This window comes from Streptomyces sp. NPDC060232 (assembly GCF_042726555.1).
Classification (GTDB): domain Bacteria; phylum Actinomycetota; class Actinomycetes; order Streptomycetales; family Streptomycetaceae; genus Streptomyces.
In genome coordinates this window covers 1-57078 of record NZ_JBHXAG010000027.1, presented here as the reverse complement: position 1 = coordinate 57078, position 57078 = coordinate 1, and the positions used below count along the sequence as shown (strand labels likewise).

At 72.0% G+C, this 57078-nt stretch carries 49 protein-coding genes, 1 tRNA gene and 1 riboswitch (1 of these 51 only partly in view); of the genes, 34 read left to right on the top strand and 16 right to left on the bottom strand.

Annotated features, from left to right (window positions below):
- Positions 1-37 carry the 3' portion of a nucleoside triphosphate pyrophosphohydrolase gene (locus ACFWFZ_RS29855; protein WP_387126260.1) on the top strand. 1019 nt of this gene lie to the left of the window's left edge, so 37 of the gene's 1056 nt are visible here — the last part of the coding sequence; its start codon lies beyond the left edge, outside the window; the stop codon is at positions 35-37.
- A 28-nt stretch (positions 38-65) separates the two neighbouring features.
- Here the strand turns inward: ACFWFZ_RS29855 and ACFWFZ_RS29850 are convergent, their stop codons facing one another.
- Complete coding sequence (locus tag ACFWFZ_RS29850) at positions 66-1280, bottom strand: globin domain-containing protein (RefSeq protein WP_387126258.1); 1215 nt, start codon at positions 1278-1280, stop codon at positions 66-68.
- Between the two features lie 145 nt (positions 1281-1425).
- Here ACFWFZ_RS29850 and ACFWFZ_RS29845 point away from each other — a divergent pair, with 145 nt between their 5' ends.
- From ACFWFZ_RS29845 to ACFWFZ_RS29815, 7 genes are all read left to right on the top strand, one after another.
- Positions 1426-2721 carry a cytochrome P450 gene (locus ACFWFZ_RS29845; RefSeq protein ID WP_387126256.1) on the top strand — a complete coding sequence of 432 codons (1296 nt, stop codon included), beginning with the start codon at positions 1426-1428 and terminating at the stop codon, positions 2719-2721.
- Between the two features lie 157 nt (positions 2722-2878).
- Positions 2879-3844, top strand: a complete 966-nt coding sequence (locus tag ACFWFZ_RS29840; RefSeq protein ID WP_387126254.1) for a transglycosylase family protein — start codon at positions 2879-2881, stop codon at positions 3842-3844.
- Positions 3845-4121: 277 nt separating this feature from the next.
- A riboswitch (cyclic di-AMP (ydaO/yuaA leader) is annotated at positions 4122-4293 on the top strand.
- A 3-nt stretch (positions 4294-4296) separates the two neighbouring features.
- Positions 4297-5010 carry a transglycosylase family protein gene (locus ACFWFZ_RS29835; protein WP_387126252.1) on the top strand — a complete coding sequence of 238 codons (714 nt, stop codon included), beginning with the start codon at positions 4297-4299 and terminating at the stop codon, positions 5008-5010.
- A 271-nt stretch (positions 5011-5281) separates the two neighbouring features.
- The gene (gene eno / locus ACFWFZ_RS29830) at positions 5282-6568 is read left to right on the top strand and encodes a phosphopyruvate hydratase (protein WP_030028493.1); all 1287 of its coding nucleotides are present in this window, start codon (positions 5282-5284) and stop codon (positions 6566-6568) included.
- Between the two features lie 89 nt (positions 6569-6657).
- Positions 6658-7146 carry a septum formation initiator family protein gene (locus ACFWFZ_RS29825; RefSeq protein ID WP_387126249.1) on the top strand — a complete coding sequence of 163 codons (489 nt, stop codon included), beginning with the start codon at positions 6658-6660 and terminating at the stop codon, positions 7144-7146.
- Between the two features lie 44 nt (positions 7147-7190).
- The gene (locus ACFWFZ_RS29820; RefSeq protein ID WP_387126246.1) at positions 7191-7736 is read left to right on the top strand and encodes a DUF501 domain-containing protein; all 546 of its coding nucleotides are present in this window, start codon (positions 7191-7193) and stop codon (positions 7734-7736) included.
- Positions 7733-8704 (top strand): exopolyphosphatase, encoded by a 972-nt coding sequence (locus ACFWFZ_RS29815; protein WP_387126243.1) that lies wholly within the window; start codon positions 7733-7735, stop codon positions 8702-8704. The genes ACFWFZ_RS29820 and ACFWFZ_RS29815 overlap by 4 nt, the downstream gene beginning before the upstream one ends.
- Before the next feature lie 58 nt (positions 8705-8762).
- Here the strand turns inward: ACFWFZ_RS29815 and ACFWFZ_RS29810 are convergent, their stop codons facing one another.
- Positions 8763-9008 (bottom strand): type II toxin-antitoxin system RelE/ParE family toxin, encoded by a 246-nt coding sequence (locus tag ACFWFZ_RS29810; protein WP_387126301.1) that lies wholly within the window; start codon positions 9006-9008, stop codon positions 8763-8765.
- A gap of 455 nt (positions 9009-9463) precedes the next feature.
- Between ACFWFZ_RS29810 and ACFWFZ_RS29805 the strand changes: the two genes are divergently transcribed.
- Both ACFWFZ_RS29805 and ACFWFZ_RS29800 read left to right on the top strand, forming a co-directional pair.
- The gene (locus ACFWFZ_RS29805) at positions 9464-10849 is read left to right on the top strand and encodes an NAD(P)/FAD-dependent oxidoreductase (protein ID WP_387126241.1); all 1386 of its coding nucleotides are present in this window, start codon (positions 9464-9466) and stop codon (positions 10847-10849) included.
- 146 nt (positions 10850-10995) lie between these two features.
- Complete coding sequence (locus tag ACFWFZ_RS29800) at positions 10996-12408, top strand: class I SAM-dependent methyltransferase (RefSeq protein ID WP_387126239.1); 1413 nt, start codon at positions 10996-10998, stop codon at positions 12406-12408.
- Positions 12409-12510: 102 nt separating this feature from the next.
- Here ACFWFZ_RS29800 and ACFWFZ_RS29795 read toward each other — a convergent pair whose 3' ends face one another.
- Together ACFWFZ_RS29795 and ACFWFZ_RS29790 are read right to left on the bottom strand one after the other, a co-directional pair.
- Complete coding sequence (locus ACFWFZ_RS29795) at positions 12511-15063, bottom strand: ABC transporter permease (RefSeq protein ID WP_387126237.1); 2553 nt, start codon at positions 15061-15063, stop codon at positions 12511-12513.
- A gap of 58 nt (positions 15064-15121) precedes the next feature.
- Positions 15122-15886, bottom strand: a complete 765-nt coding sequence (locus ACFWFZ_RS29790) for an ABC transporter ATP-binding protein (RefSeq protein WP_387126299.1) — start codon at positions 15884-15886, stop codon at positions 15122-15124.
- A 470-nt stretch (positions 15887-16356) separates the two neighbouring features.
- Between ACFWFZ_RS29790 and ACFWFZ_RS29785 the strand changes: the two genes are divergently transcribed.
- Positions 16357-16438 (top strand) — tRNA-Leu (locus tag ACFWFZ_RS29785).
- A gap of 170 nt (positions 16439-16608) precedes the next feature.
- Positions 16609-17457 (top strand): Bax inhibitor-1/YccA family protein, encoded by an 849-nt coding sequence (locus ACFWFZ_RS29780; protein ID WP_387126235.1) that lies wholly within the window; start codon positions 16609-16611, stop codon positions 17455-17457.
- A gap of 126 nt (positions 17458-17583) precedes the next feature.
- Here ACFWFZ_RS29780 and ACFWFZ_RS29775 read toward each other — a convergent pair whose 3' ends face one another.
- On the bottom strand, positions 17584-17814 hold the full coding sequence (locus ACFWFZ_RS29775) for a DUF4287 domain-containing protein (protein ID WP_387126233.1): 231 nt from the start codon (positions 17812-17814) through the stop codon (positions 17584-17586).
- Between the two features lie 101 nt (positions 17815-17915).
- Between ACFWFZ_RS29775 and ACFWFZ_RS29770 the strand changes: the two genes are divergently transcribed.
- Positions 17916-18260 (top strand): hypothetical protein, encoded by a 345-nt coding sequence (locus tag ACFWFZ_RS29770; RefSeq protein ID WP_387126231.1) that lies wholly within the window; start codon positions 17916-17918, stop codon positions 18258-18260.
- Here the strand turns inward: ACFWFZ_RS29770 and ACFWFZ_RS29765 are convergent.
- From ACFWFZ_RS29765 to ACFWFZ_RS29755, 3 genes are all read right to left on the bottom strand, one after another.
- The gene (locus ACFWFZ_RS29765) at positions 18244-19059 is read right to left on the bottom strand and encodes a hypothetical protein (protein WP_387126297.1); all 816 of its coding nucleotides are present in this window, start codon (positions 19057-19059) and stop codon (positions 18244-18246) included. The genes ACFWFZ_RS29770 and ACFWFZ_RS29765 overlap by 17 nt on opposite strands.
- 411 nt (positions 19060-19470) lie before the next feature.
- Positions 19471-20691, bottom strand: a complete 1221-nt coding sequence (locus ACFWFZ_RS29760) for an acetyl-CoA C-acetyltransferase (protein ID WP_356813457.1) — start codon at positions 20689-20691, stop codon at positions 19471-19473.
- Between the two features lie 325 nt (positions 20692-21016).
- The gene (locus ACFWFZ_RS29755; RefSeq protein WP_387126229.1) at positions 21017-22033 is read right to left on the bottom strand and encodes an SGNH/GDSL hydrolase family protein; all 1017 of its coding nucleotides are present in this window, start codon (positions 22031-22033) and stop codon (positions 21017-21019) included.
- A gap of 128 nt (positions 22034-22161) precedes the next feature.
- On the opposite strand from ACFWFZ_RS29755, the gene ACFWFZ_RS29750 reads away from it, so the two are divergent.
- Positions 22162-23547, top strand: a complete 1386-nt coding sequence (locus tag ACFWFZ_RS29750) for a cystathionine beta-synthase (protein WP_387126295.1) — start codon at positions 22162-22164, stop codon at positions 23545-23547.
- A gap of 494 nt (positions 23548-24041) precedes the next feature.
- Here the strand turns inward: ACFWFZ_RS29750 and ACFWFZ_RS29745 are convergent, their stop codons facing one another.
- On the bottom strand, positions 24042-24419 hold the full coding sequence (locus ACFWFZ_RS29745) for a hypothetical protein (protein ID WP_387126227.1): 378 nt from the start codon (positions 24417-24419) through the stop codon (positions 24042-24044).
- Positions 24420-24562: 143 nt separating this feature from the next.
- Here ACFWFZ_RS29745 and ACFWFZ_RS29740 point away from each other — a divergent pair, with 143 nt between their 5' ends.
- Positions 24563-25405 (top strand): MurR/RpiR family transcriptional regulator, encoded by an 843-nt coding sequence (locus tag ACFWFZ_RS29740; protein ID WP_387126225.1) that lies wholly within the window; start codon positions 24563-24565, stop codon positions 25403-25405.
- A gap of 3 nt (positions 25406-25408) precedes the next feature.
- On the opposite strand, the gene ACFWFZ_RS29735 is transcribed toward ACFWFZ_RS29740, so the two are convergent.
- Positions 25409-26563, bottom strand: a complete 1155-nt coding sequence (locus tag ACFWFZ_RS29735; RefSeq protein WP_387126221.1) for an FAD-dependent oxidoreductase — start codon at positions 26561-26563, stop codon at positions 25409-25411.
- A 95-nt stretch (positions 26564-26658) separates the two neighbouring features.
- Between ACFWFZ_RS29735 and ACFWFZ_RS29730 the strand changes: the two genes are divergently transcribed.
- Complete coding sequence (locus ACFWFZ_RS29730) at positions 26659-27240, top strand: TetR family transcriptional regulator (protein WP_387126219.1); 582 nt, start codon at positions 26659-26661, stop codon at positions 27238-27240.
- A gap of 13 nt (positions 27241-27253) precedes the next feature.
- Here ACFWFZ_RS29730 and ACFWFZ_RS29725 read toward each other — a convergent pair whose 3' ends face one another.
- On the bottom strand, positions 27254-28606 hold the full coding sequence (locus ACFWFZ_RS29725; RefSeq protein WP_387126217.1) for a diaminopimelate decarboxylase: 1353 nt from the start codon (positions 28604-28606) through the stop codon (positions 27254-27256).
- 106 nt (positions 28607-28712) lie between these two features.
- On the opposite strand from ACFWFZ_RS29725, the gene hutU reads away from it, so the two are divergent.
- From hutU to ACFWFZ_RS29685, 8 genes are all read left to right on the top strand, one after another.
- The gene (gene hutU / locus ACFWFZ_RS29720; protein ID WP_387126215.1) at positions 28713-30398 is read left to right on the top strand and encodes a urocanate hydratase; all 1686 of its coding nucleotides are present in this window, start codon (positions 28713-28715) and stop codon (positions 30396-30398) included.
- Positions 30399-30466: 68 nt separating this feature from the next.
- Positions 30467-31657, top strand: a complete 1191-nt coding sequence (locus ACFWFZ_RS29715; RefSeq protein ID WP_387126293.1) for an allantoate amidohydrolase — start codon at positions 30467-30469, stop codon at positions 31655-31657.
- Positions 31648-32988, top strand: coding sequence for a formimidoylglutamate deiminase (locus ACFWFZ_RS29710; protein ID WP_387126213.1), 1341 nt, complete (start codon positions 31648-31650; stop codon positions 32986-32988). Before ACFWFZ_RS29715 ends, ACFWFZ_RS29710 begins: the two co-directional genes overlap by 10 nt.
- Positions 32989-33170: 182 nt before the next feature.
- Positions 33171-34349 carry an imidazolonepropionase gene (gene hutI / locus ACFWFZ_RS29705; RefSeq protein ID WP_387126211.1) on the top strand — a complete coding sequence of 393 codons (1179 nt, stop codon included), beginning with the start codon at positions 33171-33173 and terminating at the stop codon, positions 34347-34349.
- Positions 34350-34462: 113 nt separating this feature from the next.
- Positions 34463-35161, top strand: a complete 699-nt coding sequence (locus ACFWFZ_RS29700; protein WP_387126209.1) for an LPXTG cell wall anchor domain-containing protein — start codon at positions 34463-34465, stop codon at positions 35159-35161.
- 17 nt (positions 35162-35178) lie between these two features.
- Positions 35179-36210: a hypothetical protein gene (locus ACFWFZ_RS29695; RefSeq protein ID WP_387126207.1), complete on the top strand. Its 1032-nt coding sequence runs from the start codon at positions 35179-35181 to the stop codon at positions 36208-36210.
- Between the two features lie 5 nt (positions 36211-36215).
- Entirely contained in the window at positions 36216-37403 is a 1188-nt protein-coding gene (locus ACFWFZ_RS29690) for a hypothetical protein (protein ID WP_387126291.1), read from the top strand.
- A complete protein-coding gene (locus tag ACFWFZ_RS29685) occupies positions 37400-38728 on the top strand; it encodes a hypothetical protein (RefSeq protein ID WP_387126205.1) in 1329 nt (442 codons plus the stop codon). Before ACFWFZ_RS29690 ends, ACFWFZ_RS29685 begins: the two co-directional genes overlap by 4 nt.
- 64 nt (positions 38729-38792) lie before the next feature.
- Here the strand turns inward: ACFWFZ_RS29685 and ACFWFZ_RS29680 are convergent, their stop codons facing one another.
- Positions 38793-40313 (bottom strand): peptide MFS transporter, encoded by a 1521-nt coding sequence (locus tag ACFWFZ_RS29680; RefSeq protein WP_387126203.1) that lies wholly within the window; start codon positions 40311-40313, stop codon positions 38793-38795.
- 498 nt (positions 40314-40811) lie between these two features.
- On the opposite strand from ACFWFZ_RS29680, the gene ACFWFZ_RS29675 reads away from it, so the two are divergent.
- Together ACFWFZ_RS29675 and ACFWFZ_RS29670 are read left to right on the top strand one after the other, a co-directional pair.
- The gene (locus ACFWFZ_RS29675; RefSeq protein ID WP_030659823.1) at positions 40812-41489 is read left to right on the top strand and encodes a response regulator transcription factor; all 678 of its coding nucleotides are present in this window, start codon (positions 40812-40814) and stop codon (positions 41487-41489) included.
- Between the two features lie 89 nt (positions 41490-41578).
- Positions 41579-42844, top strand: a complete 1266-nt coding sequence (locus ACFWFZ_RS29670; protein ID WP_387126201.1) for an ATP-binding protein — start codon at positions 41579-41581, stop codon at positions 42842-42844.
- 11 nt (positions 42845-42855) lie between these two features.
- Here ACFWFZ_RS29670 and ACFWFZ_RS29665 read toward each other — a convergent pair whose 3' ends face one another.
- Positions 42856-43389, bottom strand: a complete 534-nt coding sequence (locus ACFWFZ_RS29665) for a GtrA family protein (protein ID WP_387126199.1) — start codon at positions 43387-43389, stop codon at positions 42856-42858.
- A gap of 187 nt (positions 43390-43576) precedes the next feature.
- Here ACFWFZ_RS29665 and ACFWFZ_RS29660 point away from each other — a divergent pair, with 187 nt between their 5' ends.
- From ACFWFZ_RS29660 to ACFWFZ_RS29645, 4 genes are all read left to right on the top strand, one after another.
- On the top strand, positions 43577-44716 hold the full coding sequence (locus ACFWFZ_RS29660; protein WP_387126197.1) for a 5-(carboxyamino)imidazole ribonucleotide synthase: 1140 nt from the start codon (positions 43577-43579) through the stop codon (positions 44714-44716).
- Positions 44713-45249 carry a 5-(carboxyamino)imidazole ribonucleotide mutase gene (gene purE / locus ACFWFZ_RS29655; protein WP_387126195.1) on the top strand — a complete coding sequence of 179 codons (537 nt, stop codon included), beginning with the start codon at positions 44713-44715 and terminating at the stop codon, positions 45247-45249. The genes ACFWFZ_RS29660 and purE overlap by 4 nt, the downstream gene beginning before the upstream one ends.
- On the top strand, positions 45246-46424 hold the full coding sequence (locus ACFWFZ_RS29650; protein ID WP_387126193.1) for a dipeptidase: 1179 nt from the start codon (positions 45246-45248) through the stop codon (positions 46422-46424). The genes purE and ACFWFZ_RS29650 overlap by 4 nt, the downstream gene beginning before the upstream one ends.
- A 346-nt stretch (positions 46425-46770) precedes the next feature.
- A complete protein-coding gene (locus ACFWFZ_RS29645) occupies positions 46771-47853 on the top strand; it encodes a membrane dipeptidase (protein ID WP_387126190.1) in 1083 nt (360 codons plus the stop codon).
- A gap of 205 nt (positions 47854-48058) precedes the next feature.
- Here the strand turns inward: ACFWFZ_RS29645 and ACFWFZ_RS29640 are convergent, their stop codons facing one another.
- Positions 48059-49402 carry a UDP-glucose dehydrogenase family protein gene (locus tag ACFWFZ_RS29640; RefSeq protein ID WP_387126188.1) on the bottom strand — a complete coding sequence of 448 codons (1344 nt, stop codon included), beginning with the start codon at positions 49400-49402 and terminating at the stop codon, positions 48059-48061.
- Between the two features lie 213 nt (positions 49403-49615).
- On the opposite strand from ACFWFZ_RS29640, the gene ACFWFZ_RS29635 reads away from it, so the two are divergent.
- Positions 49616-50773, top strand: a complete 1158-nt coding sequence (locus ACFWFZ_RS29635) for an acyl-CoA dehydrogenase family protein (protein ID WP_387126186.1) — start codon at positions 49616-49618, stop codon at positions 50771-50773.
- 351 nt (positions 50774-51124) lie between these two features.
- Positions 51125-52207, top strand: a complete 1083-nt coding sequence (locus tag ACFWFZ_RS29630) for a sugar phosphate nucleotidyltransferase (protein ID WP_387126184.1) — start codon at positions 51125-51127, stop codon at positions 52205-52207.
- A 99-nt stretch (positions 52208-52306) separates the two neighbouring features.
- Here ACFWFZ_RS29630 and ACFWFZ_RS29625 read toward each other — a convergent pair whose 3' ends face one another.
- On the bottom strand, positions 52307-53629 hold the full coding sequence (locus tag ACFWFZ_RS29625; RefSeq protein WP_387126182.1) for an LCP family protein: 1323 nt from the start codon (positions 53627-53629) through the stop codon (positions 52307-52309).
- Positions 53630-53735: 106 nt separating this feature from the next.
- Here ACFWFZ_RS29625 and ACFWFZ_RS29620 point away from each other — a divergent pair, with 106 nt between their 5' ends.
- Complete coding sequence (locus ACFWFZ_RS29620; protein WP_031150913.1) at positions 53736-54272, top strand: acyl-CoA thioesterase; 537 nt, start codon at positions 53736-53738, stop codon at positions 54270-54272.
- Between the two features lie 53 nt (positions 54273-54325).
- On the opposite strand, the gene ACFWFZ_RS29615 is transcribed toward ACFWFZ_RS29620, so the two are convergent.
- Positions 54326-55705, bottom strand: a complete 1380-nt coding sequence (locus tag ACFWFZ_RS29615; RefSeq protein ID WP_387126289.1) for an LCP family protein — start codon at positions 55703-55705, stop codon at positions 54326-54328.
- A gap of 301 nt (positions 55706-56006) precedes the next feature.
- On the opposite strand from ACFWFZ_RS29615, the gene ACFWFZ_RS29610 reads away from it, so the two are divergent.
- Positions 56007-57032, top strand: a complete 1026-nt coding sequence (locus ACFWFZ_RS29610; RefSeq protein WP_387126180.1) for a glycosyltransferase family 2 protein — start codon at positions 56007-56009, stop codon at positions 57030-57032.
- The last annotated feature ends 46 nt before the right edge of the window (positions 57033-57078 follow it).

Genomic DNA, 57078 nt, shown 5'->3' with positions numbered 1-57078 from the left:
CCGGGTGGCCGAGGGTGTCGGAGCCGCCACGGAGTAGGCCCCCGCCTCCCTGCGGCGGTACTCCCTCAGTACTCCCTCGGGGCGCGGGCCGAGGGGTCGTGCCAGTGCGGGGCAGGGCGGTTCAGGAGCCACTCGGCGAAGCCCAGCGGGCGGCCGCCCTGCCCGTGGTCGCCGCCCGCAGCGGGTACGCAGTCGTGGAAGAGGCGGCCGGGACGGGCGCCGAGCACCTCCAGGAGGTGCGTGGTCTCGTCGATGAACTGCCCCGGCCCGCTGAGGTAGACGTCCTGGTCGGGCCACAGGCCCCGGTTGCTCAGGGCGGTCGCGAGCCGTTCGGTGGCCTCGTTGCGGTGCCGGCCGGGGGCGGGTGTGATGTAGGTGACGTCGAGCCAGCCGCAGGAGGCCCCGTACGCGTCGATGAGCGGCCGGTCGTAGAGGTGCGCGCAGTCCCGGGCCACGACGAAGAGCCGTACGTCCTGATCGGGTGGCCGGTCCGCGAGCTCCTCCAGCATGGCCCGGATCGGGGCCCAGCCGGTGCCGGCGGCGATCAGGCTGACCGGGCGGCCGGAGCGGCGGAAGGTCAGCTGCCCGCCGGCGGCGCCGAGGCGCAGTACATCGCCCGGCTGGGTCTCGCGGACCAGGGCGGTGCTGAGCCGCCCGCGATCGATCCGGCTGACGTGCAGGTCGACGGTGCCGTCGGGGCGGGGGGCGTTGCCGATGGAGTAGGTGCGCCAGGCCCTGGGGACCCGGTCGCTGCTCACGCTCGTGTACTGGCCGGGGAGATAGGGGAAGGGGGCGTGCGGCCGCAGGGTGAGCACGCCGATGTCCTGTCCGTACTGGAGGTGGCGCACGACCTCCGCGTCCCACCACGGCGGGTCCTCGCTCGCGTCGGCCCCGGCGAGCATGGCGTCGGCGATCACCTGGTAGGCCTCGGTCCAGGCCTTCTCCACCCGCGGGGTCCAGGCTTCGCCGGAGGTCTCGGCGAGCGCGGCGAGCAGGCTGGAGCCGACGACCGCGTAGTGCTCGGGGCGGACCAGGAACTTGCGGTGGTCGCGGCCCAGGTCGCGCAGGTAGGGGCCGAGGGTCTCGTCGTCGCCGAGACGGGAGATGACGTGGGTGAGCGCGGCGAAGAGCCGGTCCCGCTGGCGTTCCATGTCCTCGGAGGAGACCGGGAAGAGGTCACGGACTCCGGGGTTGTGCCAGAACAGGTGCGAGTAGAAGAACTTGACGGCGTGTTCGGCCCGTCTCTCCACCACCGCGAAACTGCTTTTCAAGATCCTCACGTCCACACAACCGAAGGTAGGAGTGCCGGACGGGGCGAGGTCAAGCGTTGTCCGATCTACGGACAGCCTCGGCGAAGCAGTCATATGGGACGGCTGGCCGCGGCCCGGGCCGGTCCGCCGGGGCGCGGCGGCTACTGTCGGGGACATGCACGATCAGTCGTCCACTCCCTCCGTCGGCGCGGCGCCCGAACTCTTCACGTGGGAGTTCGCGACCGACCCCTACCCGGCCTACGCATGGCTGCGCGAGCACTCCCCGGTGCACCGCACGAAGCTCCCCAGCGGGGTCGAGGCCTGGCTCGTCACCCGTTACGCGGACGCCCGCCAGGCCCTCGCCGACCAGCGGCTCAGCAAGAATCCGGCGCACCACGCAGAGCCCGCGCACGCCAAGGGCAAGACCGGGATCCCGGGGGAGCGCAAGGCGGAGCTGATGACGCATCTGCTGAACATCGACCCTCCGGACCACACCCGGCTGCGGCGTCTGGTGTCGAAGGCGTTCACCCCGCGCAGGGTCGCCGAGTTCGCCCCGCGGGTGCAGGCGCTCACCGATCACCTGATCGACGGGTTCGCGGGGAGGGGGGAGGCGGACCTCATCCACGAGTTCGCCTTCCCGCTGCCCATCTACGCCATCTGCGAGATGCTCGGAGTACCGCGCGAGGACCAGGACGACTTCCGCGACTGGGCCGGGATGATGATCCGCCACGGCGGCGGTCCGCGGGGCGGGGTCGCCCGGTCGGTGAAGCAGATGCGGACCTATCTCGGTGAACTCATCCACCGTAAAAGGGATGATCTGGGCGACGATCTGATGTCCGACCTGATCCGGGCGAGCGACCACGGCGACCATCTGACGGAGGGCGAGGCCACCGCGATGGCCTTCATCCTGCTCTTCGCCGGCTTCGAGACGACCGTGAACCTCATCGGCAACGGCGTCCACTCCCTCTTCATGAACCCCGTCCAACGCGAGCGCCTGCAGAGCTCCCTGGCCGCCGGGGAGAGCGGACTGCTGGCCACCGGCGTGGAGGAACTCCTGCGCTACGACGGCCCCGTGGAGCTGGCGACGTGGCGGTTCGCCACCGAGCCGCTGACCCTCGGCGGTGAGCGCGTCGAGACCGGCGATCCGGTCCTGGTCGTCCTCGCCGCCGCCGACCGGGACCCCGAGCGGTTCACCGACCCGGACACCCTCGACCTCTCCAGGGGCGACAACCAGCACCTCGGGTACGGGCACGGCATCCACTACTGCCTGGGCGCGCCGCTGGCCCGGCTCGAAGGAACGACCGCGCTCGCCACCCTGCTCACCCGCCTGCCGGACCTGGAACTCGCCGTTCCGCCCCAAGACCTGCGCTGGCGTGGGGGGTTGATCATGCGTGGGCTGCGTACTCTTCCCGTTCGCTTCACGGTTCAAAACACTTGCGCAGGATCTGATCAAAAGTCAGATCCTGCTTGAACTTGTGACAATCGTTCCGAGGCCGCTAGGTTCTGCCGTTACCCCGCTGTTATGCGAAAGGTGATCCCTCATGCTCTCCGGGAACGGCCGTCACAGACGACCCCGCCAGGTCCCCGCGCTGGTAGTCACAGCCGGAGTCACTGGCTCTGCGCTGGCCATGCCACTGCTTGCCGCCACCAGCGCCACCGCTGCCGACACCGCCACCTGGGACAAGGTGGCCGAGTGCGAGAGCGGCGGCTCGTGGAGCGCCAACTTCGGCAGTGGCGCGTACGGCGGCCTCCAGTTCACCCAGGAGCAGTGGGAGAACGCCGGCGGTCTGGACTTCGCCGAGCGGGCCGACCTCGCGAGCCGCTCGCAGCAGATAGCGGTGGCCGAGCGCGTGCTGGCCTCCCAGGGTCCGCAGGCCTGGCCGCTGTGCGCCGCCTCCGCCGGACTGGACCAGCAGGGTCCGGCCGCGGTCGTCGACCCCGGTCTGCCCGGCAGCCCCACCGTGGTGGGCCCCGCGCCGTCCCGCCCGGACGACACCGTGCCCTCCGCCAAGGGCGGCAAGCCGGCGACGGACTTCGGGCTCTCGACCGCGGAGACGCCGAGCCCCTCGGGCAGCCCGTTCCTGATCCCGGACGCGCCGTCCCTCGGACTGCCCGTCATGCCCGCGCCCGACGTCCCGACGACGCCGCCGGTCGACCCGGGTGCCCCGACCGACCCGGCGACCGGGCCGGTGAGCCCCGCCGACCCGACGGCCCCGGTCCTCCCGACCGACCCGACGGACCCGGCGGACCCGACGGCGCCCACGACCCCGCCGGTCACCCCGCGTCCGTCCCCGACCGACCCGACCGGCCCGACGGCCCCCGCGACCCCGGAGACCCCGGCGACCCCGGGCGCCACTCCGGCCGAGGGCAACGGCAAGCACCGCGGTGCGCCCTCCCCCGAGGAGGGCGCCGGGTCTGATGGCGCGTCGGACCCCGTCTACACGGTGCGGGAGGGCGACAGCCTGGCGACCATCGCGGTCGCCAAGGGTGTGAAGGGCGGCTGGAGCGGCCTCTACGCGGCCAACGAGCAGGTCATCGGCGAGGACGCCAACCTGATCAAGCCCGGGCAGAACCTGGATCTAACCATGCAATAAGGACAGTTGGTTCGCCCGGAAAGACCTTGATTGTCTGTTTTCTGCAAGTGAGACATGTGTCTCTTCCGGTCAACTGGCGTGTCTCGCCCGGGGGCTTCCGCAAACCCCGGCCTCACCTGCGCAAACACCGCTTCGGAGAGCGCAAGTAGGGGCCCTTTCTCCCCGATGTTCCTCGTTGAACATCGGGGAGAGCTGTGTCTACCTTCTGAATCGCTCGCCACCGCGAGCTCCTCCGACCGCATCGCCGAGTCCTGCCGGCGGACGGGGGGAACAGTCGTCGCGTCAAGCGCCGAAGGCAGGAGCGGGGGAACCAAGGTAGGTGCCGCGAGCGGCCGTTGAGAGACGGTCACGCAAGCGGCTTGGGGTTAAGCGGTGCGCCAGGTCGCATCGCCGGGCACTCACAGGCCCGAACCCGACAGCTCACCTCGTAGGCGTCGGTGAGGAGAAACCTCATGCTGCTTTCCGGCAAGGGCAAGCACCGTCGCGGCTCCAAGGCCGTTCGCATCGTCACGCTCGCCGGTGTCGCCGGCGTGGCCGTCGCCGCCCCCCTGATGACCGCGGGCGCCGCCAGTGCCGCCACCGCGTCCGAGTGGGACAAGGTCGCGCAGTGCGAGTCCGGCGGCAACTGGGCCATCAACACGGGCAACGGCTACTACGGCGGTCTGCAGTTCTCGTCCTCCACGTGGGCGGCCTTCGGCGGCAAGTCGTACGCCGCCCAGGCCAACCAGGCCTCGAAGGCGCAGCAGATAGCCGTGGCCGAGAAGGTCCTGAAGAAGCAGGGCAAGGGCGCCTGGCCGCACTGCGGCAAGGGCCTGTCGAACTCCTCGTACACCGGCGGCTCCTCCGAGGCTCCGGCTTCCACCAAGCCGAAGGCCGAGACGAAGAAGACCGAGACCAAGAAGACCAAGAAGACCGAGACCAAGGCCGCGCCGAAGAAGGACACCAAGCGCGCCGAGGCCCCGGTCACCCGCTCCGAGCGCACCGAGGCTCCGGCCGCGCCGAAGACCGGCAACGGCTCGTACGAGGTCAAGGCCGGCGACACCCTGGGCACCATCGCCGAGGCCAACGGCGTCAAGGGCGGCTGGCAGCAGCTGTTCGAGCTGAACAAGGACATCGTCTCGGACGCCGACCTGATCTTCCCGGGTCAGAAGCTCAAGCTCAGCTGACCGCTGCGGCAATAGCCGCGAAAGCGTACGCAACGCGCAGAACTCCACCGCCCGGCGCCCCTCCCCCCACGCGCCGGGCGGCGGTGTGTGCGAGAGCGGAACCCCCGTCATCCAGGGCTCTATGTCCGGGAAGAGGGGTATTCGGGCCCTTTTTCGTCCCAGGACCCGGGCGGTCGGCAGGGCGAGTGCCCGGATCCGGTTAGGCTCTAGTCGGCCAGGCCATCCCACGGCCTGACGCCACCGCACACCCAGCGTCACATCCCAGAAGGAGATGCTCGTGCCGTCCATCGACGTCGTCGTAGCCCGGGAAATCCTGGACTCCCGAGGCAATCCCACGGTCGAGGTCGAGGTGGGCCTCGACGACGGCAGCACCGGCCGTGCTGCCGTTCCGTCCGGCGCCTCCACCGGTGCCTTCGAGGCCATCGAGCTCCGTGACGGTGACCCCAACCGTTACATGGGCAAGGGTGTCGAGAAGGCCGTCCTCGCCGTCATCGAGCAGATCGGCCCGGAGCTCGTCGGCTACGACGCCACCGAGCAGCGCCTGATCGACCAGGCCATGTTCGACCTGGACGCCACCGACAACAAGGGCTCGCTCGGCGCCAACGCCATCCTCGGCGTCTCGCTCGCCGTCGCGCACGCCGCGTCCGAGGCCTCGGACCTCCCCCTCTTCCGCTACCTCGGCGGTCCGAACGCGCACCTGCTGCCCGTTCCGATGATGAACATCCTCAACGGTGGGTCGCACGCCGACTCCAACGTCGACATCCAGGAGTTCATGATCGCCCCGATCGGGGCGGAGTCCTTCTCCGAGGCGCTGCGCTGGGGCGCCGAGGTCTACCACACCCTCAAGAAGGTCCTGCACACCAAGGGCCTGTCCACCGGCCTCGGTGACGAGGGCGGCTTCGCCCCGAACCTGGAGTCCAACCGCGCTGCGCTCGACCTCATCATCGAGGCCATCAAGCAGGCCGGCTACACCCCGGGCAAGGACATCGCGCTCGCGCTCGACGTCGCCGCGTCCGAGTTCTACAAGGACGGCAAGTACGAGTTCGAGGGCCAGTCCCGCTCGGCCGCCGAGATGACCGACTACTACGCCGAGCTCGTCGAGGCGTACCCGCTCGTCTCCATCGAGGACCCGCTGTTCGAGGACGACTGGGCCGGCTGGAAGACGATCACCGACCGCCTGGGCGCCAAGGTCCAGATCGTCGGCGACGACCTCTTCGTCACCAACCCCGAGCGCCTCGCCCGCGGCATCGAGGAGGGCTCCGCGAACGCCCTGCTCGTGAAGGTGAACCAGATCGGTTCGCTGACCGAGACCCTCGACGCCGTCGAGATGGCCCAGCGCAACGGCTTCAAGTGCATGATGTCGCACCGCTCCGGCGAGACCGAGGACGTCACCATCGCCGACCTCGCCGTCGCCGTGAACTGCGGTCAGATCAAGACCGGCGCCCCGGCCCGCTCGGACCGCGTCGCCAAGTACAACCAGCTGCTGCGCATCGAGGAGATCCTCGACGACGCCGCGGTGTACGCGGGCCGCAGCGCCTTCCCGCGCTTCAAGGGCTAATCACGCTCTGCCTCCGTACGTCCCCGCACTCGGTCCCGTACCGTGTGCGGGGACGTATTGCGTAGTGCGTACAAAGGGGAGGCGGACCAATGGCCGGGAACCGGGATCGGTTCTCCACCTTCTCCACGGCGACGCGGCTCAAGCAGCTCGGTGAGCGGACCGCGGCCCACGTCTACCGCTCGCAGTCGCGCCGGCAGGTGCGCCGCAGCCGCCTCACCGGCAGGGCCGCGCTCCTGGTGCTCGTGCTCTGTACGCTGGTGGTCGCCCTCGCGTATCCGATGCGCCAGTACGTCTCCCAGCGCTCGGAGATCGCGGAGCAGCAGCGGGCCGCGGCTGCCGCGCGGGACCGCCTGGAGCGGCTCCGTGACGAGAAGGCCCGCTGGCAGGACGACGCCTACGCGGAGCAGCAGGCGCGCAAGCACCTGCACTTCCTGCGCCCGGGGGAGGTCGGCTACATCATGAGCGACCCCGGGTCCCAGCCCCCGGAGCCGCACCGGACCGGCCAGACCGGCTCGGACCGCCCCTGGTATTCCAACGTCTGGGACGGCGTCGACAAGGCCGACCGCCCCGGCGACTAGCACCGCAGCACCCATCCACGAGAACGAAGAGACTTCCTCCAGGCATGCAGACGCCCCCGCCCCAGACCGACCGGACCGAGCCGACCGACGCGGACATCGAGGCGTTCGAGCAGCAGCTCGGCCGCCCGCCGCGCGGGCTGCGCGCCATCGCGCACCGCTGCCCCTGCGGGCAGCCCGACGTGGTGGAGACCGCGCCGCGGCTTCCCGACGGCACCCCCTTCCCGACGCTGTACTACCTGACGTGCCCGCGCGCGGCCTCCGCCATCGGCACGCTGGAGGCCAACGGCGTGATGAAGGAGATGCAGGCCCGGCTCGCCGAGGACCCGGAGCTCGCCGCCGCCTACCAGGCCGCGCACGAGGACTACATCCGCCGCCGCGACGCCATCGAGGTGCTCCAGGGCTTCCCGAGCGCCGGCGGGATGCCGGACCGGGTCAAGTGCCTGCACGTGCTCGTCGGCCACTCCCTGGCCGCCGGCCCCGGCGTGAACCCGTTCGGCGACGAGGCCCTCGCGATGCTGCCCGAGTGGTGGGCCAAGGGCGCCTGCGTCACGCCGTGCGGCGAGAAGAAGAAGGAAGAGGAGTCCCGGTGACCCGGGTCGCGGGCATCGACTGCGGTACGAACTCCATCCGGCTGCTCGTGGCGGACTGCGACCCGGCCACGGGCGAGCTGGTCGAGCTGGACCGGCGGATGATCATCGTCCGGCTCGGCCAGGGCGTGGACAAGACCGGGCGCCTGGCCCCGGAGGCGCTGGAGCGCACCTTCGCCGCCTGCCGCGAGTACGCGGCGGTCATCAAGGAGTTCGGCGCGGAGCGGGTGCGCTTCGTGGCGACCTCCGCCTCCCGCGACGCCGAGAACCGCGACGACTTCGTCCGCGGCGTCGTGGAGATCCTGGGCGTCGAGCCCGAGGTGATCTCCGGCGACCAGGAGGCGGAGTTCTCCTTCACCGGCGCCACCAGGGAGCTGGCCGCGCACGAGCACCTTCAGCGGCCGTTCCTGGTGGTCGACATCGGTGGCGGCTCGACCGAGTTCGTGGTCGGCGACGACCACGTGCGGGCCGCCCGCTCCGTGGACGTGGGCTGCGTCCGGATGACCGAGCGCCACCTGGTGGTGGACGGCGTCGTCACCGACCCGCCGTCCGAGAAGCAGCTCGCGGCCGTCCGGGCCGACATCGAGGCCGCGCTGGACCTGGCGGCCGAGACGGTCCCGCTGGCCGAGGCGCGCACCCTGGTGGGCCTGGCGGGCTCCGTGACCACCGTCGCCGCGATCGCGCTGGGGCTGCCCGAGTACCGGTCGTCGGAGATCCACCACTCCCGGATCTCCTACGAGCAGGTCCGCGCCATCACCGAGCGGATGCTGACGGCCACCCACGCCGAGCGCGCGGCGATCCCCGTGATGCACCCGGGCCGGGTCGACGTGATCGGCGCGGGCGCGCTGGTCCTGCTCGCCATCATGGAACGCACCGGCGCCTCGGAGGTCGTGGTCTCGGAACACGACATCCTCGACGGAATCGCGATCAAGACCGCGGAAGAGGCCGAGGCGGACAAGCAGCGGTCCTGACCCCGGCGGATCCCCGACGCGCGGCGCTCCGGTCGACCGACCGGGGCGCCGAGGCGTTTCAGATGGTGCGGTAGACGTCGCGGCGGTCGCCGACCTTGACGACGAGGACGACGAGCTCGCCGTCCAGTACTTGGTAGGCGATCCGGTAGCTGCCGACCCGGAGCCGGTAGAGCCCGGACGGTCCGGTGAGTTTCTTGACGTCGGCGTCCTCGCGGCAGGGGTCGTCCCCCAGAGCGGTCAGCGCGGCGAGGATGCGCATGGCAGCGGGCCTGTCGATCGCCCGATGCCGCGTGTACGCGCGCAGGGTTACCGCAACGAGCCGTGGTCCCACTCGATATGACGGGCACAATCACCTGGTCCATCGGCCAAACGACCTTCGAACCAGGGTGTGGGGGGTCGCAGGCCCATGATCCAGAAAAAGTTCGTGAAGTTCTTCACAAGGAAAAGGGGCCTGTTGGGTCCAAGGAAGGGCCCTTCGGGGCCTTCCGGCGGCCCTCGGGCCCCTTTTGTCTCGCGTTCGTGCGATCGACGGAGGTGGCGGATTGCGGGTCGGAGGTACGGACGAAACCCGGTGGTCTACTCCGGTCGAGGCCTTGGAGGCCAGTTCAGGACGGGTGAACAACGACTCCTGCCACCTCTTGGTTCCCGTTGCCCGCCATGACGTCCGTCACGTGGGCGGCGGAGTGTAGCAGAGACCTCCCGACTCCTTGTGAAGGGGCTCACGAGCAACACCCCAATGGGTGCTGGATACTCGTTCTCATGAGCACCACGGAGCGTCCCAGGATCCTCGTTGTAGGAGGTGGGTACGTAGGCCTGTACGCAGCCAAGCGCATCATGAAGAAGATGCGCTACGGCGAGGCGACCGTCACGGTCGTCGACCCGCGCTCGTACATGACCTACCAGCCCTTCCTCCCCGAAGTGGCCGCAGGCAGCATCTCGCCTCGGCACGTCGTCGTCCCGCTGCGACGCGTGCTGCCCAAGGCTGAGGTTCTCACCGGCCGGGTCACCAGCATCGACCAGGACCGCAAGGTCGCCGTCGTCACGCCGCTGGTCGGCGAGGCGTACGAGCTGCCCTTCGACTACCTGGTGATCGCCCTCGGCGCCGTCTCCCGCACCTTCCCGATCCCCGGCCTCGCCGAGCAGGGCATCGGTATGAAGGGTGTCGAGGAGGGCATCGGCCTGCGCAACCACGTACTGGAGCAGCTCGACAAGGCCGAGTCCACGACGGACGAGAACGTCCGCCGCAAGGCGCTCACCTTCGTCTTCGTCGGCGGCGGCTTCGCCGGTGCCGAGACGATCGGCGAGGTCGAGGACATGGCCCGCGACGCCGCGAAGTACTACTCCACGATCAAGCGCGAGGACATGCGCTTCATCCTGGTCGACGCGGCCGACAAGATCCTTCCCGAGGTCGGGCCCAAGCTCGGCACCTGGGGCAAGGAGCACCTTGAGTCCCGCGGCATCGAGATCTACCTCAACACCTCCATGGACTCCTGCGTGGACGGCCACGTGGTGCTGAAGAACGGCCTTGAGGTCGACTCCAACACCATCGTGTGGACCGCCGGCGTCAAGCCGAACCCGGTCCTGGCCCGCTACGGCCTGCCGCTGGGCCCGCGCGGTCACGTCGACGCCGAGCCGACCCTCCAGGTCAAGGGCACGGACTACATCTGGACCGCCGGCGACAACGCCCAGGTTCCGGACATGGCCGCCCGCAAGGCCGGCGTCGAGAACGCCTGGTGCCCGCCGAACGCCCAGCACGCGCTGCGCCAGGCCAAGGTCCTCGGCGACAACGTCATCTCGGGCATGCGGGGCTTCCCGCAGGCCGAGTACTCGCACTCGAACAAGGGTGCGGTGGCGGGCCTCGGCCTCCACAAGGGCGTCGCGATGATCGTCATGGGCAAGACGAAGATCAAGCTCAAGGGCCGGCTCGCCTGGTACATGCACCGTGGCTACCACGGCATGGCCATGCCGACCTGGAACCGCAAGATCCGCGTCTTCGCCGACTGGACCCTCGCCATGTTCCTCAAGCGCGAGGTCGTCTCCCTCGGTGCGCTGGAGACCCCGCGCGAGGAGTTCTACGAGGCCGCCAAGCCGGCGCCGGCCCCGGCCGTCGCCGCTGCCCCGGCCGAGAAGGCCAAGGCCTCCTGACCCTGCGTCGGGGACCCGGCCCTTGAGCCGGTAGAAGGTACGACCCCGAAGGGGCCGCCCGCCATCCGTGGTGCGGGCGGCCCCTTCGGCGTAGCCGGGGCCGCGGACGGGTAGAGGGATGGGTCGGAACTTTGTGGAGGTGCGCCATGACCGACGCCGCTCCGCGGCTGGCCGCTCTTGCCGAGACCCTGCTGGGCGGCCCCCTGCCCGTGCGCATCCGCGCGTGGGACGGGAGCGAGGCCGGGCCGCCCGACGGCCCCGTGCTCGTCGTCCGGGGCCGCCGGGCCCTGCGCCGGATGCTGTGGAAGCCCGGCGAACTGGGTCTGGCCCGGGCCTGGGTGGCCGGCGACCTGACCGTCGACGGCGACCTGTTCGAGCTGCTGGACCGGGTGGCCGGCCTGCTCTGGGAACGGGACCGGGAACCCGTACCCGCGCCCACCCCCGCCTCGTCCCGCCTGGCCGCGCTGCGCACGCTCCTGCCCCGGCGTTCTTCGGCCGCCGCGGGCACCGCGGCCGGCACCGCCGCGCTGCTGCGCGACGCGGACGCGCGCAGCGCCGTACGGGACCTCGTCACCCTGGCCCGCCCGCTGCCGGCGCCACCGCCGCCCGCGGAGGAGGCGGCCCGGCGCGGCGGCCCCCGACACACCAGGGGCCGCGACCGGCAGGCCGTCAGCCACCACTACGACGTCGGCAACGACTTCTACGAGCGGGTCCTCGGCCCCTCCATGGTCTACTCCTGCGCCTACTGGACCCCCGGCTCGACCCTGGAGCAGGCCCAGCACGACAAGCTCGACCTGGTCTGCCGCAAACTCGCCCTGAAGCCCGGTGACCGGCTCCTCGACGTCGGCTGCGGCTGGGGCTCCATGGCCCTGCACGCGGCCCGCGCGCACGGCGCCCGTGTCACCGGCGTCACGCTCTCGCGCGAACAGGCCGTGTACGCCCGCAAGAGGGCGGCGGACGAGGGCCTGGCCGATCTCGTCGAGATCCGGATCCAGGACTACCGGGACGTCAAGGACGGCCCCTACGACGCCATTTCCTCCATCGGGATGGCCGAACACGTCGGCGCCGCCCGCTACCGCGACTACGCCCGCACCCTGCACTCCCTGCTGCGCCCCGGCGGCCGGCTGCTCAACCACCAGATCGCCCGCCCGCCGGAGGCCGACGAAGCGGCCTACCGGGTGGACGAGTTCATCGACGCGTACGTCTTCCCCGACGGCGAGCTCTCACCGGTCGGCACCACGGTCGGCGAACTGGAGCGGGCCGGCTTCGAGGTCCGCGACGTGGAGGCGCTGCGCGAGCACTACGGCCTGACCCTGCGGGCCTGGGTGGCACGGCTGGAGGAGCACTGGGACGAGGCCGTGGCCCTCACCTCGGTCGGCCGGGTCCGGGTCTGGCAGCTCTACATGGCCGCCTGCGCCCTCGGCTTCGAGCGGGGCCGCCTCGGGGTCAACCAGGTGCTCGCGGTGCGGTCCGCGGGCCGCGGGGACTCGGGGCTGCCGCTGCGGCTGCGCACCTGGGGCGCACAGGGCAGTACAGCCAGGCCCCAGGACGCGGGCTAATCGTTCCTGCGCGGACGACGGGAAGGGCCCCGGGGCAGGTGCTCGCCCCGGGGCCCTTCCGTGTCCTCGTGCCGGTTTCCGCGTGCCGTGTGGCGCCGGCCGCTACTCGGTCTTGATGGCGGTCAGCATGTTCAGGCGGGCGGCGCTGCGGGCCGGCCACATGGCGGCCAGGACGCCGACCACGGCGGCCAGCAGGAGGAAGATCCCGATCCGGTCCCACGGGAGGATCAGCTCGTAGTCGGGCATGGCCTTCGACAGCGTGGAGCCGACGGCCCAGGCGAGGAAGATGCCGATGGCGACGCCGAGGACGGCTCCGAAGAGCGAGATCACCACGGCTTCGAGGCGGATCATGTTCTTGACCCGGCTGCGGTCGAGGCCGATGGCCCGCAGCATGCCGATCTCCTGGGTCCGCTCGAAGACGGACATGGCCAGGGTGTTGACCACGCCGAGCACCGAGATGACCAGCGCCATGCCGAGCAGGCCGTACATGATGTTCAGCATCGTGTTGATCATGCCGCCCATCTCGTTGCGCATGTCCTGCTGGGTGGCGACGGTGATGGCCGGGTTCTTGCCGAGGGCGTCGACGACCTTCTGCTGGGCGGCCTTGGAGGCCCCGCCGTCGACGTTGACGTACACCTCGGGGATGTACATCTCCTCGCTGTGCAGGCTGAGGATCTTGTCGTCGATGACGTAGGGGGAGAGCAGGCCCTCCATGTCCTTGAAGATCGCACCGACCTTCACGGAGGCTTCCTGGCCGTCGTCGTACTGCACCTTGATCGGGGTGCCGACGGTGAAGTTCTGCTTCTTGGCGGTCTTCTCGGCGACGGCGACCTCGCCCTTGCCGAGGCTGTCGAGCGAGCCGCTGAGGACCTCGACGTTGAGGAGCTGGCCGATGGTGGCCGGGTTGACGCCGGAGGCGGCCCGGAAGTCGCCGTCGACCAGGAAGTAGCCGGCCGTCTGCGGGGAGACCGCCTTGATGCCGGGGGCCTTGGCGAGGGTCTCGGCCACGGACTTGTCGAGGCTGCCCGCGTCGGAGGACATGGAGACCCGGTAGTCGGCCTTGAGCTTCTCGGTGCTCATGCGGTCGACGACCTTGCCGACGGTGATGCCGAGCACGGACAGGGTGGTGACGAGGGTCAGGCCGATCGCCAGGGAGGCGGCCGTGACGGCGGTGCGCCGCGGGTTGCGGACGGCGTTCTGGGCGGCCAGCTTGCCGGGGACGCCGAACAGCTTCTGCAGCAGCGGGCGGACGGCGCCGATGACCGGCTTGGAGAGCAGCGGCAGCAGCACGATCATGCCGATCAGCATGAGGAAGGCGCCGCCGCCCATGGTCATGCGGCCCGTGCCGCCGCCCTTGGACACGCCCAGGAAGACCAGGCCGATGCCGAGGAGGCTGATGACCGACCCGAGGATGTTGCGGACGAGCAGGGACTTCGCGTTGGCCGGCAGGTGGGCGCTGCCCATGGCGGCGACCGGGGCGATCCGGCCGGTGCGCCAGGCCGGCAGCACGGCGGCGACGGTGGTGACGACGACGCCGATGACGAGGGCGGCGACGACGGTGCCCGGGGCGATCACCGGGGCGCCGCCCGGCAGCTTGGCGCCGAGGGAGCCGATGACGGAGCGGATCCCGATCGCCAGGCCGATGCCGCCGAGCAGGCCGGCGGCGGCCGACAGGGCGCCGACGACGAGGGCCTCGGTGAGCACGGAGCGCATGACCTGGCCGCGGTTGGCGCCGACGGCGCGCAGCAGGGCCAGCTCCTTGGTGCGCTGGGTGACCAGCATGGTGAAGGTGTTGTAGATCAGGAAGATGCCGACGAAGAGCGAGATGCCGGCGAAGACGAGCAGCATCGTGCTGAGGCTGCTGAGGCCCTTCTCGATCTGCTTGGCCTGCTCTTCGGCGAGCGCCGCGCCGGTCTGCGCCTTGGTGGTCTTGCTGTCGAGGAGCGGCTTGATGTCGGCGAGCAGCTTGTCGGCGGAGGTGCCGTTCTTCGCGGCGACCGACAGCTCCTGGAAGTAGCCGGGCTTGAGGTAGAGCTCCTGGGCGACGGCGGTCTCGAACAGGACCAGGCTGCCGCCGGCCTGGACGGCGCCGTCCTCGGTGGTGAAGATGCCGGCGAGGGCGTACTCCTTGACCGGGCCGTTGGTGGCGACGCGGACCTTGTCGCCGACCTTGTAGTCGCCCTGGTCGGCGGTGGCCTTGTCGAGGGCGACCTCGTCGGCCTTGGCCGGACCGGCGCCCTGGACGAAGGCGTAGCGCGGGTTCTTGCCGTCCTTGACGGGCGTGTAGTTGGCGCCCTGGTTGGACCAGCCGGAGCCGATCAGCTTGCCGTTCTCGTCGCCGACGCCGGCGAAGCCGTAGACGCGGCCGGAGACGGAGTCGACGCCCGGGAGCGCCTTGATCTTGTCGAGGGTCTGCTGGCCGATGCCGGGCTCGCCCTCCTTCTGGCCCTGCTCGTTGCGGCCCTGGCCGTAGGAGGTGACCGAGACGGCGACGCCGTCGTAGCTCTTGGCGGACTGGCCGGAGAGGGACTTCTTGAGGGTGTCGGTGAAGACGAGGGTGCCGGATACGAAGGCGACGCCGAGGGTGACGGCGAGCACCGTCATCAGCAGCCGGGCCTTGTGCGCGAGGACGTTGCGCAGGGCGGTACGGAACATGGGGGATCTCAGTCCTGGGGCTGGAAGTCTGGAGGAAGGGCCGGGGCGGGACCCGGGATCAGCTGGTGCGGCCCTTGGCGTCGAAGGCCTTCATTCGGTCCAGCACGCCGTCGGCGGTGGGGCTGAGCATCTCGTCGACGATCCGGCCGTCGGCGAGGAAGATGACACGGTCGGCGTAGGAGGCGGCGACGGGATCGTGGGTGACCATCACGACGGTCTGGCCGAGCTCGCGGACGGAGTTGCGCAGGAAGCCGAGGACCTCGGCGCCGGAGCGGGAGTCCAGGTTTCCGGTCGGCTCGTCACCGAAGATGATCTCGGGGCGGGAGGCGAGGGCGCGGGCGACCGCCACGCGCTGCTGCTGGCCGCCGGAGAGCTGGGTGGGCCGGTGGCCGAGGCGGCCGGAGAGGCCGACCATGTCCACGACGGTGTCCAGCCACTGCTGGTCGGGCTTGCGGCCCGCGATGTCCATGGGGAGCGTGATGTTCTCCAGGGCTGTCAGCGTGGGCAGCAGGTTGAACGCCTGGAAGATGAAGCCGATCTTGTCGCGGCGCAGCTGGGTCAGCTGCTTGTCCTTCAGGGAGCCCAGCTCCGTCTCACCGATGCGCGCGGAGCCCGCGGAGAAGGTGTCCAGGCCGGCGACGCAGTGCATCAGGGTGGACTTGCCGGAGCCCGAGGGGCCCATGATCGCGGTGAACTGCCCCTGGCCGAAGTCCACGGAGACGTTGTCCAGGGCGACCACCTGGGTCTCGCCCTGGCCGTACACCTTGGAGAGGCCGGTGGCGCGGGCGGCCACGGCCTGGGCGGTGTGCGGGGCGTAGTTCATGGTGGTCACAGGACGGCTCCTCGGTCTGTTGTGCGGGGACCCCTCCATCTTCACCGCGCCCTTACCTGCCGCGGATCAGCCGCCATGCCTGTTCCCGGGCCCACTCGAGACTGACGGCGGGCGGGCGCGCCTCCTCCTCTGGTATGACAGGAGCTCCCGCCGGAGAGGGCGGTAGCCACTGGCCGACGGGCGGTGGCCCGGGGCTGCCGGGGGTGCCGGGGCTGCCGGGGCTGCCGGGGGTGGCGCGGAGGGTGGCGCGAGGGGTGGCGCGAGCCGTCGAAATCCCGTCATTCCCGTACAGGTGGTGATCGGCGTCCAGAACGGGCCGACCGTGCATTCTGGGGCCTGACGGACCCTCAAGCGCCAATAAAATCAGACAACATCGGATAGGCGGCCGGTCGGCGGCGAGTGTGTTCCGGATAGGCTCGGCACAGCGTTCAAGGCTTTTTCCACGGGGGCCGCCACGCCCTGCCCGGATGGTGGAATGCAGACACGGCGAGCTTAAACCTCGCTGGCCTTCGGGCCGTGCCGGTTCAAGTCCGGCTCCGGGCACTCCGCAGCTCTGGCGAGGTCCTCCTCGCGGAGACGGCGAGGCCCCTCGTTTATCCCCCCTGCGCTCCGCCGTGCCTTCTCCTAAGATCCTCCTCCAGCAGTAGGGTGCTTTCTTTGCGAGCGCATTACTCTTGTTGCAAGGCCGCGCTCGGTGGCCACGGAGGAGTGAGATGAGGAGCAGTAACCCGGTCTTCTCGCGACGGGGGTTCAGCCGCGACAACGGTGGCTATGCGGGCTTTGACGCGCAGCACCAGCAGGCCGGGACCAACCCGTACGCGACCAACCCGTACGCGACCGACCCGGCCACGGGTATGCCGCAGGCGCCGGCGCGCACCAACGCGATGACCATCGACGACGTCGTGAGCCGTACGGCCATGACGCTCGGCACGCTCATCGTGACGGCGACCCTCTCCTGGGTGCTGCTGCCCGTCGACCCGGCCAACCTCGGCACGTCGTACGCGATCGGCATCGGCGCCGCCCTGGTGGCGTTCGTCTTCGCGATCATCCAGTCGTTCAAGCAGAAGGCCGCCCCGGGCCTGATCCTGGCCTACGCGGCGTTCGAGGGCGTGTTCCTCGGCGTGATCAGCGCGGCCACCAGCACCTACTTCGGTGCCGGCGTGGTCATCCAGGCGGTGATGGGCACGATGTGCGTCTTCGCCGCCGTGCTCTTCGCGTACAAGATGGGCTGGATCCGCGTCAACCGCCGCTTCTACGGCTTCGTGATGGCCGCGGCCCTGGGCTTCATCCTCCTGATGGTCGCGAACACGCTGTTCGCGGTCTTCGGCGGCGGCGACGGCCTCGGCTTCCGCAGCGGCGGCCTCGGCCTGCTGTTCGGTGCCATCGGCGTCATCCTCGGTGCCTGCTTCCTCGCCCTCGACTTCAAGCAGGTCGAGGACGGCGTGACCTACGGCGCCCCGCGCGAGGAGGCCTGGCTGGCGGCCTTCGGCCTCACCATGACCCTGGTGTGGATCTACATCGAGATGCTGCGCATCTTCCAGATCCTCTCGGGCGACGACTAGCAGGACCTGCGGGCCGCCAGGCCCGCCCCGGCCCGGCACCCGGCCGGTCCACAGCACGGGGAAGGCCCCGCGAGCACCGCTCGCGGGGCCTTCCCGCGCCTGGGGGGACTTCGGGGGACGGATGGGTCAGCCGAACCGGCGTGCGGCCCGGCGCAGGTCGTACTCGTGGATGATCGCCTTGGCCTGGCCGTACGACAGCTCGTGCGCGCCGCGCAGCCAGCTGACCTTCTCCTCGAACCGGACGAGTGAGGGGCCTTCGTCGACGGTGCGGAGCCAGGCGGAGACCTCACGACCAGTGGTCAGGGGGATTCTGTCGATCATGTTGCGGTGGGTCTGCTCGGAGAACTCTACGGACATGGGCGCCTCCGGAGGTTTTGCCGTGCTGTTCTCTTCACGCCACCGTGCCGGAGAGTTCGCCCGTTGGCAATGGTGCCCGGACGGCGCGTAAGGTCGGCCGGGTGCTTGACACTTCGCCCCTGAGCGCCGCCGTGGAACGTTTCGCCGACCGCCTGCGGGCCGCCCCGCAGAGCCGCCTCCAGCAGGGAGCGGCCGCCGCCGCACTGGACCTGGCCCGCGAACTCTCCGTACGCGCGCAGCGGCTGGAGGCGCCCGGGCAGCCGCCGAGGCAGATGCCGGACGAGGGCCTCTTCGTCGTCGGCGACCAGGTGGCGGTGGCCGGACAGGACCTCGCCGAAGCCCTGCGCGGCGGGTCCGGCGCCCCGGACACGGCGAAGGCCCCGTCCGAGATGCTGGACGAGGCCGTTCGGCTGGTGGAGCAGGCGGAGATCAGAGCGATGCGATGACGCGGTCCGCGAGGATGTAGACGTTGCTGTCGGGGTCCTCGGAGTCACCGCAGGAGAAGGTCAGCGCGTAGGCGCCGGAGATCCCCGAGCCGCCCAGCAGGACCGGGGCGGTGCCCGAGCGCAGCGCCTCGGCCAGGCGCTCCGCGGTCTCCCGGTGCCCCGGGGTCATGCACAGCGTCGTGCCGTCGGTGAAGACGTACACGTCCAGGGTGCCCAGCGGGCCGGGACGGACGTCCGCGAGGGCCGTACGGGCCTCCGCGAGCTCCTCCAGCCGGTTCACGGTGCGCTCGTGGTCGGCGCCCGGATGCGAGGCCTGGACCGGTACGAAGTCGGGGTGCGAGGGGTGGCGCCGGCGGGCGGCGGCCAGCTCGGCCGAATCCTCCGGGAAGCCGGGCAGCTCGTCGAGGGCCTCCTCGCCCAGGACCGGCTCCAGGCCCACCAGGTCGGCCTGCCGGGGCAGGAAGACGGGGTTGTCGTCGCCGAGCCCGGACAGACCGCCGAGCAGCGACGGGGCGTCGGCGGCGTCCCGGGCCTCCTGCGCGGCCCAGAAGGCGCGCGCCTCGGCCAGCTCCCGCTCGCGCTCCTCGGCCAGGGCCTCGGCCACGGCGGCTCGTATCTCCGCGGCGGGGGACTCGGCGGCGTTGCGGGCGTGCGGGACGGTCGTGGCCCGGGTGTGGACCGGCACCGCCAGCTCACTGCGCAGGGCGGTGACCTGCTTGCGCAGACCGTGGACGGCGTGCAGAGCAGCAGCGCCCACGGCCGTGGCAGCGGCCGTGGTCAGCAGCAGGGCAAGAGACATGGCGCTCACTGACTAACTCCTGAGGTGATTCGATCCCCCGACTTCCTACATCAGAGTGTCCCGGCCTGGGAATGGCGTGCAGTGCATTACGTCACGAAATGGACAGGGCTTTCGTCACACCTTGCACCCCTGTGCATCTTCTGACCTGCGTAAACACCGATCCCCCAGGACATAGGTCACATCCTGGGGGAGATTCGGTCACAGGTAGGCCGCGACGGGATTAGAACCGGCGTCAGTACGGGCGGGGGCTCCTAGGGGCGCCTGGCCCCGCTCTTGATCCAGTCATCGCACCCCTACCCTCCGCTACGGCTCAGCTCAGCCGCTCGACGCCTTCGGTCGCGCTGGGCTTCGCCACCGCTGCGGGCAGGTGCCGGCCTCGTTCCTCGGCCGACCCCTACCCTCCGCTACGGCTCAGCTCAGCCGCTCGATCACCATCGCCATGCCCTGGCCGCCGCCCACGCACATCGTCTCCAGGCCGAACTGCTTGTCGTGGAACTGCAGGCTGTTGATCAGCGTGCCCGTCAGGCGGGCGCCGGTCATCCCGAAGGGGTGACCCACGGCGATGGCCCCACCGTTGACGTTCAGCTTGTCGAGGGGGATCTCCAGGTCCCGGTACGACGGGATGACCTGGGCCGCGAAGGCCTCGTTGATCTCGAACAGGTCGATGTCGCCGACCGTCAGCCCGGCCCGCTTCAGGGCCTGCTTCGACGCCTCGACCGGGCCCAGGCCCATGATCTCGGGGGAAAGGCCGGTGACGCCGGTGGATACGATCCGGGCCAGCGGGGTCAGGCCCAGCTCGCGGGCCTTGGTGTCGCTCATGATGACCAGCGCGGCGGCGCCGTCGTTCAGCGGGCAGCAGTTGCCGGCCGTCACCAGGCCGTCGGGCCGGAAGACCGGCTTGAGGCCCTGCACGCCCTCCAGCGTCACGCCGGCGCGCGGGCCGTCGTCGGTGGAGACGACCGTGCCGTCCGGGGTGGTGACCGGGGTGATCTCGCGGGCCCAGAAGCCGTTCTTGATGGCCTCCTCGGCCAGGTTCTGGGAGCGGACACCGAACTCGTCCATGTCCTGGCGGGTCACGCCCTTGAGGCGGGCCAGGTTCTCCGCGGTCTGGCCCATCGCGATGTACGCGTCCGGGATCAGGCCGTCCTCGCGCGGGTCGTGCCAGGACGAGCCCTCGCTCTGCGCGACGGCCGCCGTACGGGCCTCCGCGTCGCCGAAGAGCGGGTTGTGGGTGTCCGGCAGGCCGTCCGAGGAGCCCTTCACGGACCGCGAGACCATCTCGACGCCCGCGGAGATGAAGACGTCGCCCTCGCCCGCCTTGATGGCGTGCAGGGCCATACGGGAGGTCTGCAGCGACGAGGAGCAGTACCGGGTGATCGTCGCGCCCGGCAGGAAGTCCATGCCCATCTGCACGGCCACGATGCGCGCGAGGTTGTGGCCCTGCTCGCCGCCCGGCAGACCACAGCCGAGCATCAGGTCGTCGATGTCGCGCGGGTCCAGCTCCGGAACCTTGGCCAGGGCGGCCTGGATGATCGTCGCGGTCAGGTCGTCCGGGCGGACGTCCTTGAGGGACCCCTTGAAGGCGCGCCCGATGGGAGAGCGGGCGGTGGAAACGATGACGGCTTCGGGCATCGGGACTCCAAGGGGTGCGTCGTTGCGGGACCGCATGCGAAGTTACCGCCCCGTACGGTCGAGGTCACCGGCCTGGGGGTGTGATGCCGGTCGCTCCCACGGGCCCGGCCGGCCGGGGCCACGCACCCCAAGGATGCGCCACCCCGGCCCGGTGCGGCGCCCGCACCGGGCCCTGTCGTCAAAGTCCCGCCCGGCCCGTGTCACCCGGCGCCGCACCTCGCCGCGTTGTCGGAGCGCCCGAGTACGTCCCGTACACGGGCGCCCCTCCGCCGTGCGAGGCACCGCGCCGAACACCGCGACCCGGCAAACCTTTCCGGCCACAGCGCTAGGGGGCGAGTTCCGCCGTGTCCGGAGCCGCGGGGGCCGGGTCCTCGCCCGGCACCCGCCGGCGGCGGCGGTGCTTGAGCAGCACCCACGGACCGCGGGCCGCCGTGACCTCCGTACCCGCCTCGCCCGCCGCGGCCGACGCGGCCTTCGCCACCGGCAGCATGTCCTCGTCCCGCGACACGTCCAGCCGGTCCGACTCCGGCCACAGCGCCAGCGCCGCGCACAGGGTCGGCAGCATCGCCATGGCAGCCGTCGCGTACCCCTCCGCCGAGGGGTGGTAGGAGTCCGGGCCGAACATCTCGCGCGGGTTCGCGGCGAACTCCGGGCCCAGCAGGTCCCCCATCGAGACCGTACGGGCACCCAGCGCGACCACCCCTATGGTCTGCGCGGCGGCCAGCTGCCGTGACACACGGCGCGCTAGCCAGCGCAGCGGCTGGTACACCGGCTCGATCGTGCCCAGGTCCGGGCAGGTGCCCACGACCACCTCGGAGCCCGCCAGGCGCAGCCGGCGCACCGCCGACGTCAGCAGCCGCACCGACTGGGTCGGCGGCATCCGGCGCGTCACGTCGTTCGCGCCGATCATGATCACGCAGACGTCCGGCGGGGGCGCGTCCCGGTCCAGCAGCAGCCCCACCTGGCGGTCCAGGTCGTCCGACATGGCACCCGAGAGGGCCACGTTGCGCAGCTCCACCGGCCGCTCCGCGACCGCCGCGAGCCCCGAGGCCAGCAGCGCGGCCGGAGTCTGCCGGGCACGCCGCACACCGAGCCCCGCAGCCGTGGAGTCACCCAGCATGCCCAGCCGCAGCGGACCCGGGCTCTGCTCCGGGCCACCGAACTCGCTCCCGTACAGCCCGTCCGCCCGCGGCGGGTCCGGCAGCCCGGAACCCACCGTCCGCTTCGCGAACTGCACCTCCGCCAGTACCAGCCCGACCGCGGCGGCCCCGACGAGTCCGATGCCGCCACCGCCGTACGCCGCCCCCGCCGCGATACGGCGGGCTGTTCTCGCTCTGGACACCTTTCAGGCCACCTCCTCGGTCCTCATTGACCCCTACCTGCCCCGTACACACGGTCGGCCAATCCCTTTCGGCATACCCTGGCCGTGCCTCCCGGAGAACCCGTGGAGTCCCCTCCTTGGAGAACATGGTGCAATTCCACGACTCGATGATCAGCCTCGTCGGCAACACCCCGCTGGTGAAGCTCAACCGTGTGACCGAAGGCCTGCAGGCCACCGTCCTTGCGAAGGTCGAGTACTTCAATCCCGGTGGATCCGTGAAGGACCGGATCGCCGTACGGATGATCGAGGCCGCCGAGCAGAGCGGAGCCCTCAAGCCCGGTGGCACCATCGTGGAGCCGACCAGCGGCAACACGGGTGTAGGACTCGCCATCGTGGCCCAGCAGAAGGGCTACAAGTGCATCTTCGTCTGCCCTGACAAGGTGTCCATGGACAAGATCAACGTGCTGCGGGCGTACGGCGCCGACGTGGTCGTCTGCCCGACCGCCGTCGACCCCGAGCACCCGGACTCGTACTACAACGTGTCCGACCGCCTCGTGCGCGAGACCCCGGGTGCCTGGAAGCCCGACCAGTACAGCAACCCGAACAACCCCCGTTCGCACTACGAGACCACCGGTCCGGAGCTGTGGGAGCAGACGGACGGGAAGATCACCCACTTCGTCGCCGGCGTCGGCACGGGCGGCACGATCTCCGGCACCGGCAACTACCTCAAGGAGGTCAGCGGCGGGAAGGTCAAGGTCATCGGCGCCGACCCCGAGGGCTCGGTCTACTCCGGCGGCTCCGGCCGCCCGTACCTCGTCGAGGGTGTCGGCGAGGACTTCTGGCCCACCGCTTACGACCCCGATGTCACCGACGAGATCATCGCGGTGTCCGACAAGGACTCCTTCCAGATGACCCGCCGGCTGGCCAAGGAGGAGGGCCTCCTCGTCGGCGGCTCCTGCGGCATGGCCGTCGTGGCCGCGCTGAAGGTCGCCGAGGGCCTCGGCCCGGACGACGTCGTCGTCGTCCTGCTGCCGGACAGCGGCCGCGGCTACATGAGCAAGATCTTCAGCGACGAGTGGATGGCGGGGCACGGCTTCCTGGAGGAGGCCGGACCGGCCGCCCGCATCGGCGACGTGCTGGACGACAAGGAGGGCGGCATCCCCTCCCTCGTCCACATGCACCCCGAGGAGACCGTCGGCGAGGCCATCGAGGTCCTGCGCGAGTACGGCGTCTCCCAGATGCCGATCGTCAAGCCGGGCGCCGGCCACCCCGACGTGATGGCCGCCGAGGTCATCGGCTCCGTGGTCGAGAAGGAGCTGCTCGCGGCGCTGTTCGCGCAGCGCGCCTCGCTCTCCGACCCGCTGGAGAAGCACATGAGCTCGCCGCTGCCGCAGGTCGGCTCGGGCGAGCCGGTGTCGGAGCTGATGGCGGTGCTCGGCGAGGCCGACGCGGCGATCGTGCTGGTCGAGGGCAAGCCCACCGGTGTGGTGAGCCGCCAGGACCTCCTCGCCTTCCTGGCGAAGACCGCGAAGTAACCCTGCGTTTTCCGGCCGTCGCGCAAACGGTACGGCCCGGACACGTGACAGCAGCACGGCCTTAACACGGCTCCGGCACAGTGGTGGTTGTCGGCAGGGAGCCCGGGAGACCGGACCCGGCCGGCACCACCGACGGTGTTCGCGCACCCCCGGAGCGGCTCCCGGACACGCGAACACCACGGACGCGGACGGCCCTGACCCGGCCGTGTCCTCCGCGGGGACCGCCGTCGTCCCGCCCCTCGCCCGCGAGGGTGCGGCGGTCCCCGCGCACCACCCCTTCTTCGGGGCTCGGTTCGCCTCCGGGGCGCCTGTTGCCGGCTCGTGAGGCCGTACGTGCTCGAAAACCGCTCGTGCCTCGCGATTTCCTCCGCGCGTTCGCCCTCACTCCCCGGCGCGCCCCTTCTGCTCACTCGCCGGAGATCCCGTCGGCCGGCGCATGAGGGGCGCGGTGCGGGGCGGAGCCCCGCGGTGGTGCCGCAGGCGGTCGGCGGCGGTCAGTCGAGGGGATCCGGCCGGGCGCGCCGCAGGCGGGCGGCGTGGATGAAGTTCACCCCCAGCACACCCACCCAGGCCACCACCAGCCCCTTGAAGCCCGCCTGCGCGGCGGCGACGGCCGACAGCGGGACCGCCAGGACCAGGGTGATGATGGCGAAGCCGAAGCGTTCGCCGAAGTTCCCGTCCACCGGGCCGGCGTACGGGCCCTCGCCGCGGGCCGCGGCCAGGCGCTCCTCGGCGAGCCGGCGCCGGACCTGGGTGTCGACCTTCTCGACGAACGACTCCACCAGCGCGGCCTCGTACTCCGGCCCCAGCTCCCGGCGTGCCTTCAGCGTCGCGTCGCATTCCTTCTTCAGTTCCTGAGCGTGGGCGTCCATGGCCCCACCGTAGGAAGCGCCGCGGGCCCCGGCACTGGGGCTGGCCCCCCTATCCGCATCGCGGGCACCGGCTTGCCCCGCTGCATAACCGCATGCAGAGTGCTCCGTGACTGAATAGACCACCGGGACGGCAGGGGGACGGCATGAACGACAGCCCGGCGGCGCGGCTCCAGGCGCTGTTCGAGGGGCACCGGCTGACGCCGACCCAGCGGCGGATCGCGCACTGCATGGTGCGCGGGGCGGCGGAGGTGCCGTTCCTGTCGAGCGTCGAGCTCGCCGAGCTGGCCGGGGTGAGCCAGCCGTCGGTGACCCGGTTCGCCGTGGCACTCGGCTTCGACGGCTATCCCGCGCTGCGCAGGCACCTGCGCGAGGTGGCTCCGGCCGAGCGGGCTGCCGCCGTGCAGGAGGACGCGTACAACGAGTACCAGCAGGCCGTACTCGGCGAGATCGAGAACCTGCGGCAGCTCGCCGAGATGCTCGCCGACCCCGCGCCGGTCGAGGAGGCGGGGCGGCTGCTCGCCGCCTCGACCCCGCTGCCCGTGCTCGGGCTGCGGGCGGCGTCCTCGCAGGCGCGCGGCTTCGCGTACTTCGCGGCCAAGGTGCACCCGGACGTGCGGCTCCTCGACGAGGGCGGCTCGATGATGGAGGACCGCATCGACGCGGCCCGCTACGAGGGCGCCACGGCGCTGCTGTGCTTCGCGCTGCCCCGGCACCCCCGAGAGGTCGTCGACACGCTGGAGCGTGCCCGGAAGGCCGGCCTGACCGTGGTCACGGTCGCGGACTCGGCCTTCGCCCCGGTGGCCCGCCACTCCGACCTCCTGATCCCCGCCCCGGTCGGCACCGGGCTGGCCTTCGACACGGCATGCGCGCCGATGCTGCTGGGCCGGGTGCTGCTGGAGGCGATGGCGGACGCGCTGCCGGACGCCCAGGCCCGCCTGGAGGCCTTCGACACCCGCGCCGCGTCCCGCGGCCTGTTCGTGGAGTGAGCCTCAGCGGTACCTGAGCTCCGCCAGCTCGGTGGCGAGGCGCATGCGCAGAGCCGGGATGCGCGCGAGGGCGGGCAGCAGGATGTTGCGCACGGCGCGCAGTGCCCGGTTCCGGGTGGTCGCGACGCGGGTCATCCGGTGGGTCAGGGCCACCACGCGCAGGGCGACGGGGCGGCGGGCGGCCTCGTAGCCGTCGAGGTCGCCGACGGCCAGGGCGCGGCCGAGGGCGTGGCCGTCCTGGATGCCGGTGTTCATGCCCTGCCCGCCGGCCGGGCTGTGCACGTGGGCGGCGTCCCCGGCGAGCAGCAGCCGGCCGGCGCGGTAGCGGTCGGCGACGCGGTGGTGGATCCGGAACCGGGAGGACCAGACGAGTTCGCGGACGGCCGCCTGGCCGGGTACCCGTTCGTCGAGCAGGCCGCGGACGAAGGCGAGGTCCGGTTCGGCGGGGGCCTCGGCGACGGTGGCGACGATCCGGTAGTGCCCTCCGGGCAGCGGGGCGATCACGGTGAGCCCGGCGGCGCCGAAGGCGAGCGAGACCTCGCGCGGGCCCGGGGCCCAGTCCATCACCACGTCGGCGAGGACGAAGGATTCCCCATAGGTGTCGCCTTCGAAGGCGATGCCGGCGGCCGCGCGGACCGCGCTGTGCATGCCGTCGGCGCCCACGGCGTGTGCGGCACGCAGGGTTTCGCCGGTGGCGGTGGTGAGGGTGGCTCCTTCCGCGTCCTGGGCGACGGCGGTCACCTCGTACGGGCGGTGGACGTCACCGCCGAGCGCCCGCAGGCGGCGCAGGAGGACGGCCTCGGTCTCGTACTGGGGAACCATCAGCGCGTACGGGTGGGCCGTGGGCAGGCCGTCGAAGTCGACGGCCGCGAGCAGCCGTGCGCCGTCGCGGACGCCGAACCGGGAGACGGGGACGCCGCGGCCGACGAGGTCGGCGCTCAGGGCGCCGCTCGGGTCGAGCTCGTCGAGGACCTCCAGGGTGCGGGCGTGCACGACGGCGGCGCGGGAGGTGTTGGCTCCCTCGGCCTGCCGGTCGAGGAGCACGAAGTCGACCCCGGCTTCCGCCAGGGTCACGGCGAGGGCGAGGCCGGTGGGGCCGGCGCCGACGACGGCGACCTCGGTGCGGGTGGGGAGCGGGAGTGCGGCGGTGCTGGTCATGACGGCCTCCTCCAGAGTGCCAACGGTTGTTGGCCAACTGCTGTTGACATCAGGGTGCGTCCAACCGGCCGCGATGTCAACGCTTGTTGGCATACATGTGTTGGCCTACGCTTGTCGGCGTGACTGAGCGACGCACCTCCGACCAGACCCGGGCCGTGATTCTGCGTGCCGCCCGCGAACGGTTCGCCGCCCAGGGGTACGAACGCACGACCATCCGGGCCGTCGCGGCGGACGCGGAGATCGACCCGTCGATGGTCATGCGGTACTTCGGCAGCAAGGAACAGCTCTTCGACGCCGCGCTGGCGGTGGACCTGCGGCTGCCCGACCTGGGCGCAGTGCCGGCCCGGGAGCTCCCCGCCGCCCTCGTGCGCCACTTCGTCGAGCGGTGGGAGGGCGACCCGGCCGACGACGTCCTGCTCGTGCTGCTGCGCTCGGCGGTCACCAACGAGCAGGCCGCGGCCCGGATGCGGGAGGTGTTCGCGGCGCAGGTCGCCCCCGCGCTGGCGGCGGCCCTCGGGCCGGAGCGGGCGGCCCGGACGGCCGGCCTGGTCTCCACCCAGCTGCTGGGCCTGGCCCTGACCCGCTACCTGTTGCGCCTGCCCGCGGTCACCGCGCTGACCCCGGACGACCTGGTCGCGGGCCTGGCCCCGGCGCTGGCGGCCACCCTGGCCGACTGAGCGCGGGCGCGGTTCACAGCAGCGCGTCGCCGCAGGCGGCGCCCGCCTCCGCCACGATGTCCGCGAGGGTCTGCGCGGGCCTGGCGAGACGGAAGCGGACCCCGCCCCGCGGGGTCACCGTGAAGCCGTGGACCGCCGGGCGCGGCAGGCTGTTGTAGCCGTAGTGGGCCGTGAAGAAGTACGCGCCGGTGTCCGGTACGCCGATCAGGTCGCCGGGGGAGAGCGGCGGCAGCTCGCGGGCGGCGGCGAGCAGGTCCCCGGCGAAGCAGGCCGGGCCCGCGACGTCCTGGGCCACCGGGGCGCCGGTCTTCGGGGCGCCCTTCGCGTCGTACGGCAGGATCCGCACCGGCCAGGCGGCCGGGGCGTAGGCGGTGCGGGTCGCCAGCTGGACCCCGGCGTGGGTGAGGGCGATCGGCCGGGAGCCGCTGTTCTTGGTGTACTCGACCCGGGCCAGCACCAGCCCGTGCTTGGCCAGCAGGGACCGGCCGAACTCCGTGACCAGGCCGTACGAGCCGTCGAAGAGCGCCGGGGCGGCCTCGCGCAGGGCGCGGACGTACTGGGCGTACGTCGGGGCCGTCTCGTCCGAGGCGAAGTTGACGGGCAGGCCGCCGCCGATGTCGAGCGTGTCGATCCGGCGCTGCCCGGCCGCCGCGTTGATCTCCTCGGCCAGGGCGTGCAGTTCCCGTACGCCCTCCGCGATCAGCTCCAGGGGGACGCCCTGCGAGCCCGAGTGGATGTGCAGGCGGGTCAGCCACGGCCGGTCCAGGCAGGCCCGTACGAGCCACTCGCGCGCCCCGGGATCGCGCAGGGCGATGCCGAACTTCGAGGTGGACGTCGCCGTGGACAGCGCGTCGATGGCGCCCGCGCCGGTCTGGGGGTTGATCCGCACGCCGATCGGGGACGCGGTGGGCGCCGCGGCGACGAGCGCGTCGAGGCGTTCCAGCTCCTGCCGGTTGTCGGCGTTGACGGCGATGCCCAGCGCCAGTGCCTCGCGCAGTTCGACGGTCGTCTTGGCGGGGGAGTCCAGGACGGTCCGGGCCGCGGGAACCCCGGCGGCGCGGGCCAGCGCCAGCTCGCCGGGGCTCGCGACCTCGCAGCCGAGCCCGGCGTCCGCGAGCAGCCGCAGCACCGGGACGAGCGGGGCGGCCTTCACGGCGAAGGCGTGCAGGACGGGCGTGCCGGGTGCCAGGGCGTCCGCGAAGGCGGCCGCCAGAGCGGCCGCGGAGGCCCGGATCCCGTCGGTGTCCAGCAGGCAGACCAGGGGCTCCGCGGAGTCGGACCCGCCCACCAGCCCCTGCTCGACGGCGGCCCGTACGACCAGATCCCGGCGCTCGGCGGCGCCCTCGCCCTCGGTGTCTGCGGCCATGTCCGCCATCCCATCACCCGACAGGGCCGCCCGCAGCTGTTGACTGAATCTATTCAGGACGCGAGGATGTGAATGGAAATACCAACATCGCCAGGAGGCACCCGCCATGTCAGGACCCCGCCCCGTACGCGCCGCGCGCGGCACCGAGCTCAGCGCCCTGGGATGGCAGCAGGAGGCCGCGCTGCGGATGCTCCAGAACAACCTCGACCCCGAGGTCGCCGAGCACCCCGACAAGCTCGTCGTCTACGGCGGCACCGGCAAGGCCGCCCGCGACTGGCGCTCGTACGACGCCATGGTCCGCACCCTGCGGACCCTCAAGCAGGACGAGACGATGCTCGTCCAGTCCGGCCGTCCGGTCGGCGTCATGCAGACCCACGAGTGGGCCCCGCGCGTGCTGCTCGCCAACTCCAACCTGGTCGGCGACTGGGCCAACTGGGAGGAGTTCCGCCGCCTGGAGCACCTCGGCCTGACCATGTACGGCCAGATGACCGCCGGCTCGTGGATCTACATCGGCACGCAGGGCATCCTCCAGGGCACCTACGAGACCTTCGCCGCCGTCGCCGCCAAGCTGCATTCAATGGGTAAGGGAGGGGTCGGCGGCACCCTCGCCGGCACGATCACCCTCACCGCCGGCCTCGGCGGCATGGGCGGCGCCCAGCCGCTGGCCGTCACCATGAACGACGGCGTCGCGATCTGCATCGACGTCGACCCGCGCGCCATCGACCGCCGCATCGAGCACCGCTACCTGGACGTCAAGGCCGACAACCTGCGCCACGCCCTCCAGCTGGCGGTCGAGGCCCGCGACGCCCGCAGGCCGCTCTCCATCGGCCTGCTCGGCAACGCCGCCGAACTGCTCCCGCAGATGCTCGCCGAGGGCGCCCCGATCGACATCGTGACGGACCAGACCTCGGCGCACGACCCGCTCGCGTACCTGCCCGTCGGCGTCGACTTCGACGACATGGCCTCCTACGCGGCCAAGGACCCGGCCGGCTTCACCACCCGGGCCCGCGAGTCCATGGCCCAGCACGTCGAGGCCATGGTCGGCTTCATGGACGCCGGCGCCGAGGTCTTCGACTACGGCAACTCCATCCGCGGCGAGGCCCAGCTGGCCGGCTACGACCGCGCCTTCGCCTTCCCCGGCTTCGTCCCCGCCTACATCCGCCCGCTGTTCTGCGAGGGCAAGGGCCCCTTCCGCTGGGCCGCCCTGTCCGGCGAGGCCTCCGACATCCACAAGACCGACAAGGCGATGCTCGAACTCTTCCCGGAGAACGAGTCCCTGCACCGCTGGATCAAGATGGCCGGCGAGCGCGTCCACTTCCAGGGCCTGCCCGCGCGCATCTGCTGGCTCGGCTACGGCGAGCGCGACAAGGCCGGCGAGCGCTTCAACGAGATGGTCGCCGACGGCACCCTCGCCGCCCCGCTCGCCATCGGCCGCGACCACCTCGACTGCGGCTCGGTGGCCTCCCCGTACCGCGAGACCGAGGCCATGCTCGACGGCTCCGACGCCATCGCCGACTGGCCGCTGCTCAACGCCATGGTCAACGTCGCCTCCGGCGCCTCCTGGGTCTCCATCCACCACGGCGGCGGCGTCGGCATGGGCCGCTCCATCCACGCGGGCCAGGTCACCGTCGCCGACGGCACCCCGCTGGCCGGCGAGAAGATCCGCCGCGTCCTGACCAACGACCCGGGCATGGGCGTCATCCGCCACGTCGACGCCGGCTACGACATCGCCGAGACCGTCGCCGACGAGCGCGGCGTCCGCGTCCCGATGCGCGAGGGCGACGACGCGTGAGCGAGGCCGAGTTCACCCCCGCGGCCCGACCGGCCGCGGGCTCCGGCGGGGCCCCGTCGTTCCACGAGATGTGGGCCGAGCTGGCGCCCGTCGGCCGCAACGCCGACACCGGCGGCTACCGCCGCTACGCCTGGAGCGGCGCCGACGCCGACTGCCGCACCTGGTTCCAGGAGCAGGCCCAGGCGCGCGGGCTCGCCTACGAGACCGACCGCAACGGCAACCAGTGGGCCTGGCTCGGCGACCCCCTCGCCGGGGACGCCGTGGTCACCGGCTCGCACCTGGACTCCGTCCCCGACGGCGGGGCCTTCGACGGCCCCCTCGGGGTGGTGTCCTCCTTCGCGGCCCTGGACGAACTGCGCAGGAGGGGCGCGGAGTTCTCCAGGCCGCTGGCCATCACCAACTTCGGTGACGAGGAAGGCGCCCGCTTCGGGCTCGCCTGCGTCGGCTCCCGGCTCACCGCAGGCCAGTTGACGAAGGAGAAGGCGTACGAGCTGCGGGACGCCGACGGCGTCAGCCTGCCCCAGGCCATGGAGGCCGCCGGATACGACCCCGACGCCATCGGCGCCGACCCCGAACGGCTCGGCCGCATCGGCGCCTTCGTCGAGCTGCACGTCGAACAGGGCCGCGCCCTGGACCTGTCCGGCGACCGGGTCGGCATCGCCTCCGCGATCTGGCCGCACGGCCGCTGGCGGTTCGACTTCCGCGGCGAGGCCAACCACGCCGGCACCACCCGGCTCGTGGACCGGCGCGACCCGATGCTGACGTACGCGGCGACCGTGCTCGCAGCCCGCAGCGAGGCGGCCCTCGCCGGTGCCGTCGCCACCTTCGGGAAGATCTCCGTCGAGCCCAACGGGGTCAACGCCATCCCCTCGCTCGTGCGCGGCTGGCTCGACTCCCGCGCCGCCGACCAGGCCACCCTCGACACGGTCGTCACCGCCATCGAGAAGGCCGCCCGCGAGCGTGCCGACCAGGACGGCATCGACCTCGGGATCGTCCGGGAGTCCTTCACCCCGGTCGTCGAGTTCGAGCACGCCCTGCGCGACGAGATGAACCGGATCCTGGGCGGGTCCGTCCCCGTCCTCGGAACCGGGGCGGGACACGATGCCGGGATCCTCTCCGCCGCCGTCCCGACCGCGATGCTGTTCGTACGCAACCCGACCGGGATCTCCCACTCCCCGCGCGAGTTCGCCGCCGAGGACGACTGCGCGGCCGGCGTCCTCGCCCTCGCCGACGTACTGGAAGGCCTGGCATGTCGCTGACGACGTACTGGCTGGAGCACGCCTGGCTCGGCACCCACGTCGAGCCGGGCGTCGCCCTGGAGGTCGATACCGAGGGGCGGATCGCCGCCCTGCGCACCGGCGTCGACACGCCGCCGCCCGGCGCGGAGGTCCTGCGCGGCCTGACCCTGCCGGGCCTCGCCAACGCGCACAGCCACGCCTTCCACCGGGCGCTGCGCGGCGCCGTCCAGGTCGGCTCCGGCACCTTCTGGACCTGGCGCGAGCTCATGTACGAGGTCGCCCAGAACCTCACTCCCGACAGCTACTTCACCCTCGCCCGCGCCGTGTACGCCGAAATGGCCCTGGCCGGCATCACCAACGTCGGCGAGTTCCACTACGTCCACCACGCGCCCGGCGGCACCCCGTACGCCGACCCCAACGCCATGGGCGAGGCCCTGATCGAGGCCGCCGCCGCGGCCGGCATCCGCATCACCCTCCTCGACACCGCCTACCTCTCGTCGGGGTTCGGTGAGGCCCCGAACGCCCACCAGCAGCGCTTCTCGGACGGCACCGCCGACGCCTGGGCCGAACGCGTCAGCGCCCTCAAGCCCCGCGGGCACGCCCTGATCGGCGCGGCGGTCCACTCGGTGCGGGCCGTGCCGGCGGACCAGCTGGCCACCGTCGCCGACTGGGCCGAGGAACGCCGGGCGCCGCTGCACGTCCACCTGTCCGAGCAGACCGCGGAGAACGACGCCTGCCAGGCCGCCCACGGCCGCACCCCGACGCAGCTGCTGGCCGACCACGGGGTGCTCGGCCCGCGCACCACCGGCGTCCACAACACGCACCTCACGGACACCGACATCGCCGTGCTCGGCGGCACCGGCACCGGTACCTGCATGTGCCCCACCACCGAACGCGACCTCGCCGACGGCATCGGCCCGGCCACCCGGCTCCAGCGGGCGGGCAGCCCGCTCTCCCTGGGCAGCGACAGCCACGCCGTGATCGACCTGCTCGAAGAGGCCCGCGCGATGGAGCTGAACGAGCGCCTGCGCAGCCGTACGCGGGGCCACTGGACGGCGAACGCCCTGCTCACCGCAGCCACCGGCGACGGGCACGCGGCGCTGGGGCTGCCCGACGCGGGCCGCCTGGAGGCGGGCGCGCTCGCGGACTTCACCACCGTCGCGCTGGACTCCGTCCGCACGGCCGGCCCCCTGCCGCGGCTCGGCGCCGAGACGGCCGTCTTCGCCGCCACCGCCGCGGACGTCCGCCACACGGTGGTCGGCGGCCGGCACGTGGTCCGCGACGGCGCCCACACCCTGGTCGAGGACGTCCCGTCCGCCCTCGCTTCCGCCATCGCCGCCCTCCGCGCCTGACGTTGCTTGCCCCCGCCCCGCCCTTTCACCGTTTCCCGGGGCTCCGCCCGGACCCCGCGCCCCAATCGCCGGCGGGGCTGGATCTTCCAGCCCGTCCGGCGTTTGAGGACCGGGTCCGGGCGGAGCCCGGTTTTCGGGAAGGGGCGGGGTGGGGGACGAGCTAGCTCTGAGAGGAACCTCCCGTGACCACCACCGCCATCACCAACATCGGCAGCCTCGTCACCAACGACCCCGGTGCAGGCGACGGCAGCCCCCTCGGCCTGATCGAGAACGCCGCCGTCGTCATCGACGGTGACAAGGTCGCGTGGGTCGGCCCCGCCGACAAGGCTCCGGCCGCCGACACCGCGTACGACGCGCAGGGCCGCGCCGCGATCCCCGGCTTCGTCGACAGCCACAGCCACCTCGTCTTCGCAGGCGACCGCACCCAGGAGTTCAACGCCCGGATGTCCGGCCGCGCCTACTCCGCCGGCGGCATCCGCACCACCGTCGCCGCCACCCGCGCCGCCTCCGACACCGAGCTGGAGGCGAACCTCCTGCGCCACCTCGACGAGGCCCGCCGCCAGGGCACCACCACCTTCGAGACCAAGTCCGGCTACGGCCTCACCGTCGCCGACGAGGCCCGCGCCCTGCGCATCGCCTCCGCGCACACCGACGAGGTCACCTACCTCGGCGCGCACATCGTCTCCCCGGAGTACGCCGAGGACCCCGCCGGATACGTCGACCTCGTCACCGGCGAGATGCTGACCGCCTGCGCCCCGTACGCCCGCTGGGTCGACGTCTTCTGCGAGAAGGGCGCCTTCGACGGCGACCAGGCCCGCGCGATCCTCACCGCCGGCGCCGCCGCCGGGCTGATCCCGCGCGTCCACGCCAACCAGCTCTCCTACGGCCCCGGCGTGCAGCTCGCCGTCGAGCTGCGGGCCGCCTCCGCCGACCACTGCACCCACCTGACCGACGCCGACGTCGACGCCCTCGCCCAGGCGGCGGACACCACGGTCGCCACCCTGCTGCCCGGCGCCGAGTTCTCCACCCGCGCCCAGTGGCCCGACGCCCGGCGCCTGATCGACGCGGGCGCCACCGTCGCACTGTCCACCGACTGCAACCCCGGCTCCTCCTACACCAGCTCCATGCCCTTCTGCATCGCGCTCGCCGTCCGCGACATGCGGATGACCCCCGACGAGGCCCTGTGGTCGGCCACCGCCGGCGGTGCCCGCGCCCTGCGCCGCGCGGACATCGGCGCGGTGACCCCGGGAGCCCGCGCCGACCTGGCCCTGCTGGACGCCCCCAGCCATGTCCACCTGGCCTACCGGCCGGGCGTACCCCTCGTCCGCGCGGTGTGGAGCAAGGGCGTCCGCGCCTACTGACGAACGGTCAGTTCGGGCCTGTCCTTTGTCTTCCCTCCGCAAGGCCCCGGGCGTACCTTGAGCCACCGATCTGATGTGTCGTCAGGTATCTGTGGCCCGAGGGGAAGACGAAGGTGTCCGACCGAAAACGCTCCACCGCGCTCGCGCTGGCCTCCGCGCTGGCCGGATCGGCGGTGCTGCTCGCCGCCCCCACAGCCCACGCCGCCGTCGTCGACGTGGCCTACGACTGCAAGACCCCGATCGGGGACAAGTCGGCCGTGTCGCCCATCGACATCAAGGCCGTCAAGGAGGGCGACGGCTACAAGCTGACGATGTCCTTCCAGAAGGGCGTCTCCTCCAGCCCCATCGAGCTCGGCAAGGGCGCCATGAGCCCCGGCGCCGTCATCGTGGTCGGCGGCGCCGAGAAGGTGTCCGTACCGGTGTCCGGCCCGTCCAACCCCGAGGCCGTGCCGCCCGACACCCCCATCAAGATCACCGATCTCTCGGGGACCTACACGCCCAGGAAGAGCGGCAAGGTCACCTTCACCGCCGGCGTGCTCACCATCAAGGCGATGGGCACCACGACCACCTGCACCCCCGGCAACAACCCGGGGCCCTCGCTGGAACTGGACGTCACCGCGGCCGGCGGGGGCGGCGGGGCCGGCGACCGGCCCGGCGGCGACGCACCGCCCGACACCGCCGCCGACACCCTCCCGCAGACCGGACCCGCCGACTCCGCCCTCGCCCTCGGCACCCTCGGAGCCACCGTGATGCTCACCGGTGCGGCCGGCGTGCTCTGGCTGACCCGGCGCGGCCGGCGGGCCCGGCCCTGAACGGAGCACCCCCGGCCATGCCCGTGCTCCACACGCCCAGGCGCGTCCCCCGCCTCCTCCTGGTCCTGCCGGCCGCGGCCGCGCTGCTCACGGCTCCCGCGCACCCCGCGGCCGCCGGTGAACCGGGCTGGACCGCCGAACCCGCCGCCGGAAGGGCCGCGGCCCGGCCGCCCGGCGGCGCCCGCCCGTCCTTCTACCTGGAGGGCGCCCCCGCCGCCGTGCTGGAGGACCGCCTCGCCCTGACCAACACCACCGACCAGGAGCGCACCGTCACCCTGCGCGGGGCCGACGCCTACAACACCGCCGACGGCGCCCTCGCCGCCCGCCCGGCCACCTCGGCCGGCGCTCCCGGGGGCGCCGGTTCGTGGTTCAGCTTCGGCGCCGGAGCCACCGTGAAGATCCCGCCCCGCACCCGCGCGGTGGTCCCCTTCACGGTCACCGTGCCGCCGGCGTCCCCGCCCGGCGACCACCCCGCCGCCGTGATCGCCGCCGAAGCCGGCCGGGAGGTGGGCGTACGGGTCCACCTGCGGGTCAGCGGCCCCGCCCTGGCCGCCCTCACCGTCGAGGATGTCGCCGTACGGGGCCGGGGCGCGGCCGCGGTCGTCGCCTACACCCTGGTCAACCGCGGCAACGTCGCGCTCGCGCCCGAGCTGGACATCCGCGCCGACGGGGTCTTCGGCGAGGTCCCGGGGCGCGGCCCGCGCACGGTGCCCGTCGAACTGCTCCCCGGCCAGCGGGTCGAGCTGACCGAGCCCTGGCCGGGCGCCCCCGCCCTCGACCGGGTCCGCGTCACCGTCACCGTGACCGCCCCCGGCGGGGCCCGGGCCGCCGCGGCCGCCTCCGCCTGGTTCGTGCCGTGGCGGGCCGCCGGCTGGACGGGCCTGGGCCTGCTCGCCCTCGGCGGTACCGCGTCGGCCGCGCTGTTCCTCGTACGCGGCCGCGGCCTGCTGCGGTGGTCGGCGGACGGCGGGGCACCGGGCGGACCCTCCGGGAAGCGCGGAGCGAGGACGCCGGCACCGGAACACGAACTGACGGGAGCCCGCAGGTGAGCGCCATGGTCGACGGCAGGATCGGTGGCAGGGCCGGTGGCGGGTCCGGTGGCGGCGGCGGGTCCGGCGGCGGGTCCGGCGGTGGGTTCGGCGGCGCCGTCCGGACCCTCCTGGTGGGGCTGGCGGCGTGCGCCCTCGCACTCCTGCCCGCGGTCCCGTCCGCCGCGGACGAGGGCAGACCCGCCGTGGCGCTCTCCCTCCAGGAGGCCGCCAAGGGCACCGAGCTCACCGTCACGGGCACCGGCTGGCGGCCCAGGACCCTGGTGATGCTGCTGGTGTGCGGGCAGAACATGATCGGCGGCACCAACAGCTGTGCCAACGCCGACGGGGTGGCCGTCTCCGTCGCCGAGGACGGGCGCTTCGCGGCCCAGCTGCCCGTGGTGGCACCGCCGAAGCCCTGCCCCTGCGTCGTCAACGTCACCTCCGTCAACGGCGACCGGTCCACCGTCGCGGCCGCGTTGAAGATCACCGATCATCCGGTGGCCGAACTGCCCGCCGAATCCGGCTCCGGCCGCCTCGCGATGCTCACCGGCGTCCGGCTGGAGGGGGACGACGGGGTGCTGACCTGGTTCGGCGCCCCGCCAGGCCGGAAGTTCAAGGTCACCGTCGGGAACCTCGGCACGGCCCCCGTCAAGGACCCCGTCTTCCAGCTCGGCACCGCCCACGGCGTGTTCGCCCCGCTGTGGGAGGAGGCCCGCTGGAAGGGGACCATCCCGCCCGGCGGCAAGGCGGAGGTCGCGCTCGACGTCACCCTCCCCGCGGGCGCCCACGGCGACTACACGATCTCCCTCAAGTACGGCGAGACCGTCGTGGCCACCCAGCCCTGGGGCGTGGCCCGCCCGTACGGGGTCCTGCTGTTCTGGGGCCTGCTCCTGCTGGTGGTCCCGGCCGCGGTCTTCCGTACCGGCATGGCCGTCGTCGACAAGGTCCGGCCGCGCACCGGCCACGGCGCCGGACGACACCGCGGCATGCGGCCCGCCGAGGCCGCGGCCGCCGTGACGGCCCGGCTGCCCCGGCTGCCCGCCGCGCGCCCGGCCGCGCCGGCCCGCGCCGAGCGGCCGGCGGAGCCCGCGGAGCCCCCTCGGACCACCACGGCGGTCCTGCCGTGGTTCACCCCGGACAGCGCGCCGGAGACAGCACCGCAGACGTCCGCACCGTCTGAGAACCGTTCGACGACGAAGGGACCATCGTGAAGAACCGACGGAGGGTGAGCGCGGCCCTGGTCGCGCTGCTGCTCGGCGGCGCGGGCCTCGCCATCACGGCTCCTACCGCCCAGGCCGCCGAGGCCACGTTCAAGGTCAAGTGCGTGCCGCCGGCCGGCGGCGGCTCCCCGGTGGAGGGCGAGACCACCGCCAAGGTCACCGCGCCGGCCACGGCCAAGGTCGGCGACGAGGTCGAGGTGTCCTGGGAGACGGTCAAGCCGGCTTCGAACAACACGGACCTGATGGACATCCCGCAGGACTCCGTCCAGCCCACCGGCTGGATCACGGTCGGCGGCGGGGGCGGGGAGCTGAAGGTCGTCGGGGAGAAGAAGAACCCGCCGATCCCCAAGAAGGCCCCCATGCGGATGTCCACGATGAAGGGCAAGCTGAAGCTCACCAAGGCCGGCAAGATCACCCTGACCCCCGGCAAGTACGACGTCGCCGTGTCCTTCCCCTTCGGCACCTTCGTCACCAAGTGCGCGCCGGTCGGCGAGGTCAAGGGCGGCGCCGTCATCGACGTGTCGGGCGGCTCCAGCGGAGGCACGACCACCGGCGGCACGACCACCGGCGGCACGACCACCGGCGGCACGACGACCGGTGGCACGACCACGGGCGGCTCCACGACCGGCGGTTCCAGCACGGGCGGTTCCGCCTCGGGCGGCAGCGGCGGCGGGGGCGGCCAGAGCGACTTCCCGGGCAAGGCGGTCGAGGTGTCCTTCGACTGCGGCGCGGTCGTCCCGGGCGGCATCAAGACCCCGGTCACGATCAACGCCAAGAAGAACGGCGGCAGCTACGACCTCACCGTCAAGACCGCCAAGGGCGCGATGGCGGCGCCCATGGCGCTGCCCGCGGGAGCCCTCAAGCCCTCGATGGACGTGAAGCTCGGCGGCGCGGACAGCGGCACGGTCAAGGTCTCCGGCCCGGCCAACGCCGAGCCGATCCCGGACAAGGCCCCGGTCAGCCTCAGCGACATGACCGGCACCTACAAGCCCGGCAGGTCCGGCAAGGTGACGCTCAGCCCGGACCAGCTGACGATCGACGTCACGATGGCGCCCGGCTCCACGCCGATCAACGTCCCCTGCAAGGCGACGAGCAGCGGCGTCTCGCTGGAACTGGACACCACCGCCCAGCCGGGCGGCTCCGGCTCCTCGACCACCACCACCGGCAGCACCACCTCGGGCGGCCTCGCCGAGACCGGCGCGCAGGACGAGGGCGGCATCAAGGCCCTCGCCCTCGTCGCCGCAACGGTGATCCTGCTCGGCGGCGCGGTGTTCACCTTCACCCCGTGGCGCCGCCTGCGCGGCACCCCCCGCTGACACGCAGGCGGCCCGGCACACCTTCCGGTGTGCCGGGCCGCTGCGTACTACGGGGCGGGACGCGTCAGTTCACGTCGCCCATCAGCGCGTTGACCTTCTTGCGGTACATGAAGATCGCGCCACCGGCGGCGACCGCGGCGAACGCCTGGAAGAGGATCACGCCGACGCCGTTCAGCTGGACCTCGGCCAGACCGAGCAGACCGGTGATGCAGTCACCGGCGGTGACGGCCAGGAACCACACGCCCATCATCTGGGAGGCGTACTTCTGCGGGGCCATCTTGGTGGTGACCGACAGGCCGACCGGGGAGAGGCACAGCTCGGCGATGGTGTGCATCAGGAAGATGAGCACCAGCCACCACATGGTGACCTTGGTGTCGTTGCCGGCGGTCTGGCTCAGCGGGATGGCGAAGACGAAGAACGAGGCGCCGACGATGACCAGGGCCACCGAGAACTTCACGATGGTGCTGGGCTCGCGGTTGCGGCGGGCCAGGGCCACCCACACGGCGGCGAAGACCGGAGCCAGGGCCACCACGAAGAGCGGGTTCAGCGACTGGAAGATGGTGGTCGGGACTTCCCAGCCGAGCAGGGCGCGCTCGGAGTTCTTGTCACCGAAGAGCGAGAGCGTCGAACCGCCCTGGTCGTAGATCATCCAGAAGACGGCGGCGGCCACGAAGAACCAGATGTAGGCGCTCATCCGGGTCTGCTCGACGGAGGACAGGTCCTTGTCCCGCTTGATACGGGTGAGGACGGCGACCGGGATGATCAGACCGGCGATGGTGATCGGGTACAGCGCCCACTTGATGGTGAACATGTCCGCCGCGACCACGGCGCCGTAGAAGACGGCGACGACGGCCAGGACGGCGAGGGCCTTGGTGATCACGGCCTTGCGCTCGGCGGCGCTCAGCGGGTTCGGGACCAGGCTGCTCTTCGGGCTCAGGGTGCGGCCGCCGAGCAGGAAGACGGCGAGGCCGATACCCATGCCCACGGCGGCCAGCGCGAAGCCGAGGTGCCAGTTCACCAGCTCGCCGACCATGCCGATGCCGATCGGGGCGAGGAGGGCACCGACGTTGATGCCGATGTAGAAGATCGTGAAGCCGCTGTCACGGCGCGGGTCGTCCGCGTCCTTGTACAGGTGGCCGACCATCGTGGAGATGTTGGCCTTCAGCAGACCGGAGCCGACCGCGACCAGCAGCAGACCGACGAAGAACGCGAGCTGGCCGGGGACGGCGAGCGCCACGTGACCCGCCATGATGACGAAGCTGGCGATGGCGACCGTCTTGCGGGCGCCCCAGACGCGGTCGCCGAACCAGCCGCCGGGCATGGCCATGAGGTAGACCATGGCCACGTAGACGGAGTAGATCGCCGTGGCCGTCGCCGCGGTGAAGCCGAGGCCGCCGCCCTGGCTGCCGGTCGCGGCGTCCACGCCGCCGGAGACCAGGTACAGGACGAGAAGCGCACGCATGCCGTAGTAGGAGAAGCGCTCCCACATCTCGGTCATGAACAGCGTGGCCAGGCCGATCGGGTGGCCGAGGACGGTCTTCTCGTGAGCGGGGCTCGGTGAGGCCGTCGTCAGGCTGGAAGCCATGGTCGATCCTTGCTTGCTCGGGACGCTTCGGCTTCGTGAGCCCATCCGCGCCCGGTGGGGGGTGGCCGACACCGGCGGACGGACCTCCCACCCACGCCTGGGGGTCTCACCCCCGTCGTATCGGGGGTGACGGGACATCCGTCACCGGGATCCACGCCCACCCGCGCACCATCACGCGAGGGGCCCGGCCAGCAGGTCATTCACTGTCGTCAAGGCCGACCGGGTCGGTTCTCGATAAGACCGCCCGTCCGGTTCCGGACAGAAAGAGAGACCTATGTGCTGGTTTTCGGCACAAAGGTCCCTGAGGTATTACATCAGGCGTCTCGCCACCATACGACACGACACTGCGGCATATGAAAGGACTTGAGAGATGGATCACAAGGCGAGTCGGGAACCGTTCGACCATATTCGAAGGCGTTCAGTGGTCCATAAGCCCAGATCGGAAGGGGTCTGCGGGCAGGCCTCTCGATCCGGTCGCCTCGGACTACCATCACCCACATGACGCGTGTACTGCTCGCCGAGGACGACGCATCCATCTCGGAGCCCCTGGCCCGCGCACTGCGCCGGGAGGGGTACGAGGTCGAGGTCCGGGAGGACGGCCCCACCGCCCTGGACGCGGGACTTCAGGGCGGCGTCGACCTCGTCGTCCTGGACCTGGGCCTGCCGGGCATGGACGGACTCGAAGTGGCCCGCCGGCTGCGCGCCGAAGGACACGGCTTCCCGATCCTGGTCCTCACCGCCCGCGCGGACGAGGTCGACACGGTCGTCGGCCTCGACGCGGGCGCCGACGACTACGTGACCAAGCCCTTCCGCCTGGCCGAACTCCTGGCCCGGGTCCGGGCCCTGCTCCGGCGCGGCGCCAACGAGGCCGCCCAGCCCCCCGCCACCCACGGCGTCCGGATCGACGTCGAGTCGCACCGCGCCTGGATGGGCGAGGAGGAGCTCCAGCTCACCGCCAAGGAGTTCGACCTGCTGCGCGTCCTGGTGCGCGACGCGGGCCGGGTCGTCACCCGCGACCAGCTCATGCGCGAGGTCTGGGACACCACCTGGTGGTCCTCCACCAAGACCCTCGACATGCACATCTCCTGGCTGCGCAAGAAGCTGGGCGACGACGCCGCCAACCCCCGCTACATCGCCACCGTCCGAGGCGTCGGCTTCCGTTTCGAGAAGAGCTGACCCCCACGGCTCGCTTCTCTTCCGGACCAGGCCGGACCAGGCCGGATCAGCCCTGATCAGGCCCTGATCCGGAAGAAAGGCTCCCGCACATGCGCCGCCGCCTCATCCAGTCCACGCTCGCCGTGGTGCTCGTGGTGATCGCCGTGTTCGGCGTCTCCCTCGTCATCGTGGAGACCCGGACCATCACCAGCAGCGCCCAGGACCGGGTCGAGTCCGAGGCGCTGCGGCTGGTGGGCGTCGTCGAGGCGAACGTCCTGGAGAAGAAGCCGACCGACCCCGCCGCCCTCGCCGAGCTGCTCGACGCCGGCCACTACGCCCGCATCACCATCCCCGGGCAGCCGGTCGTCGAGGTCGGCGCGTCGATCCCCGACAGCGTCCTACGCGGCACCGCGCGCGGCGAGCAGGGCGAGCTCGTCGTCGTGGAGGAAGCCCGCTCCACCGTGACCAGGGAGGTCGTGCGGACCCTGGCCGTGGTCGGAGCGGTGGCCCTGCTGGCCGTCGTGGCCGCCGTACTGCTCGCCGTACGCCAGGCGAACCGGCTGGCCTCCCCGCTCACCGACCTCGCCGAGACCGCCGAGCGGCTCGGCTCGGGCGACCCCAGGCCCCGCCACAAGCGGTACGGGGTTCCCGAGCTGGACCGGGTCGCGGACGTGCTGGACTCCAGCGCCGAACGGATCGGCCGGATGCTCACCGCCGAGCGGCGCCTCGCCGCCGACGCCTCCCACCAGCTGCGCACCCCGCTCACGGCGCTGTCGATGCGCCTGGAGGAGATCACGGTCACCGACGACCTGGAGACCGTCCGGGAAGAGGCGACGATCGCCCTCACCCAGGTGGAGCGGCTCACGGACGTCGTGCAGCGGCTGCTCACGAACTCACGGGACCCCCGTACGGGCTCCGCCGTCCCCTTCGACCTCGACGAGGTCGTCAAACAGCAGGTGGAGGAGTGGCGGCCGGCCTACCGCAGCGCCGGCCGGGCCATCGTGCAGTCCGGGAAGCAGGGCGTACGGGCCGTCGGCACCCCCGGCGCGGTCTCCCAGGTGCTGGCCACCCTCGTGGAGAACGCCCTGATGCACGGCGGCGGCACCGTCGCCCTGCGCACCAGGGTGATCGGCAACCAGGCGGTACTGGAGGTCACGGACGAGGGCCCAGGCGTCCCCCCGGACCTCGGCAACCGGATCTTCGAGCGGGCCATCAGCGGCCGCAACTCCACCGGGATCGGCCTCGCGGTCGCCCGGGACCTCGCGGAGGCGGACGGCGGCCGTCTGGAGCTGCTCCAGACCCAGCCCCCGGTGTTCGCGCTGTTCCTGAGCCGCACGGCCCCGGAACCGGCCCGGCCGGAGAAGACCGTCCGCTAGGAGGTGTCGCGCTACTTGTTCGCCGGCTCCGGCTCCGGCCGCGGCTCGGACCGGCGCTCCGGCCTGCGCAGGGGCGCCGGCGCCGGTTCGGCGGCGGGCGGGGCGACCGGCGGCAGGGCCTTGAAGACCCAGGTCCGGTACGACCAGAAGCGGAAGACGGTGGCCGTGCCGATGCCGATGAACTTGAAGACGTTGCTCGCGAGCGGGCCGTCCCACCCGAAGCCGTAGGTGGCGGTGTAGAGCACGCCGTTCTCGATGACCAGCCCGATCGCGCTGAATCCGGCGAAGAGGGCCATCTCGCGGGTGCGGCCGCTCTTGGCGCGGTCCCGGTAGGCGAAGTAGCGGAAGCCGAGGTAGTTCGTGGCGATGGCCACGACCGTGGCTATCACGCTCGCACGGACCACCTGGAGATCGGTGGTGTGGCGGATCAGGTTGAAGACCCCCAGGTTGACCAGGACACCCAGGCCGCCGACCGCCCCGAACTTGGCGACCTCTCGCACGAGGTCGCGTAGACGTTCGAGGACAGATCCGCCCTGCGTGCTCATCAGTAGGCCAGTCCTGTCGGTCACCGCCCCCTCACGGGGCGTCCGGTGTTCTCCGTCAACCCACCCATGCTAAGTCTCCCCCCGGTACTCCGTCTGTGCCTTCCGGCACCCTGCGACGCACGGCACACCGGGCGATCGGGCCAGGGCCAGGTCCGGATGGCGGAATACCGGCGGATACCCTGGAGGAGTGACGTTCCCGGTAGTCGGCATGGTCGGCGGCGGTCAGCTCGCCCGCATGACCCACGAGGCGGGTATCCCCCTCGGCATCAGATTCAAGCTCCTCAGTGACACACCACAGGACTCGGCGGCCCAGGTCGTGAGCGATGTCGTCATCGGCGACTATCGCGACCTGGAGACGCTGCGCGCCTTCGCGCGCGGCTGTGACGTGATCACCTTCGACCACGAGCATGTACCCACGGAGCACCTGCGGGCCCTGGAAGCGGACGGCATCCCCGTCCGCCCGGGGCCCGACGCTTTGGTACACGCTCAGGACAAGGGGGTGATGCGCGCCAAGCTCGACGAGATCGGCGCGCCCAGCCCCCGCCACCGGATCGTGAGCGATCCGGACGACGTGAGCGCCTTCGCGGACGAGGTGGGCGGGTTCCCCGTCATCCTCAAGACCGTGCGCGGCGGCTACGACGGCAAGGGGGTGTGGTTCGTCCGCACCCCGCAGGACGCCGAGGCCCCGTTCAAGGCGGGCGTCCCGGTCCTCGCCGAGGAGAAGGTGGACTACGTCCGCGAACTCGCGGCGAACATCGTCCGCTCCCCGCACGGGCAGGCGGTCGCCTATCCCGTCGTCGAGTCCGTCCAGGTGGACGGGGTCTGCGACACGGTGATCGCTCCCGCCCCGAACCTCTCCGAGGAGCTGGCCGGCGAGGCCCAGGCCCTCGCCCTGCGCATCGCACAGGAACTCGGCGTGACCGGCCACCTGGCCGTGGAGCTGTTCGAGACCACCGACGGCCGGATCCTGGTCAACGAACTGGCGATGCGCCCGCACAACAGCGGCCACTGGACCCAGGACGGGGCCGTGACCTCCCAGTTCGCCAACCACGTGCGCGCGGTCCTGGACCTCCCGCTGGGCGACCCGCGCCCCCGCGCCAAGTGGACGGTCATGGCGAACGTGCTGGGCGGGGACTACCCCGACATGTACGCGGCGTACCTGCACTGCATGGCCCACGACCCCCAGCTGAAGATCCACATGTACGGCAAGGACGTGAAACACGGTCGCAAGGTCGGCCACGTCAACACCTACGGCGACGACCTGGACGATGTGCTGGAGCGCGCACGCCACGCTGCCGACTACCTCAGAGGAACGGTCACGCAATGAGCACCACCGCCGCAGGTCCTGCCATCGGCATCGTCATGGGGTCCGACTCGGACTGGCCCGTGATGGAGGCCGCCGCCCAGGCCCTCGACGAGTTCGAGATCCCCTACGAGGTCGACGTCGTCTCCGCCCACCGGATGCCGCGCGAGATGATCGAGTACGGGGAGCAGGCCGCCGGGCGCGGCCTGAAGGCGATCATCGCGGGCGCGGGCGGAGCCGCCCACCTGCCCGGCATGCTCGCCTCGGTCACCCCGCTGCCGGTCATCGGCGTGCCCGTGCCGCTGAAGTACCTCGACGGCATGGACTCCCTGCTGTCGATCGTCCAGATGCCGGCGGGCGTTCCCGTCGCCACCGTCTCGGTCGCCGGGGCCCGCAACGCCGGCCTGCTGGCCGTACGGATGCTGGCCGCCCACGACACTGAGCTGCTGGCCCGGATGCGCGACTTCCAGCAGGAGCTGGGCGACCAGGCCAGGGAGAAGGGCAAGCGGCTGCGCACGAAGGTCGCGAACGCGGAGTCCTTCGGGTTCGGCAAGTGAACGCGGCGCGGCGTCTGGCGCAGGCGCGCGAGCTGCTGGCCGAGCACCCCGTCGTGGACGGCCACAACGACCTGCCCTGGGCGCTGCGCCAACAGGTCCGCTACGACCTGACGCAACGGGACATCGCGGGCGACCAGTCCGCCCACCTGCACACCGACATCCCCCGGCTGCGCGCCGGGGGTGTCGGGGCGCAGTTCTGGTCCGTGTACGTGCGCTCGGACTACGCGGGCGACGAGGCGGTCAGCGCCACCCTGGAACAGATCGACGCCGTCGGCCAGCTGATCGACCGCTACCCCGGCGACCTCGTGCGGGCGCTGACGGCGGACGACATGGAACAGGCCCGCGCCACCGGCCGGATCGCCTCGCTGATGGGCGCCGAGGGCGGCCACTCCATCAACAACTCCCTCGCCACGCTGCGCGCCCTGCACCAGCTCGGCGTGCGGTACATGACGCTCACGCACAACGACACCATCGACTGGGCGGACTCGGCGACCGACGAGCCCCGGCACGGCGGCCTGACCGACTTCGGCCGCGAGGTCGTCCGCGAGATGAACCGCGTCGGCATGCTGGTGGACCTCTCGCACGTCGCCGCGACGACGATGCGGGACGCCCTCGCCGTCTCCGTCGCGCCGGTGGTCTTCTCCCACTCCTCGGCGCGGGCCGTCTGCGACCACCCCCGCAACGTCCCCGACGACGTGCTGGCGCTGCTGCCGGCCAACGGCGGCGTGGCGATGGCCACCTTCGTACCGAAGTTCATCCTCCCGGCGGCCGTCGAATGGACCCTGGCCGCGGACGAGAACCTGCGGGCGCACGGCTTCCACCACCTCGACACCACCCCCGAGGCGATGGCCCTGCACCGGGCGTTCGAGGAGGCGCGCCCCCGGCCGGTGGCCACCGCCGCCACGGTGGCCGACCACCTGGACCACATGCGCGAGGTGGCCGGGGTCGACCACATCGGCATCGGCGGGGACTACGACGGCACGGCCTTCACCCCCTCCGGGCTGGACGACGTGGCCGGCTACCCGAACCTGGTCGCGGAGCTCCTGGCACGCGGCTGGTCCAAGGCCGACCTGGCCAAGCTGACCTGGTCCAACGCGGTACGCGCGCTGCGCGACGCGGAAGCGGTGGCGCGCGACCTGTCGGCGACCCGGGGCCCGTCGAACGCGGTGATCTAGTGTCGCGCCAGGCAGCGTTTGCCCGTCAAGGAGCGGCGTCCGGCGCGTGCTGTCGGCGTGCCGGGCGTCGCGACGGGGCGAACGCTGCCTGACGCGGGACTAGGTCCTGCCGTCAAAGGAGCGCCGGTGAGGCCCGCAGGCCCGTCCGCCGGGCACCGCACGGCGGAGGGCGTCGCGGGCCAGGCGGGACTTACGCAACACGCCCTGGTGCCATGGCCTGCCGGGTGGGTGCCGTGACGGTGTGACCTGCGGGTCACCCGATCGCCACACCTGCCGGGCGTCCGCTCCGTCCCGCGTGTCACGGTGGCAGCCTCTCCCCGCTGCCGCCGAGACCGGAGCGAACGCCATGGCCGACCTGCAGGATGAACCCCACCCCGTGGGCATCGGGGCCGAGGACCTCCCGGCCCCCGCCGGACCCGAGACGAAGGCGAGCACCCTCGACACGGCCGCCGCGCTGCTGTCCGTCCACCCCGTCGCCGACGGGTGCAACACCCTGGTCTGGACGCTGCGCCAGAGCCCGTACCACGACATCGACACCCCCGACGCGGGCGTCGACACCGACATCCCCCGCCTGCGCGCCGGCGGGGTGGGGGCCCAGTTCTGGTCCCTGCTCGTGCCGCCGCAGGGCCGCCCGGGCGAGGGCGAGGCCGACGACCAGGTGGTCTCCGACACCCTGGAACAGATCGACGCGGCGCTGACCCTCGTCCGCCGCTACCCCGACAGCCTCCACATGGCGCTCAGCGCCGACGACATGGCGGACGCCCGCAACCGCGGCCGGATCGCCTCGTTCCTCGGCCCCGTGCCGGGCCGCGCGCTGGCCGGCTCCCTGGGCGCACTGCGCGCCTTCCACGCACTGGGCGTACGGATCCTCGCGCCCGCGGGAGCGCCCTGGGCGCAGGAGACGCTGACGGCCTTCGGCCACGAGGTGGTGCACGAGGCGAACCGACTGGCGATCCTCCTGGACCTCGCGGGCTGCGGACCGGCCGCCGCCTGCCGGCTCGCGGGCGCCTCCAAGGCCCCGGTGGTCATCTCGAACACGGCGGCCGCCGCGCTGAACCCCCATCCGGGCAACGCGCCCGACGAGGTGCTCCTCGCGGTGCGCGAGGCGAACGGGCTCGTGATGGTCACCTTCGACAGCGCGCGCACCGGGGACTCCCTGCACGCGGTGGCGGACCACCTGGACCACGTACGGGCGGTCGCGGGCCCGGAGGGCGTCGGGCTCGGCGCGGCCTTCGGCACCGAGCCGACGGTCCTGCGCCCGACCGGCCTGACCGACCCCTCGGGCTACCCGCGGCTGATCGCGGAACTCCTGGACCGCGGCTGGCCCGAATCGGACCTGGCCCTGCTGACCTGGGGCAACGCCCAGCGCGTCATCCGCGACGCGGAATTCACCGCCCGCCGCAAATCAAGCCCCGCCAGCCTCCTCTAGGTCCTGTCTGGAGTTCCCCCGCGGCGTTGCGGCGTCTGGTGCCGCCGCTTCTCCCGCGCTGGAACTCCAGACAGGACCTAGCCCGGCCGCCCCACCCAGCCCCGCCGGCGCTTGAGGCGCGGGGGCTCGGGGCAGCGCCCCCGCAACGGCGCCGCACCCGGCATCTCACCGCGTCGGGCCGACCCGCCGAGCAACCCCGCAGGGGTCAGGCTCGGGGCCGCCCCATCGCCCGGTACGTCCAGCCGGCGGCACGCCACCGCACCGGGTCCAGCGCGTTGCGGCCGTCCAGCACCAGCCGGTCGGTCACGACGGAGGCGAGCTCCGCCGGGTCGAGGTCGCGGAACTCGCGCCACTCGGTGAGGTGGAGGACCACCTCCGCGCCGCGGGCCGCCGCGAGCGCGGAGTCCGCGTACCCGAGGGTCGGGAAGACCTGCCGGGCGTTGTCCATGCCCTTGGGGTCGTAGACGGTGACCTGACCGCCCTGCAGGTGGATCTGACCGGCCACGTTCAGCGCGGGGGAGTCGCGGACGTCGTCCGAGTCCGGCTTGAAGGTGGCGCCGAGCACGGCGACCCGCTTGCCGAGGAAGGACCCGCCCACGGCCTCGCGAGCCAGCTCGACCATGTGGCCGCGCCGCCGCATGTTGATGGAATCGACCTCGCGCAGGAACGTCAGCGCCTGGTCCGCGCCCAGCTCGCCGGCGCGTGCCATGAAGGCCCGGATGTCCTTGGGCAGGCAGCCGCCGCCGAAGCCGATCCCGGCCCGCAGGAACTTCGCGCCGATCCGCTCGTCGTAGCCGATGGCCTCCGCCAGCTTGACCACGTCACCGCCGGCGGCCTCACACACCTCCGCCATCGCGTTGATGAAGGAGATCTTGGTGGCGAGGAAGGAGTTGGCGGCGGTCTTGACCAGCTCGGAGGTCGGGAAGTCGGTGACGACCAGCGGGGACCCCTCGGACATGGGGGTCTCGTACACCTCGCGCAGCAGCTTCTCGCCGCGCTCGCCCTGGACGCCGATCACGATCCGGTCGGGGTGCAGGGTGTCCTGCACCGCGAAGCCCTCCCGCAGGAACTCCGGGTTCCAGGCCAGCTCCACGTCCCGGCCCGCCGGTGCGAGCTCGGCCAGCTTCTCCGCCAGCCGCTGCGCGGAGCCCACCGGCACCGTGGACTTGCCGACGACCAGCACCGGCCGCGTCAGGTGCGGGGCCAGCGAGGACATCGCGGCGTCGACATAGGACATGTCGCACGCGTACTCACCGTGCTTCTGCGGGGTGTTCACACAGACGAAGTGGACGTCGCCGAAGGCGCCGACCTCCTCGTAGGAGGTCGTGAACCGCAGCCGCCCGGTCGAGCCCGGCAGCCCGGCCACGTGCTTGGCCAGCAGTTCCTCCAGCCCGGGCTCGTACATCGGCACCCGGCCCGAGGCCAGCATCTCGATCTTCTCCGGCACCACGTCCAGCCCCAGCACCTCGAAGCCCAGCTCGGCCATCGCCGCGGCGTGGGTCGCGCCGAGGTAGCCGGTGCCGATCACAGTGATCCTGAGGGGGGCCATGGGTGCTCCAGAGGTGCGGGGCCGTTTGCGGCCACTGAGCATAGTCGGGCCCACCGGCGGGGACGGTCTCCAGGAGCGCCCCGGCAGCACCGTCTCTGTCACGCAGCTCACGTGGCCCGTCCATATCGCGATGCGTGACCGGGACACTAAGCTTGGGTTACTTAACGGTAGTTAGCATCACGTATCGCATGTCACCCTGGGGAGTGAGAGATCTTGGCGGGTTCTGCCGACTTCGACCTGTACCGCCCGGCCGAGGAGCACGACATGCTCCGCGAGTCGGTCCGCTCGCTCGCCGAGGCGAAGATCCTGCCGTTCGCAGCAGCGGTCGACGAGGAGTCCCGCTTCCCGCAGGAGGCCCTCGACGCGCTGGTCGCCAACGACCTGCACGCCGTCCACGTGCCCGAGACCTACGGCGGCGCGGGCGCCGACGCCCTGGCCACCGTGATCGTGATCGAGGAAGTGGCCCGCGTCTGCGCCTCCTCCTCGCTGATCCCGGCCGTGAACAAGCTCGGCTCCCTCCCGGTGATCCTCTCCGGCTCCGAGCAGCTCAAGGCCAAGTACCTCGGCCCGCTCGCCAAGGGCGACGCGATGTTCTCCTACGCGCTCTCCGAGCCGGACGCGGGCTCCGACGCCGCCGGCATGAAGACCCGCGCCGTGCGCGACGGGGACTTCTGGGTGCTCAACGGCGTCAAGCGCTGGATCACCAACGCGGGCGTCTCCGAGTACTACACGGTCATGGCCGTCACCGACCCGGAGAAGCGCTCCAAGGGCATCAGCGCCTTCGTCGTCGAGAAGGGCGACGAGGGCGTGTCCTTCGGCGCCCCGGAGAAGAAGCTCGGCATCAAGGGCTCCCCGACCCGCGAGGTCTACCTCGACAACGTCCGGATCCCCGCCGACCGCATGATCGGCGCCGAGGGCACCGGCTTCGCCACCGCGATGAAGACCCTCGACCACACCCGCATCACGATCGCCGCCCAGGCGCTCGGCATCGCGCAGGGCGCCCTGGACTACGCCAAGGGCTACGTCCAGGAGCGCAAGCAGTTCGGCAAGCCGATCGGCGACTTCCAGGGCGTGCAGTTCATGCTCGCGGACATGGCCATGAAGATCGAGGCCGCCCGCCAGCTCACCTACTCGGCCGCGGCCAAGTCCGAGCGCGTCGACGCCGACCTGACCTTCTTCGGCGCCGCAGCCAAGTGCTTCGCCTCCGACGTGGCCATGGAGGTCACCACGGACGCCGTCCAGCTCCTCGGCGGCTACGGCTACACCCGTGACTACCCGGTGGAGCGCATGATGCGCGACGCCAAGATCACGCAGATCTATGAAGGTACGAACCAGGTCCAGCGGATCGTCATGGCCCGCAACCTGCCGTAGCCGCAAGGCTCCGGCCTGCGCGAACCAGGACGACCCCCGGCCCCGGCCGGGGGTCGTCCTGTACGAGATCCGCCGACAGCGGATCACCGGCTCGGCGCGCGGCCGCCGGGTTCATTCCGGTTCGGGACGGTTCGGGTCGGCAGAGCTTCCTGCGGCCCGGGCGCCAACTGCCCGGCCGCGCCGATCCGTTCGTCGCCTGACAGGGCGAACACCTGGTCATTCCATGACGTATCGGCCGTCGCGCCCCGTACGGTGCGCGCGCGGGTCGACACATCCGGCACCGGCCTTGGGGTGCCCCCGGATGGGCTAAATTTGGACCTTCGTACGCCGTAATCGGTTGGGGAGAACGCAATGACGGAAGCGATCCTGCTGGTCGGCGGACAGGGGACGCGACTGCGTCCGGTGACGGTGAACACGCCCAAGCCCATGGTCCCCACGGCGGGCGTCCCGTTCCTCGCCCACCAGATAGCCAGGGCCGCCGCCGCCGGTGTCACGCACATCGTGATGGCCACCTGCTACCTCGCCGAGGTCTTCGAGCCCTACTTCGGCGACGGTTCGGACTTCGGCCTCAGCCTTGAGTACGTGGTCGAGGACGAGCCCCTCGGCACCGGCGGCGCCATCCGCAACGCCGGGCAGCGCCTGACCGGCGGCCCCGACTCCTCCGTCCTCGTCTTCAACGGCGACATCCTCACCGGCCTGGACATCGCCGGCCTCGTCGAGGCCCACGAGGCGGCCGACGCCGACGTCTCCCTGCACCTGGTCCGGGTCGAGGACCCGCGCGCCTTCGGGCTCGTCCCCACCGACCCCGACGGGCGGGTGCTCGCCTTCACCGAGAAGCCGCAGACGCCCGAAGAGATCATCACCGACCAGATCAACGCCGGCTGCTACGTCTTCCGCCGCAGCGTCATCGACTCCATCCCGGCCGGCCGCCCCGTCTCCGTCGAGCGCGAGACCTTCCCGGGCCTGCTCGCCTCCGGAGCCAAGCTCCACGGAGTCACCGAGAACACCTACTGGATGGACCTCGGCAAGCCCGAGTCCATCATCCAGGCCTCCGCCGACCTCGTCCGCGGGGTCGTCCCCTCCCCGGCCGTACCCGGCCGCCGCGGCGAGTCCCTGGTACTGCCGGGCGCGCAGGTCGCCGCCGGAGCCAAGCTGTCGGGCGGCACCGTCGTGGGCGCCGGCGCACGCGTCGAGGCCGGCGCGGTCGTCCAGGGCTCCATCGTGCTCGACGACGCCGTCATCGGCCCCGACGCCCAGGTCAACGCCAGCCTCATCGGCGCCCGCGCCGCCGTGGGCGCGCGGACCGTGCTGGACGGCACCGTCGTCGGCGACGGCGCCGTCGTGGGCGCCGACAACGAACTGCGGGCCGGTGCCCGGGTGTGGTGCGAGGCGGAGCTGCCCGCCGCCGCGATCCGCTTCTCCCCGGACGCCTGACCGGGGCCCAGATCCCGGCCCAGCGCCTGGTTCCGGCCCAGCGCCGGATCCCGGTCCGGGGAGCGCGTACGGCCGGGGCCCGCGAGGCCCCGGCCGCCGTCAGTTCCCTCGGACGGTGACCTTCTCGTCGTTCTGGATCTGCTTCACCAGCTGCTGCACCTTCGCCTTGTCCCAGACGAGGTTGCCGCCGCGCTGCCCGGAGATCGGAATGTTCATCGACACGCCGTCACCACCGTTGACGCCCTTCATCGCGAAGAACATCTGGCCCATGTCGTACAGGCCCATGTCCTTGTCCACGATGAGGGTGTCCAGACCCGCGCCCAGCATCGGGTAGAGCGCGAACGGGTTGAGGATCGTCGACGGGGTCGCGGCCTGGTTGGCCAGCGCCGCCAGGAACTTCTGCTGGTTCTTGGTCCGCTGGAGGTCCGACTCGGCGAAGGCGTACCGGGTGCGTACGAAGGCCAGCGACTGCTCGCCGTTCAGCGTCTGCCTGCCCGCCTTGAAGTCGGCGCCCGACTTCTCGTCCTTGAAGCCCTGCTCGATGTCGAGCTCCACACCGCCCAGCGCGTCCACGATGTTCGCGAAGCCGGCGAAGCCGATCTCCGCGTAGTGGTCGATGCGCAGGCCCGTGTTGTGCTCCACCGTGCGCACCAGCAGCTCGGGGCCGTCCTCCGCGTACGCCGCGTTCAGCTTGACCCGCCGCCCCTGCGCGGGGAACTTCTTGCCGGACTGGGAGCCGACGAAGGAGGGGATCTCCACGTCCGAGTCGCGCGGCAGCGAGATCATGGTGTTCCCGCTGGAGCACTTCGCCAGGATCATCATCGAGTCGGTCCGCTTGCCCTCGGCCGAGCCCGTGTGGAGCTTCTTCTTCTCCTCGTCGGACATGCCCTCACGGCTGTCCGAGCCCACGATCAGGTACGTCGTGCAGTCGCCCTCCTTCGGCCGTTCGATGACCTTGGAGAGGTCCACCTCGCGCCGCACCTTGGAGTCGGCCCAGAAGTAGGTGGAGACGGACGTCACGAGCAGCGCGGAGACCAGCACGACCGAGCCGACCTTGATGCGCTTGCGCCAGTCCGGGGCCGGGCCGGACGCCCGCCCGGGGCCGCCGGGGCCCGAAGGCCCGCCGGGCCCTCCCGGCCGGCCCGGGGCACCGCCCGAGGGCGAGCCGTACACCTGGCCGGTGTTGTAGCCGCTGTCGAAACCGCCGTACGTGTCGTGGCCGCCGGCCTGCTGCGGAGGGACGCCGGGCGTGGGCACGGGCCCCGCCGGGCGCTGCGGCCGCGGCGGCTGCACGGGCTGCGGGGGCCGCGGCGGCTGCTGGGGCTGCCGCTGGATGTGCCGCATCCGCTGCACACCTTCGGGCTGCGGACGCGCGCTGCCGCGTCCGTAGGCGTCGTCACGACCTTCTGGCCAGTCATTCATGCGCCCAAGGATGCCTGCCCGGGCGGCGCCTGCGACAGCCCGGGGGAGGATCCGTACCGGTGCTGTTGCAGAGCTGATGCCTGCGCGTCCCATCTAAGGTGTCCGTATGACACAGATACCGGGCGAGCTGCCCGGGAAGCCGACCGCTGCCTCCCGGACGACCCTCAGCCACATCATGACCGCCAACGACACCAACCTCCTGGGCACGGTGCACGGTGGCGTCATCATGAAGCTGGTCGACGACGCCGCCGGCGCCGTGGCGGGCCGCCACTCCGGTGGCGCGGCGGTCACCGCCTCCATGGACGAGATGGCCTTCCTCGCGCCCGTGCGCGTGGGCGACCTCGTCCACGTGAAGGCCCAGTGCAACTGGACCGGCCGCTCCTCCATGGAGATCGGCGTGCGCGTCCTGGCCGAGCGGTGGAACGAATCCACCCCCGCCACCCAGGTCGGCAGCGCCTACCTCGTCTTCACGGCGGTCGACTCCGAGGGCAAGCCCCGCCAGGTCCCGCCCGTGCTCCCCGAGACGGAGCAGGACGAGCGGCGCTACCAGGAGGCCCAGATCCGCCGCACCCACCGGCTCGCCCGCCGCCAGGCCATCATGGCCCTGCGCGAGGAGCGCGCCGCCCAGGGCTTCGACGACTGAGGCGACCCCGCGCGGGACCGCCCGTACGGCTCGCAAGAGCCCGTACGGGCCGCTCAGTTCCCGCAGACCACCTGGTCGCCGCTGACGACGCCGAAGGCGCCCTGGTACGGGTCCTCCGCACGCACCGGCACCACCTTGCGGTAGTCGGAGCCGGCGATCACCGTGACCGTCCGGCCCTTGCCCGCGACCGCCCGCAGCTCACTGCCCGGCAGCGCGGTCGCCACCGAGCGCGCCGAGCGGTCCCATCGCGGGTCGTACGTGATCACCGTGCGCTTGACGTCGCGGCCGGCCCCGTTGCCCGGGGCCCCCGTGGTGTCGAAGCCGGTGGCGCGCAGCGCGCTGTCGACGCGCCCGCCCAGCCCGTCGATCCGCGTGCCGTTCTCCACCTGGACCCGCACCTGCTGCGGCGGCACGTCCACCGGCACCGCCGCGGGCCGGCCGGCGGCCTTCCCGGGCCGGGCCGGGGCCAGCGGCCGGTCCTCGCGCAGCGCTTCGAAGAGCTTGGCCGCCTTCGGCTCGTCCCACTTCACGGTGGACCCGATGCCCTTGACCCGGAAGGAGGGGCTGGCGATGGGCACCGAGGCGAACTCGGACGAGGAGGGGGTGAAGTCCCGCATCGCCTGCCCGAGCGCCAGCATCTGCTCCGCGCCGAAGCCCTTGTCGGCGCGGACCGAGCCCAGCAGGGTGGAACTGACCTCCTTGAACTTGACGGGGTTCAGCAGCACCCCGCCGCCGGTCGCCTGCTTGATCAGGGCTGCGACGAACCGCTGCTGGCGCTGCATCCGGCCGAGGTCGGAGGCGCCGTCTACGTGGCGCGAGCGGACGTACTGCAGGGCCTGGCCGCCGGTCAGCCGGTGGGTGCCGGGCAGCAGGTCGAGGCCGGTGTTGGGGTCGCGCATGGTCTTGACGGTGCAGATCTCCACCCCGCCCATCGCGTCGACCGTCTTCATGAAGCTGGTGAAGTCGACCTCCAGGTAGTGGTCGATCTTCACCCGGGTCATGTTCTCGACCGTCCGCACGGTGAGGTTGGGCCCGCCCTCCGCGTACGCCGCGTTCAGCCGCACCGGGTGGGGCTTGTGCGCCTTGCCGGTGACTTGGTCGTGGTGGGCGGGCACCTCGGCGTAGCTGTCGCGGGGCAGGCTGACGACGCTCGCCCGCTCCCTGTCCGCCGACAGGTGCACCAGCATGATCGTGTCCGTGCAGTGGCACGGCGCCCCGCCCAGGCGGTACTCGCGCTTCTCCTCGGGGCTGATCTTGTCCCGGCCGTCGGTGCCCACCAGCAGGAAGTTGATGCCGTGCCCGGCCTGTGGGCGGTTCTTCATGTCCTTGAACGGGTCCACCCGCTCGATCCCGGTGTCCAGTCCGGTCATCACGGCGTGCCCGACGGCCCCGGAGCCCAGCACCGCCACCGACAGCCCGGCCGCCAGCCGCACCCCCCACCGGGGCCGGCCCTCCCGGCGCCGGGCCCGTCCGCCACCACCGCCGCGCCGTGCGCGCGGCGGCTCGGGCGGCCGGGCGGGACGGGTGGGTCGGTGCGGCTGGGGCACGGCGGACACCTCCGCGGGGCAGCAGGGATACCGGTCACGGCCGGGCCGGGTCTTGAGTACTCAGCCCGCTGATTCGACAGAACAGTAGGCCCATACGATCAGCAGCTGTCCCTACCGATCACTCGGCGCGCACCCGGTTCCCCCGTACGCGGTAACGTGACACCGATACCCGACCTTGAAGGACCACATGCCCGCCCAGCAGCCCGCAGTCTCGGTGATCATGCCGGTGCTCAATGAGGAGCACTACCTCCGCGAGTCCGTCCGCCACATCCTGGAACAGGAGTATGCGGGCGAGATGGAGGTGGTGATCGCACTCGGGCCGTCCACGGACCGCACCGACGAGATCGCCGCCGAACTCGTCGCCGAGGATCCCCGAGTCCACACCGTCCCGAATCCCACCGGCCGGACCCCGGCGGCGCTCAACGCCGCCATCAAGGCCTCGCGTCATCCGATCGTGGTACGCGTCGACGGCCACGGCATGCTCTCCCCGGACTACATCGCCACCGCCGTCCGCCTCCTGGAGGAGACCGGTGCGCAGAACGTCGGCGGGATCATGCACGCCGAAGGCGAGAACACCTGGGAAGAGGCCGTCGCCGCCGCGATGACCTCGAAGATCGGCGTCGGCAACGCCCCCTTCCACACCGGCGGCCGGGCCGGCCCGGCCGAGACGGTCTACCTCGGCGTCTTCCGCCGCGAGGCGCTGGAGCAGCAGGGCGGCTACAACGAGGAGTTCATCCGCGCCCAGGACTGGGAGCTGAACTTCCGCATCCGCGAGGCCGGCGGCCTGATCTGGTTCTCGCCCGAGCTGCGGGTCCAGTACCGCCCGCGGCGCTCCGTCAAGGCCCTGGCCAAGCAGTACAAGGACTACGGCCGGTGGCGGCACGTGGTGGCCCGCTACCACTCGGGCTCCATCAACATGCGCTACCTCGCCCCGCCGACTCTCGTCTGCGCCATCGCCGCGGGCGTGGTCGTGGGCGTGGCCGTCAGCCCGCTGGGCTTCGCCGTCCCGGCCGGCTACCTCGCGGCGATCACCGTGGGCTCCGTCCCGGCCGGCAGGGGGCTGCCGCTGAAGGCCCGGGCGCAGATCCCCGTCGCCCTGGCGACCATGCACCTGTCCTGGGGCTTCGGCTTCCTGACCAGCCCGCGCGCCCTGGCGAACAAGCTCATCGCGAGCCGCCGTCCGGCCGTGCTGCCCGGCGTCCCGCAGGCCTGAGACGTACGAAGGGGCCCGGCGCGGGAGCTGCGATCGTACGCAGCTC

Coding starts and splice junctions, on each gene's coding strand:
- ACFWFZ_RS29845 (WP_387126256.1), top strand. CDS start 1,426: ATGCACGATCAGTCGTCCACTCCCTCCGTCGGCGCGGCGCCCGAACTC.
- ACFWFZ_RS29840 (WP_387126254.1), top strand. CDS start 2,879: ATGCCACTGCTTGCCGCCACCAGCGCCACCGCTGCCGACACCGCCACC.
- ACFWFZ_RS29835 (WP_387126252.1), top strand. CDS start 4,297: ATGCTGCTTTCCGGCAAGGGCAAGCACCGTCGCGGCTCCAAGGCCGTT.
- eno (WP_030028493.1), top strand. CDS start 5,282: ATGCTCGTGCCGTCCATCGACGTCGTCGTAGCCCGGGAAATCCTGGAC.
- ACFWFZ_RS29825 (WP_387126249.1), top strand. CDS start 6,658: ATGGCCGGGAACCGGGATCGGTTCTCCACCTTCTCCACGGCGACGCGG.
- ACFWFZ_RS29820 (WP_387126246.1), top strand. CDS start 7,191: ATGCAGACGCCCCCGCCCCAGACCGACCGGACCGAGCCGACCGACGCG.
- ACFWFZ_RS29805 (WP_387126241.1), top strand. CDS start 9,464: ATGAGCACCACGGAGCGTCCCAGGATCCTCGTTGTAGGAGGTGGGTAC.
- ACFWFZ_RS29800 (WP_387126239.1), top strand. CDS start 10,996: ATGACCGACGCCGCTCCGCGGCTGGCCGCTCTTGCCGAGACCCTGCTG.
- ACFWFZ_RS29795 (WP_387126237.1), bottom strand. CDS start 15,063: ATGTTCCGTACCGCCCTGCGCAACGTCCTCGCGCACAAGGCCCGGCTG.
- ACFWFZ_RS29790 (WP_387126299.1), bottom strand. CDS start 15,886: ATGAACTACGCCCCGCACACCGCCCAGGCCGTGGCCGCCCGCGCCACC.
- ACFWFZ_RS29780 (WP_387126235.1), top strand. CDS start 16,609: ATGAGGAGCAGTAACCCGGTCTTCTCGCGACGGGGGTTCAGCCGCGAC.
- ACFWFZ_RS29775 (WP_387126233.1), bottom strand. CDS start 17,814: ATGTCCGTAGAGTTCTCCGAGCAGACCCACCGCAACATGATCGACAGA.
- ACFWFZ_RS29765 (WP_387126297.1), bottom strand. CDS start 19,059: ATGTCTCTTGCCCTGCTGCTGACCACGGCCGCTGCCACGGCCGTGGGC.
- ACFWFZ_RS29760 (WP_356813457.1), bottom strand. CDS start 20,691: ATGCCCGAAGCCGTCATCGTTTCCACCGCCCGCTCTCCCATCGGGCGC.
- ACFWFZ_RS29745 (WP_387126227.1), bottom strand. CDS start 24,419: ATGGACGCCCACGCTCAGGAACTGAAGAAGGAATGCGACGCGACGCTG.
- ACFWFZ_RS29740 (WP_387126225.1), top strand. CDS start 24,563: ATGAACGACAGCCCGGCGGCGCGGCTCCAGGCGCTGTTCGAGGGGCAC.
- ACFWFZ_RS29735 (WP_387126221.1), bottom strand. CDS start 26,563: ATGACCAGCACCGCCGCACTCCCGCTCCCCACCCGCACCGAGGTCGCC.
- ACFWFZ_RS29730 (WP_387126219.1), top strand. CDS start 26,659: ATGTGTTGGCCTACGCTTGTCGGCGTGACTGAGCGACGCACCTCCGAC.
- ACFWFZ_RS29725 (WP_387126217.1), bottom strand. CDS start 28,606: ATGGCCGCAGACACCGAGGGCGAGGGCGCCGCCGAGCGCCGGGATCTG.
- hutU (WP_387126215.1), top strand. CDS start 28,713: ATGTCAGGACCCCGCCCCGTACGCGCCGCGCGCGGCACCGAGCTCAGC.
- ACFWFZ_RS29715 (WP_387126293.1), top strand. CDS start 30,467: ATGTGGGCCGAGCTGGCGCCCGTCGGCCGCAACGCCGACACCGGCGGC.
- ACFWFZ_RS29710 (WP_387126213.1), top strand. CDS start 31,648: ATGTCGCTGACGACGTACTGGCTGGAGCACGCCTGGCTCGGCACCCAC.
- ACFWFZ_RS29695 (WP_387126207.1), top strand. CDS start 35,179: ATGCCCGTGCTCCACACGCCCAGGCGCGTCCCCCGCCTCCTCCTGGTC.
- ACFWFZ_RS29690 (WP_387126291.1), top strand. CDS start 36,216: ATGGTCGACGGCAGGATCGGTGGCAGGGCCGGTGGCGGGTCCGGTGGC.
- ACFWFZ_RS29680 (WP_387126203.1), bottom strand. CDS start 40,313: ATGGCTTCCAGCCTGACGACGGCCTCACCGAGCCCCGCTCACGAGAAG.
- ACFWFZ_RS29675 (WP_030659823.1), top strand. CDS start 40,812: ATGACGCGTGTACTGCTCGCCGAGGACGACGCATCCATCTCGGAGCCC.
- ACFWFZ_RS29670 (WP_387126201.1), top strand. CDS start 41,579: ATGCGCCGCCGCCTCATCCAGTCCACGCTCGCCGTGGTGCTCGTGGTG.
- ACFWFZ_RS29665 (WP_387126199.1), bottom strand. CDS start 43,389: ATGAGCACGCAGGGCGGATCTGTCCTCGAACGTCTACGCGACCTCGTG.
- purE (WP_387126195.1), top strand. CDS start 44,713: ATGAGCACCACCGCCGCAGGTCCTGCCATCGGCATCGTCATGGGGTCC.
- ACFWFZ_RS29645 (WP_387126190.1), top strand. CDS start 46,771: ATGGCCGACCTGCAGGATGAACCCCACCCCGTGGGCATCGGGGCCGAG.
- ACFWFZ_RS29640 (WP_387126188.1), bottom strand. CDS start 49,402: ATGGCCCCCCTCAGGATCACTGTGATCGGCACCGGCTACCTCGGCGCG.
- ACFWFZ_RS29630 (WP_387126184.1), top strand. CDS start 51,125: ATGACGGAAGCGATCCTGCTGGTCGGCGGACAGGGGACGCGACTGCGT.
- ACFWFZ_RS29625 (WP_387126182.1), bottom strand. CDS start 53,629: ATGAATGACTGGCCAGAAGGTCGTGACGACGCCTACGGACGCGGCAGC.
- ACFWFZ_RS29620 (WP_031150913.1), top strand. CDS start 53,736: ATGACACAGATACCGGGCGAGCTGCCCGGGAAGCCGACCGCTGCCTCC.
- ACFWFZ_RS29610 (WP_387126180.1), top strand. CDS start 56,007: ATGCCCGCCCAGCAGCCCGCAGTCTCGGTGATCATGCCGGTGCTCAAT.